Source organism: Notoacmeibacter sp. MSK16QG-6 (assembly GCF_024158145.1).
Classification (GTDB): domain Bacteria; phylum Pseudomonadota; class Alphaproteobacteria; order Rhizobiales; family Rhizobiaceae; genus Notoacmeibacter.
Map to the genome: position 1 here is coordinate 1 of NZ_JAMYXM010000005.1, position 57,671 is coordinate 57,671.

At 60.9% G+C, this 57,671-nt stretch carries 49 protein-coding genes and 2 pseudogenes (1 of these 51 running past the window's edge); 25 read left to right on the forward strand and 26 right to left on the reverse strand.

Translation table 11 applies throughout. The annotated features are described in order from the left end of the window. The 12 genes from NIM86_RS13735 to NIM86_RS13790 all read right to left on the reverse strand — a co-directional run. Positions 1-579 (reverse strand): 4'-phosphopantetheinyl transferase superfamily protein (locus NIM86_RS13735; RefSeq protein WP_253382977.1); only part of this gene is annotated, 579 nt, incomplete at its 3' end. A 2-nt stretch (positions 580-581) separates the two neighbouring features. Further along, positions 582-896, reverse strand: a complete 315-nt coding sequence (locus NIM86_RS13740) for a hypothetical protein (protein WP_253382978.1) — start codon at positions 894-896, stop codon at positions 582-584. Further along, on the reverse strand, positions 887-3,370 hold the full coding sequence (locus NIM86_RS13745; protein ID WP_253382979.1) for a polyketide synthase: 2,484 nt from the start codon (positions 3,368-3,370) through the stop codon (positions 887-889). Before NIM86_RS13745 ends, NIM86_RS13740 begins: the two co-directional genes overlap by 10 nt. Next, positions 3,367-4,977, reverse strand: a complete 1,611-nt coding sequence (locus tag NIM86_RS13750) for an amino acid adenylation domain-containing protein (RefSeq protein WP_253382981.1) — start codon at positions 4,975-4,977, stop codon at positions 3,367-3,369. Before NIM86_RS13750 ends, NIM86_RS13745 begins: the two co-directional genes overlap by 4 nt. Then, positions 4,970-6,625, reverse strand: coding sequence for an aminotransferase class I/II-fold pyridoxal phosphate-dependent enzyme (locus tag NIM86_RS13755; RefSeq protein WP_253382982.1), 1,656 nt, complete (start codon positions 6,623-6,625; stop codon positions 4,970-4,972). The genes NIM86_RS13750 and NIM86_RS13755 overlap by 8 nt, the downstream gene beginning before the upstream one ends. A 23-nt stretch (positions 6,626-6,648) precedes the next feature. Next, on the reverse strand, positions 6,649-6,900 hold the full coding sequence (locus NIM86_RS13760; protein ID WP_253382983.1) for a phosphopantetheine-binding protein: 252 nt from the start codon (positions 6,898-6,900) through the stop codon (positions 6,649-6,651). Positions 6,901-6,918: 18 nt separating this feature from the next. Continuing rightward, positions 6,919-7,938 carry a methyltransferase gene (locus tag NIM86_RS13765; RefSeq protein ID WP_253382984.1) on the reverse strand — a complete coding sequence of 340 codons (1,020 nt, stop codon included), beginning with the start codon at positions 7,936-7,938 and terminating at the stop codon, positions 6,919-6,921. An 8-nt stretch (positions 7,939-7,946) separates the two neighbouring features. Further along, positions 7,947-10,484, reverse strand: a complete 2,538-nt coding sequence (locus tag NIM86_RS13770; protein ID WP_253382985.1) for an aminotransferase class III-fold pyridoxal phosphate-dependent enzyme — start codon at positions 10,482-10,484, stop codon at positions 7,947-7,949. Position 10,485: 1 nt separating this feature from the next. Continuing rightward, positions 10,486-12,918, reverse strand: a complete 2,433-nt coding sequence (locus NIM86_RS13775) for a hypothetical protein (RefSeq protein WP_253382986.1) — start codon at positions 12,916-12,918, stop codon at positions 10,486-10,488. 31 nt (positions 12,919-12,949) lie between these two features. Next, positions 12,950-15,658 carry a PEP/pyruvate-binding domain-containing protein gene (locus NIM86_RS13780; protein WP_253382987.1) on the reverse strand — a complete coding sequence of 903 codons (2,709 nt, stop codon included), beginning with the start codon at positions 15,656-15,658 and terminating at the stop codon, positions 12,950-12,952. Between the two features lie 19 nt (positions 15,659-15,677). Further along, entirely contained in the window at positions 15,678-17,300 is a 1,623-nt protein-coding gene (locus NIM86_RS13785) for an NAD(P)/FAD-dependent oxidoreductase (RefSeq protein ID WP_253382989.1), read from the reverse strand. Then, entirely contained in the window at positions 17,294-17,725 is a 432-nt protein-coding gene (locus tag NIM86_RS13790; protein ID WP_253382990.1) for a DUF6041 domain-containing protein, read from the reverse strand. The genes NIM86_RS13785 and NIM86_RS13790 overlap by 7 nt, the downstream gene beginning before the upstream one ends. 338 nt (positions 17,726-18,063) lie before the next feature. Here NIM86_RS13790 and NIM86_RS13795 point away from each other — a divergent pair, with 338 nt between their 5' ends. After that, the gene (locus tag NIM86_RS13795) at positions 18,064-18,678 is read left to right on the forward strand and encodes an acyl-homoserine-lactone synthase (protein WP_253382992.1); all 615 of its coding nucleotides are present in this window, start codon (positions 18,064-18,066) and stop codon (positions 18,676-18,678) included. A 30-nt stretch (positions 18,679-18,708) separates the two neighbouring features. Here NIM86_RS13795 and NIM86_RS13800 read toward each other — a convergent pair whose 3' ends face one another. Beyond that, a complete protein-coding gene (locus tag NIM86_RS13800; protein ID WP_253382994.1) occupies positions 18,709-19,407 on the reverse strand; it encodes an autoinducer binding domain-containing protein in 699 nt (232 codons plus the stop codon). A gap of 302 nt (positions 19,408-19,709) precedes the next feature. Here NIM86_RS13800 and NIM86_RS13805 point away from each other — a divergent pair, with 302 nt between their 5' ends. Continuing rightward, a complete protein-coding gene (locus NIM86_RS13805; RefSeq protein ID WP_253382996.1) occupies positions 19,710-20,042 on the forward strand; it encodes a hypothetical protein in 333 nt (110 codons plus the stop codon). A gap of 128 nt (positions 20,043-20,170) precedes the next feature. Further along, positions 20,171-20,491 (forward strand): hypothetical protein, encoded by a 321-nt coding sequence (locus NIM86_RS13810; RefSeq protein WP_253382998.1) that lies wholly within the window; start codon positions 20,171-20,173, stop codon positions 20,489-20,491. A gap of 648 nt (positions 20,492-21,139) precedes the next feature. Here the strand turns inward: NIM86_RS13810 and NIM86_RS13815 are convergent. Continuing rightward, positions 21,140-21,814 carry an HAD family hydrolase gene (locus NIM86_RS13815; RefSeq protein WP_253383001.1) on the reverse strand — a complete coding sequence of 225 codons (675 nt, stop codon included), beginning with the start codon at positions 21,812-21,814 and terminating at the stop codon, positions 21,140-21,142. Between the two features lie 964 nt (positions 21,815-22,778). On the opposite strand from NIM86_RS13815, the gene NIM86_RS13820 reads away from it, so the two are divergent. The 11 genes and pseudogenes from NIM86_RS13820 to NIM86_RS13870 all read left to right on the forward strand — a co-directional run bounded on the left by NIM86_RS13820 (position 22,779) and on the right by NIM86_RS13870 (position 35,726). Beyond that, positions 22,779-23,198: a hypothetical protein gene (locus NIM86_RS13820; RefSeq protein ID WP_253383003.1), complete on the forward strand. Its 420-nt coding sequence runs from the start codon at positions 22,779-22,781 to the stop codon at positions 23,196-23,198. A 645-nt stretch (positions 23,199-23,843) separates the two neighbouring features. Further along, entirely contained in the window at positions 23,844-26,276 is a 2,433-nt protein-coding gene (locus NIM86_RS13825) for a methyl-accepting chemotaxis protein (RefSeq protein WP_253383005.1), read from the forward strand. A gap of 63 nt (positions 26,277-26,339) precedes the next feature. Continuing rightward, positions 26,340-26,720 (forward strand): annotated as a pseudogene (locus NIM86_RS13830) (integrase core domain-containing protein); the annotation flags it as partial. A 286-nt stretch (positions 26,721-27,006) separates the two neighbouring features. Next, positions 27,007-28,167, forward strand: a complete 1,161-nt coding sequence (locus tag NIM86_RS13835) for an MHYT domain-containing protein (RefSeq protein WP_253383007.1) — start codon at positions 27,007-27,009, stop codon at positions 28,165-28,167. A 189-nt stretch (positions 28,168-28,356) separates the two neighbouring features. Next, positions 28,357-29,211, forward strand: coding sequence for a xanthine dehydrogenase family protein subunit M (locus NIM86_RS13840; protein WP_253383008.1), 855 nt, complete (start codon positions 28,357-28,359; stop codon positions 29,209-29,211). Between the two features lie 27 nt (positions 29,212-29,238). Beyond that, complete coding sequence (locus NIM86_RS13845) at positions 29,239-29,730, forward strand: (2Fe-2S)-binding protein (protein WP_253383009.1); 492 nt, start codon at positions 29,239-29,241, stop codon at positions 29,728-29,730. Continuing rightward, positions 29,727-32,147: an aerobic carbon-monoxide dehydrogenase large subunit gene (locus NIM86_RS13850; RefSeq protein ID WP_253383010.1), complete on the forward strand. Its 2,421-nt coding sequence runs from the start codon at positions 29,727-29,729 to the stop codon at positions 32,145-32,147. The genes NIM86_RS13845 and NIM86_RS13850 overlap by 4 nt, the downstream gene beginning before the upstream one ends. Positions 32,148-32,204: 57 nt before the next feature. Then, complete coding sequence (locus tag NIM86_RS13855; RefSeq protein ID WP_253383011.1) at positions 32,205-33,080, forward strand: MoxR family ATPase; 876 nt, start codon at positions 32,205-32,207, stop codon at positions 33,078-33,080. Then, positions 33,080-34,264, forward strand: a complete 1,185-nt coding sequence (locus NIM86_RS13860; RefSeq protein ID WP_253383012.1) for a VWA domain-containing protein — start codon at positions 33,080-33,082, stop codon at positions 34,262-34,264. Before NIM86_RS13855 ends, NIM86_RS13860 begins: the two co-directional genes overlap by 1 nt. An 11-nt stretch (positions 34,265-34,275) precedes the next feature. Next, positions 34,276-35,109: an XdhC family protein gene (locus NIM86_RS13865; RefSeq protein ID WP_253383013.1), complete on the forward strand. Its 834-nt coding sequence runs from the start codon at positions 34,276-34,278 to the stop codon at positions 35,107-35,109. Positions 35,110-35,258: 149 nt separating this feature from the next. After that, positions 35,259-35,726 carry a CoxG family protein gene (locus tag NIM86_RS13870; protein WP_253383015.1) on the forward strand — a complete coding sequence of 156 codons (468 nt, stop codon included), beginning with the start codon at positions 35,259-35,261 and terminating at the stop codon, positions 35,724-35,726. Between the two features lie 202 nt (positions 35,727-35,928). Here the strand turns inward: NIM86_RS13870 and NIM86_RS13875 are convergent, their stop codons facing one another. From NIM86_RS13875 to NIM86_RS13900, 6 genes are all read right to left on the reverse strand, one after another. Further along, entirely contained in the window at positions 35,929-36,615 is a 687-nt protein-coding gene (locus tag NIM86_RS13875) for a NapC/NirT family cytochrome c (RefSeq protein WP_253383016.1), read from the reverse strand. Positions 36,616-36,621: 6 nt separating this feature from the next. Continuing rightward, positions 36,622-37,077 (reverse strand): nitrate reductase cytochrome c-type subunit, encoded by a 456-nt coding sequence (locus NIM86_RS13880; RefSeq protein ID WP_253383018.1) that lies wholly within the window; start codon positions 37,075-37,077, stop codon positions 36,622-36,624. Next, positions 37,077-39,569 (reverse strand): nitrate reductase catalytic subunit NapA, encoded by a 2,493-nt coding sequence (napA, locus tag NIM86_RS13885; protein WP_253383019.1) that lies wholly within the window; start codon positions 39,567-39,569, stop codon positions 37,077-37,079. Before napA ends, NIM86_RS13880 begins: the two co-directional genes overlap by 1 nt. Continuing rightward, positions 39,566-39,832 (reverse strand): chaperone NapD, encoded by a 267-nt coding sequence (locus tag NIM86_RS13890; protein WP_253383020.1) that lies wholly within the window; start codon positions 39,830-39,832, stop codon positions 39,566-39,568. The genes napA and NIM86_RS13890 overlap by 4 nt, the downstream gene beginning before the upstream one ends. Beyond that, positions 39,825-40,238 carry a ferredoxin-type protein NapF gene (locus NIM86_RS13895; protein WP_253383021.1) on the reverse strand — a complete coding sequence of 138 codons (414 nt, stop codon included), beginning with the start codon at positions 40,236-40,238 and terminating at the stop codon, positions 39,825-39,827. Before NIM86_RS13895 ends, NIM86_RS13890 begins: the two co-directional genes overlap by 8 nt. Before the next feature lie 70 nt (positions 40,239-40,308). Then, positions 40,309-40,482, reverse strand: a complete 174-nt coding sequence (locus NIM86_RS13900) for a periplasmic nitrate reductase, NapE protein (RefSeq protein WP_253383022.1) — start codon at positions 40,480-40,482, stop codon at positions 40,309-40,311. A 136-nt stretch (positions 40,483-40,618) separates the two neighbouring features. On the opposite strand from NIM86_RS13900, the gene NIM86_RS13905 reads away from it, so the two are divergent. Then, a complete protein-coding gene (locus tag NIM86_RS13905; protein ID WP_253383023.1) occupies positions 40,619-41,320 on the forward strand; it encodes a Crp/Fnr family transcriptional regulator in 702 nt (233 codons plus the stop codon). A 163-nt stretch (positions 41,321-41,483) separates the two neighbouring features. Here the strand turns inward: NIM86_RS13905 and NIM86_RS13910 are convergent, their stop codons facing one another. Then, entirely contained in the window at positions 41,484-42,440 is a 957-nt protein-coding gene (locus NIM86_RS13910; RefSeq protein WP_253383025.1) for an FAD:protein FMN transferase, read from the reverse strand. Positions 42,441-42,757: 317 nt separating this feature from the next. Here NIM86_RS13910 and NIM86_RS13915 point away from each other — a divergent pair, with 317 nt between their 5' ends. Further along, complete coding sequence (locus NIM86_RS13915; protein WP_253383028.1) at positions 42,758-43,963, forward strand: NnrS family protein; 1,206 nt, start codon at positions 42,758-42,760, stop codon at positions 43,961-43,963. Between the two features lie 37 nt (positions 43,964-44,000). Here the strand turns inward: NIM86_RS13915 and NIM86_RS13920 are convergent, their stop codons facing one another. Genes NIM86_RS13920 through NIM86_RS13930 form a run of 3 tightly spaced genes read right to left on the reverse strand, consistent with a single transcriptional unit; the run spans position 44,001 to position 46,458 of the window. Continuing rightward, entirely contained in the window at positions 44,001-44,750 is a 750-nt protein-coding gene (locus NIM86_RS13920) for an SUMF1/EgtB/PvdO family nonheme iron enzyme (protein ID WP_253383029.1), read from the reverse strand. Between the two features lie 17 nt (positions 44,751-44,767). Then, complete coding sequence (nirK, locus tag NIM86_RS13925; RefSeq protein WP_371872906.1) at positions 44,768-45,979, reverse strand: copper-containing nitrite reductase; 1,212 nt, start codon at positions 45,977-45,979, stop codon at positions 44,768-44,770. 47 nt (positions 45,980-46,026) lie between these two features. Further along, positions 46,027-46,458 (reverse strand): pseudoazurin, encoded by a 432-nt coding sequence (locus tag NIM86_RS13930; RefSeq protein ID WP_371872907.1) that lies wholly within the window; start codon positions 46,456-46,458, stop codon positions 46,027-46,029. Positions 46,459-46,606: 148 nt separating this feature from the next. On the opposite strand from NIM86_RS13930, the gene NIM86_RS13935 reads away from it, so the two are divergent. The 5 genes and pseudogenes from NIM86_RS13935 (at position 46,607) to NIM86_RS13955 (ending at position 50,650) form a co-directional block, all read left to right on the forward strand. Next, the gene (locus NIM86_RS13935; protein WP_253383031.1) at positions 46,607-47,305 is read left to right on the forward strand and encodes a helix-turn-helix domain-containing protein; all 699 of its coding nucleotides are present in this window, start codon (positions 46,607-46,609) and stop codon (positions 47,303-47,305) included. A 607-nt stretch (positions 47,306-47,912) separates the two neighbouring features. Next, entirely contained in the window at positions 47,913-49,127 is a 1,215-nt protein-coding gene (locus NIM86_RS13940) for a DUF3500 domain-containing protein (RefSeq protein WP_253383032.1), read from the forward strand. Next, positions 49,117-49,665, forward strand: a complete 549-nt coding sequence (locus NIM86_RS13945) for a hypothetical protein (RefSeq protein WP_253383033.1) — start codon at positions 49,117-49,119, stop codon at positions 49,663-49,665. The genes NIM86_RS13940 and NIM86_RS13945 overlap by 11 nt, the downstream gene beginning before the upstream one ends. 67 nt (positions 49,666-49,732) lie before the next feature. Beyond that, positions 49,733-50,294 (forward strand): annotated as a pseudogene (locus NIM86_RS13950) (IS5 family transposase); the annotation flags it as partial. A 5-nt stretch (positions 50,295-50,299) separates the two neighbouring features. Then, a complete protein-coding gene (locus NIM86_RS13955; RefSeq protein WP_253383035.1) occupies positions 50,300-50,650 on the forward strand; it encodes a MurR/RpiR family transcriptional regulator in 351 nt (116 codons plus the stop codon). A 696-nt stretch (positions 50,651-51,346) separates the two neighbouring features. Here NIM86_RS13955 and NIM86_RS13960 read toward each other — a convergent pair. After that, positions 51,347-52,687, reverse strand: coding sequence for a PLP-dependent aminotransferase family protein (locus NIM86_RS13960; protein ID WP_253383036.1), 1,341 nt, complete (start codon positions 52,685-52,687; stop codon positions 51,347-51,349). Positions 52,688-52,801: 114 nt separating this feature from the next. Here NIM86_RS13960 and NIM86_RS13965 point away from each other — a divergent pair, with 114 nt between their 5' ends. The 4 genes from NIM86_RS13965 to NIM86_RS13980 all read left to right on the forward strand — a co-directional run bounded on the left by NIM86_RS13965 (position 52,802) and on the right by NIM86_RS13980 (position 57,050). Further along, the gene (locus NIM86_RS13965) at positions 52,802-54,106 is read left to right on the forward strand and encodes a hydroxymethylglutaryl-CoA reductase, degradative (RefSeq protein ID WP_253383037.1); all 1,305 of its coding nucleotides are present in this window, start codon (positions 52,802-52,804) and stop codon (positions 54,104-54,106) included. A 25-nt stretch (positions 54,107-54,131) separates the two neighbouring features. After that, on the forward strand, positions 54,132-55,166 hold the full coding sequence (gene dctP / locus NIM86_RS13970; RefSeq protein ID WP_253383038.1) for a TRAP transporter substrate-binding protein DctP: 1,035 nt from the start codon (positions 54,132-54,134) through the stop codon (positions 55,164-55,166). Between the two features lie 70 nt (positions 55,167-55,236). Next, positions 55,237-55,728: a TRAP transporter small permease subunit gene (locus NIM86_RS13975; protein WP_253383039.1), complete on the forward strand. Its 492-nt coding sequence runs from the start codon at positions 55,237-55,239 to the stop codon at positions 55,726-55,728. Next, on the forward strand, positions 55,728-57,050 hold the full coding sequence (locus NIM86_RS13980) for a TRAP transporter large permease subunit (protein WP_253383040.1): 1,323 nt from the start codon (positions 55,728-55,730) through the stop codon (positions 57,048-57,050). Before NIM86_RS13975 ends, NIM86_RS13980 begins: the two co-directional genes overlap by 1 nt. Positions 57,051-57,162: 112 nt before the next feature. Here NIM86_RS13980 and hutU read toward each other — a convergent pair whose 3' ends face one another. Next, a protein-coding gene (gene hutU, locus NIM86_RS13985; protein WP_253383041.1) for a urocanate hydratase crosses the window boundary here: on the reverse strand, positions 57,163-57,671 show its 3' end. 1,165 nt of this gene lie beyond the right edge of the window; only the last 509 of its 1,674 coding nucleotides appear in the window; its start codon lies beyond the right edge, outside the window — the gene reads right to left on this strand; it ends in the stop codon at positions 57,163-57,165.

Sequence of the window (57,671 nt, forward strand, 5' to 3'; positions counted from 1 at the left end):
GCCGTTCCATCCCCGCCATTCGATCTGGCGGATTTCGGTCAGGTTTCGCGCCCGCCGCGCTTTCAGCACCGCCTCCTTGGCGCTCCAGAGCAGCGTCAGTCGGGGATCGTCGGCAGGGCAGGGACCAAGCCGACGCGACTCCGCGGGCGAAACAAATTGCTGGACTACGGCGGGAGTGAAGGTCCGCAGGCGCTCGATGTCGATGCCGATGGGCGTATCCGAAAGGGCCGCCCCCGCCATCGCGCCGGAGTGCGAGATGGTCAGACAGCCATCCAGCGGGGAACGGACCGGCCCGCTGCGCCCACCGTCCGGCAAGACCGGCAGTGACCGAAGCGGTAGCGGCTCCAATCCTCGCTCCAGCCGGTCGGCCTGAAGCGCGGCCTTGGCGGCCATCCGTCCCGCCAGCCATTCATGACGCTTTCGGGCGAGCGGATAGCTCCGCCACAGCGTCAGTTCGTCGTGAGAGAGGATGTCGCAGGCGTGTGTCTCCAGCGCCCTCGCCGTCCCGCCGGCGAAGTTCAGCAGGAAGACGGTTCGGCCGCCGAGCCGAATTTGCGAAAGGACGGGCGCGGTCGGCATTGTCAGGACGACCGTACGTAGCCTTCGCCGAGCCGAGTGCCGATGATCTCCTCCTGGACCTCGGCCATGTCGGAAAAGGCCGCGACGAGGCTGTCGAAAACATCGGTCCGCATGTCTTTCTCGAAGGCTTCGAGCGATGTCACGGTGATCACTTCGAAATAGTCGAAATCGGCACCCGGATCGGCGCGTTGAACGGAGAACGAGACGACGCTCGGCAGCTGTGGACATGCGGCGTAGTCGCTCGTCTGCACCCAGTTTTCGAAGCGCTCGGCATAGGATTGGGCGAGGAGCCGGATCTTGTGGACGATCAGTTGCATTGTGTCTCCGAAAACTGTTGCGCCGGGGGGGCTTCGACGATGGCGTGAAAATTGGTGCCGCCGGTGCCGAGCGTGTTGATTGCGGCGCGGCGCGGGGCGGGACCGTCCACCCAGGGCTGAGGCTTGTCCGAGAGCCGCCAGGGTCCACGTTCGAGGCCGAGATCGGGGTGGACCGGGCCGCGCAGGATTGTCGGCGGGATCTGGCCCGTTTCCACCATGCAGAGCGCACGGATCAGCCCCGCCATCCCGGCAGCGGCGAAACTGTGGCCGATCATCGATTTCACCGAGCCGAGGCCGGTGCCGGCGGCGGTCCCGTTCCGATGATCGCTTGCGCAATGTCTGACCGGCTCTCCATAGACGGCGTTGAGGGCCTCGATCTCGATCCGGTCGCCGCGGACCGTGCCGGTGCCGTGGGCCTCGACATAGCCGATGGAGGCCGGTTCGATGCCGGCATCCTCCAGCGCCCGGCGCATCGCCGAGATCTGGCCGCGCGGATCGGGCGCAGTGAAGGAAATGGCGTCCGACGAGCCGCCGATGCCACGGATGACACCGAGAATGTTGGCCTGTCCCGCCTGCGCATCCGAAAGCCGTTGCAACACCACCGCGCCCGCGCCGTCTCCGGGCGAAAAACCGTCGGCCTCTTCGGTGAAGGGCGAGATACGTTCGCTCGACAACATGCGCTGCGCCGAGCACAGCGTCAGATCGCGCGGATTGTTGGGAAGTTCAGCCGCCACGACGAGCGCCGCGTCGCAAAGGCCGAGTTGCAATTGCCGCATGGCGATGTCGAGCGCCGCCAGTGACGAGGCGCAGGCGCTTTCAACGGCAATGCCGGGCGCGTTCAGTCCAAATTCGGCGGAGAGCCGCCTGGCCGTTTCGGCGGGCAGGAGGCCGGCAAGCGGCATTGTCGGGGAGGGAGTGTCGCTTTCGGCAAGGTGAAGAACGGAGGCGAGTTCCGCCTGATGGCAGATATTGGAATATTGCCGCTCCGCGCCGGTGCATAACTGCGTCGCCACAACGACAAGCCAGCGTTGCGGGGATGGCGATTTTTGCCCTGCCGCCCTGCCACTTTGATCAAGAGCTTCGCTCGCGACCGCGAAGGCGAGGCTTTGGCAAGCGTCAGCTGCGGTCCCGGCGCCTTGCCCACCAGACACGCCGCTTTGTTCAGCCGGACGCAACTCGCCGCCGATCTCTGCATAGCTGGAGAGGGGGATAGCCTTGTTCCGGTCGAAACAGGTTTGGCGCGGCAGCGCATTCTCGCTCAGGGGACCGATGCCGTCGCGGCCGGCCTTGAAGGCATCCAGCACCGCTTCACGTCCTATGAACGGGCCGTAGCTGGCGCCCAGCCCGACAATGGCGACGCGCTCCCGAATAGCCGAAGCAGCCAGGTCGGCGCTGACAGGCGCACTCTCTTGCCAGGGTGCGGGGCCGCGTAAGCGAAATGCCCAACCTCGCCCGTAAAGGCTGCGGCCGACAATCGTGGCCGACTGGCCGTCAGCGAGGGATGACAAGGCGTTTTCCAAAGCCCCGGCGCCGGCATGCGCCAGTCCGAAACCTTCGGGCGATGGCAGGTTCAGCGCTTCGGCGCTGGCGGGGCAGGCGGCTTGCACCCGGTCGGCGGGAAGCGCTTCGATGAGCGTCTGCAAATCGGCCCCGTCGTTCCCCGCATCCCGGCCAGATGGGTCGGACTGGCGGCTTGCGAAACCATCGATCACCGCGAGGATGGGGTCGTTGTCGCGGCGCGCGTTATCGAGCCTCCTCAGGACGAAGACGCTCGCGCCTTCGATCAGAGGGATGCCCGCTCCAATCGCATCGGCCAGAGCCAACGCCATATGAGCGCCCTCGAAACGCTGGCCTACAGCAACGAAGACCGTGTCCGACGCACCCGAATGGAGGCCGAGCGCTGCCGTCTCGAACGAGGCGAATGTCGTTGCCTCGGCGCTTTCCAGCGCGAGGATGCGGCCATGCGCGCCGACCTCCAGCCCGATCCGCGCGGCAATGATGCTGGCCATCTCGCCGACCTTATCGTGGGTGGTCGATCCAAAATGCGTTTGAAGCAGCCGCTTCTTGCGAACGATGGTTTCGGCGTCGGACCCGCTAAGCGCGGAGACGCCGGCGACCTTCAGCGCATTTCGCAATGTCGCGTCGAAACCGCCGCATACCCCGACAATGACGTCCGTGCGGTCCGGATCGTACCGGAACGCCGCTTCCTTGGCGCTCCCGCTCATCGCCTCGCGCGTCAGCGACAGAAGGTTCAAGGTCAGCGCGGAGACCGCCCGTTCGAAGATCGGCGGAATGCGAAAGGCCGAAGCCGGGACCGGGGCCGGTCCGAGCAGCCGCGCCTGCACATTGGCCGCCCTTCGAGCCACCCCCGGCGCGCATCTGGCCAGCCGGTGCGGCGGAAACGGCGCCATCTCCGCCGGGCGATAATGAGCGGCCGCGACAATGGCGAGAGGCTCCCGAGGCATGGCGTTCATGCGTCTTCCGCCTCCTCCAACCTGCGCTGCTCTGGGGCGCGAAGGAACTGGTCCTCGGCGATGCGGGTCAGTTGCCGCATGTCGATCTTGCCATTGGGATTGAGCGGCAGTGTGGACATGATCTTGAAATGGCGCGGCAGCATATAGCGGGGCAGAAGCGAGCGGAGGTGGTTGAGGAGTTCGATCGCGCTTGGCGGCGACCTGCCGGCTTCGCAGGAAACGAAAGCGACGAGATCGCTGCCGCGCGGCCCGCTTATATGAATGGTGGCAGCCTGGCGGACGGCAGGGTGGCGCACGATTGCCGCCTCGATTTCGCCGAGTTCCACCCGGTTGCCCTGCATCTTGACGATGCGGTCGATGCGTCCGTGATAGTGCAGAACGCCATCGCGAGACGAGACGATATCGCCGGTGGCGTGCCGCCCGGTGCGGTGGCTGGTCCTGATGGTTTCGTCGGCTACGTTGAGATAACCGGGCGTGACCAGCGATCCCTCAATGACCAGTTCGCCTTTCGCCCCCTCTGCCACCGGCAGCCGGGTTTCGGGGTCCAAAATATGGGCGGTCTGGCCCGGTAGCGGCCTGCCGATCGGCACCGATTGATCCCGTGCAAGGTCGGCGTCGGTCACGCGATGGGCAGTGCAGACATTCGTTTCCGTCGGGCCGTAGAGATTGTAGAGCGCGCAGCTCTCTCGCAGTTGCGCCGCCATGGCCTGCAAATCGAAGATCGGGAACACCTCACCGGCGAACAACACCCGGCGGAGGGACGGCGCGACATCCGGCCCGAGCAGTTTCGCGCGGGTCAGCATCGTCAGGATGGACGGAACGGCGTAGATTGTCGTTACGCCATATCGGCCGATGCCTTCCGAAATCGCGGCGATGTTGGATTGCTGAGGCGTCGGGATCGGCCAGACGGCGGCGCCCACTCTCGCGGCGGCGAAAAGGTCGAAGGTCGACAGATCGAAATGGAAGCTGGCGTGATTGGCGATCACGTCATCGGCCTTCAGGTCGAACTCGCCGACGGCCCAGCCGACAAAGGCATGGAGATTGCGATAGGAGAGCTGAACGCCTTTCGGCACGCCGGTCGAGCCGGAGGTAAAGAGAACCGTCGCCACCGTGTCGGGAAGCGGCGAGAACGGCTCGTGCGGCGCATCGGGAAGTGAACCGAGGCGGTCGGAAGACACCGGCAGCCCAGGCGTCGTCTGGGTCGTCTCGCCATCGGCAAACAGCACGAGGCGAAGGCTGTCCGGCAATGCGCCGGGCAGGTGGGAGAGGAGGTCGGGATGCGCCACCATGACCTCCGGATCGGCCTCCCGGAGGATTTGAGCCGCCCGCGCGCTCGGTTGGCAAGGGTCGAGCGGGACATAGGCCAGCCCCGCTTCCAGCGCGCCCCAGATCGCCGCGATGAAGTCGTTCCCCTTCAACGTCCAGATCGCCATGCGGGCGCCGGGTTTGACGCCCGCTTGCTGGATGCGCGCCGCGATCCGGCAAGCCTGCCGATGGAGCGAGCCATAGCTTACCGTGTCCGGGCCGAGGAGGGCGGGGGCGTCTGGAAAGCGCGAGGCGCTCTCACGCAGGCCGTCGATCACGGCGAAATAAGAGAGGTCAGACATGGGTTTGCACTCCGACCTCTTCGGCGCTGTCGACGACGATCTGCGCGGCCAGATCCAGATCCTCCAGCGTATGCTCGGATGTCACGGAAATCCGCAGCCGCGCATCGCCTACCGCCACGCCCGGAAAGACGACCGTCTGGCAGAACATACCGCGCGCCCGCACCGCGCGGCCCATTTCCAGCGTCTTGCGGTCGTCGCCGATAACGATAGGCAGTATCGCGCTTTGCGTTTCTCCAAGATCGAAGCCGGCCTTGAGCAGTTTGCTCTTCAGGTGACCGATATTGCGCCACAGCGTCTCGATGCGTTGCGGCTCTGACTTCATGATGTCGATGGAAGCGATCAGCCCTGCGGCGACATGGGCGGGAATGGTGGCGGCGAAGACGTAGGAATTGGCGTAGAACCGCAGATATTCGACCACATCGGCGCGCGCAGCGACAAATCCGCCCACACCGGCGAGGGTTTTGGAGAAGGTGCCGAGTTCCAGATCGATCTGGCCCTTCAGGCCGAAATGCTCGCTGGTGCCGGAGCCGGTCTTGCCGAGGACGCCGGTCGAATGCGCATCGTCGACAAGCACCTTGGCGTCGTATTTGCGCGCCAGTTCCACCACGCGGGGCAGATCGACGATGTCGCCATGCATGGAGAAGACGCCATCGGTGACGATCAGCCGCCCCCCATCGGCGTCGGCGCTGCGCTCCAGCGCCCGTTCGAGCGCGCCGGTGGTGTGCTGATAGATACGCCGCGACGCGCCGGAAAGCTTGCAGCCATCCTGAATACTCATATGGTTGAGGGCGTCGGTGAAGACGATATCCCGGCTTCCCATCAGCGCTGAGATCGTTCCGACATTGGCTGAATAGCCGGACGGAAAGACGATCGAATCCTCGGTGCCCTTCAGTTCGGCGAGTTTACGTTCCAACTCCTTGTGCAGCACGTTCGAGCCGCCGATCAGGCGGCAGCCCGTATTGGTCGCGCCGTAGCGGCTGGCCGCATCGCGGATCGCTTCGATCACGCGCGGGTCGTTCGCCAGGCCCAGATAGTTGTTGGACGCAAACATCAGAAATTCGGTGCGTAGGCCGCTGACCTCGTCATGGATCACCGCACGGTTCTGGCACGGACCTTCGAGCGGCATGCCGTACCAGTAGAAACCGACGTCGCGCTGGGTTTTGTAGAATGCATCGAATGCCTCGACCTTATGAAACAGGTCGCGGTGCGGCATGTCGGCGAAGTCGCGCATGGTGCGCGTTTCGGCCGTCGGCGCAGGAAATGTCGGCGTCTCCTTCGGCGCTTTGTGCGGCGTCTTCAGAAGCATGTCGAGAAGTTCGCCGTCCGTAGCCGTCTTGCCCTGGCCCTTTGCCGTGGGCGGCGCGGGGACGGGGCGGCCATCGAGCGCGCGGGCGAGCTTGCGCGCCAACTCGTCGATCGAGGCGGCGCCGGAAAGCTTGCCGCTATCTGCGGGCAATCCGCACCGGGCCAGAAGATCGGCTGTGATTTCCAGTTGGACGATGCTGTCGATGCCAAGATCGGTCTCGAATTCGGCGTCGGCCGCAAGCTGGTCCAGCGGGTAGCCGGTCTGCTGCTGTACGACGTAAAGCGTCAGGGCCAGGGCGTCGTCGAACTGCGTGTTCTGGAGCGTCATCTGAGTGTCGGTCATCTCTTGTCTCCGTGTGCGGTGGTTCAGGCAGCGGCGCTGGGGGCCAGAAGATCGTTGGTCATCCGCACGATGGCGCGGGCACTGGCGAAATTGTCGGGTTTGATCTCGGTCAGCGGCACGGTGACGCCAAACTCGGCCTGAATGATTTCGATGAGGTCGAAAAATGTACTGGAATCCAGAATGTTGAGTTCCAGCAGGGGCGTGTCGAGCGAGAGCTGTTCCTCAAGGCCCAGCGCGTAATTCTCGTTGAGAAGCGAAAGAATTTTCTTTTCCATGGCTTGTCGGTCTCCTGGTCAGGGTTTCTCGCCAATGAGCAAGGTGCGTGGGCCTTCCAGCGGCATGGCGCGCACATTTGCGAAGCCAGCCTGGCGGAAGCGTTCCAGATATTCGGCGCAGGTGCTTTCGATGCCGCCGTCGGACGAGACGAGCATGTTCAGAGACAGAAGCGCGACGAAGGCCGGGCCAGCCTGATCGTCGAGAAGCGGCGTCTCGCTGGCGATGAAGGTGGCGCCGGAAGGCAGGGCGGCGAAGATATTGGAAAGGATGCGCTTTTGGGTCTCGACGCCGTAATCGTGCAGCATCCAGCCCATATGGACGAGGTCTTCATGAATGTCGGGCAGATCGCCGGCGATCACGTCGCCCTCATAGACGGCGATCCGGTCGAGTTGTCCGGCGGCGGACAGTTCCTGCCGCATATGACGCGCGGCTTCCGGCAGATCGCAAACGGCGGCGGTCATGTGCGGGTGCGCTGCGATGACCTTGGCCGGCAGCGCGGCGCGGCCCGATCCAATATCCAGAAAGCCTTTGTGACGGCTGAAATCGTAGCCCTTGACGAAGCTTTCGACGAAAGGATCGGCCAACACACTGAGGAAGGCGTGAAAGTCAGCTACGTCCTCTGGGTCAGAATAGAGGATGTCGAACCAGTCACGGCTGTCGTTGAACACCGCTGCGCGCTGGTTGCTGTCCTGCCGCACTGCATCGGCGCAGCGGCTCCAAAGCGGATAGAGGAACTTGTTGGCGTGGCGCGCCAGCGTGCCGAGATATTGCGATCCGTCCCGGCGCAGACAGGCTTCCATGCCCGGCGCCAGACGATAGTGCTCGCCGTCACGGATTACGAAGCCGAGTGCGCTGAGAGCGATCAGCATTTGCCGCCCGGAGCTCTCGGCCAGGCCGCAGCGCTCGCAGATCTCCGCTTCGCTCGCTCCGCCATCGCCAATAGCGTCGAAGATGCCGAGTTCGAAGGCAGCGATGAGCGCCTGGGCGTTGAAGAAGGACAGGATGGTCTCGCCAACCCGCGCAAGGTTGTTTTCCATGGGCACTCTCAATTCAGGAACGTTGACATATCGCGGCATGTTTCTTCGAAGGCCGTGGCGAAGCGGCCGGCCTGCTCGTGTGTGAGGATCAGCGGCGGCTGAAGGCGGATGACGGTGGAACTGTTGGCGGTCAGGAAAGTGAGGATCGCGTGATCCTGCGCCAGCTTCGTTACGAACCGCATGCAGAACATTTCGCCGAGCGTGCCTTCGAACTGGCGCATGGCGTCCAGCAGGTTCTGGCGGATCTGGTCCGGCAGAAATTTCCACGTCATGTGCCAGTCGCCCGGCAGGCGTGTTGCGAATTCATGCGCGCCGGCAGCCACCGCGCCGCTGAAATCGCTTTCGAACGCCACCGCCAGCATCATGCCCTTGCCGCGTATTTCGCCGATGAAGGGAAAATTGGCGGCGACTTCGCCAAGCCGCGTGCGAAGGGATTCGCCGACATCGAGCGCATTGGCGATGATCGCGCCGTCCTCGAACGCGTCGAGCGTGGCGAGCGCCGCCGTCGCTGCCATGTTTCCGCCGCCGAATGTGGAGCTGTGGGCCAGAAAGCGGTCGCTTGTTCCATAGGCGCGATCCCAGATGTCGGCTCGCGTTAGCGTCGCGCCGATCGGCATCAGGCCTCCGGAAAGCGATTTCGAAAGGCACAATATGTCGGCCTGCACCTCCTCCCATTCGCTGGCGAGGAAGCGGCCTGTCCTGCCCATGCCGGTCTGTATCTCATCGAGAATGAGAAATGCGCCGTAGCGGTCGCAAAGAGTGCGCGCGCTTTTCAGATAGCCCTCTGGCGGAACGTGAACGCCGCCTTCGCCGAGAATCGGCTCCAGGATCAGCGCGGCGACATCGCCACCCCGTAGTGCATCCTCGATGGCATCCAGATCGCCGAAAGGCACAGCCTCCACGCCTGGCACGAGCGGTCGGAAAAAGCGCTGGTGTTTGTCCCGCCCGGTCACGGAGAGCGCGCCGAGCGTCTTGCCGTGATAGCTGTTATGGACGTGCACGATGCGGTTATGCGGCGAAGCGGCGCGGGCGAGCTTCAGCGCCGCCTCGACGGCTTCGGTGCCGGAATTGGAGAAGAAGACGCGCTCCAGACCGCCGCCGACCCGCGCGCTTAATCTCTCGGCCAGAAGCGAGGTCTGCTTCGGGAAAGAGACATATTGCACGAAATTGGGATTGTCGCCTGACAGGAAGTTTTGGAGCGCGCCGGTGATGGCGGGCGGGTTGTGGCCGAGATTGAGGCAGCCATAGCCGGCCACGAAATCGAGATAGTCGCGCCCTTCCGTATCGGTCAGCACGGCGCCCTTTGCCTTTTCGAAAACCCGGTCGCAATGGAGCATCTGGAGGAAATCCGCCAGATAGGGATTGATATGGCGACGGAAACGGAGCGCCGTATCGTGATGTTCGCGCGAGCGCAGATCGCCAGCCGAAGGGGAGGGGACTGGTGAGCTGCCGTTCAACCGATGGCCGTTGCAGTGATAGCGGCGAAGGCTGGCGACGTGGGCCGGCTCGACGCGCCTGCCATAGGAAGCGAGCGGATCGGGCGCAAAGCCGTGGCGCTGTGCGATCTCGCCGATGGCCAACACCTTCTCGGTTTCGAGCGTGCGACCGATCGAATAGATTTCGGCGCGCTGTTCGAGCGCCAGGATCATCGTCTCGGCAAGGCAGGCATTGAGCTGCTGCTTGATGGAAAGGTTCAGCGACTCCCCGCCCATCCGCACCTTGTCCGAGGCGGTGACGCAGCCGCCATCGACAATTAGAATGTCGTCGCGCGTCGCCGCATCGTGTTCCGAAACGTCGCGGGGCAGGGCGACATCGATCACGATAGAACCCGGCAGAAGACGGCTGGGATCGATAATGCCGCCCGCCGATGTGGCGGCGATGAAGAGCCGGTCCTCGCCGTAGAAATCGCCGATATCGCCGCTGAGCCGTACCCTGTTATGCCAGCGCTCCGGCAGATGCTCGAGCATGTCCTCAGCGCTGGCTCCGGGGCGGTGGACGAGGTCCAGTTCGAGGCCTTCCTCAAGCAGTAGCCGCGCGATGACCAGAGCGATGGAGCCGGGATAGCCTACGATTGCGACGCGGTGGTCGCTCGGCCGAAGCTCCATCCAGTCGAGAACCTGGCAAAGCGCGCGATAGCCGGCATAGGCGGTCAGCGAGTTGCCGCTCGTCACCGGCACGGGGCTGGCCGCCGCGACATCGGCGCCGCGGCGTCCGACGATGGAGGTGAAGCCGCCGAGCCCGACAATATCGACCCCTTCGCTGGCATAGGCCTCCGCGCCCTCGATCACCCGACGCAGACTGCCGGACGGGTCTTTCAGCATCTCCTCGGCGGTGAGCGGCAGATAGCGGACTTCGCCCTTCGCCTCAGAGCCGTTTGCGCTGACGACCCTGTCGAAATTCATGAACGGAACGAGATTGCTGCGTGACCATAGATCGCGCGAATAGCCGGACTGAAAATCGTGCGAACTGCGCTGCACCAGGTCGAGCATTTTGACGTAGCGTTTAAGAGGCGGCGAGGTGGGATGGGCGATGAAACCGAAGCGCATGTCAGATGCCCTCCCGCGCGACGCGCATCGGCTTTGGCCGCGCCTGCTGGTGCTGCTGCCAGCCATTCACGTGGGCGAGCGACATCCCATCGCCTTCATTGTTATGAGCCAGATTGACGGTGAACAGATTGATGCGTCCGCGTGTTCGAAGGGCGCGCTGCATGGCTTCGCGGTCGAACAGGTCGATGGTGCGGGTGACGACGCGATAGCCGCACATATCCCGGTCCGATTCCGGGGTGGCGATGTTGAGGACGCGCATCTGCCGCGACGTTCGGTTGAAAAGGATGCGCTCCTGATAGGAATTGATCGCCGACAGGCCGCTATTGGACAGCACGAAAATCGAGATTGTCCGGTCGCGTCGCGGCCCGCTCGACAGGGCGTTCTCCAGAAGGCTCGGAAGGATGTCCGGGACCAGGGCGCGTGCGCCATCTCCCGCAAAGGTCAGCAGATCGGTCGGGCAGGTCCGTGCCAATGCCAGCGTCGCCATATAGGCATCGCCCATCAGCGCCCGCCCGTACCAGCCCGAAAAGCCGGTGCGGGTTTTCGGCAGGTTTCGGATTGCCGAGACGCCGCAGCGTCCGACATCGTAAAGCCCGGTGAAATCGTAACCCTCGCGCTCGATCATATCGGTCAGCAGACGCCCGAGTGCGCCGAAGAAGTAGTTTGGCGTCATCGGCAGTGAGGGCAGGCAGCTCGAAAGATCTTCATGTCCGTCGCGTGCGGCGGCGATGGCGGCCAGCCTTTTGGCGCGCAGATCGGGCGGCACGTCGAGACGGCTTTCCAGCGCCAGAAGCGCCTCATGCGGATCGGCGACCAGCGCGATATCCGCGAAGGGAGCGATCAGGCCCGGCTCGTCGATCACCTGCGCGATCTGAAACTGCCGGTGTAGTTTGGCCTCGGTGAAGGGTGTAACGACCTGGGAAATCTTGTCGCCCAGAAAGATCAGCGCCTGGCTGTCGCGGGGTGCGATGCGGCCGTCGCGATGCAGGAAGCGGTACACCGCGTCGCTGAAACCGTAGACGCTGAGTGTTCCAAGATGGTTGGGGCAGGGCGCGCCATCGAGATGTGTCGGCACCGTGCCGGGATGGATGATGCTATCGACCAGCGCGATACCCGCCCGGTCTGCGATCGAGACCAGCAGGCGCATCGTCTCCGGCCGCAACCTGCCAGGCTGGAGGAGTAGCCGGGACGGCCCCGAATTGATGAGTTCGACGAGCGGGACGAGCGTGCTCTCGTCAGGCTTCGACAGGGCAGGCACGGATAAGGAGGGCGCTTCGGCCGTTGTCTTCTCGGCCGCCTTGACGTTCAGCACCTGTTGCGTCGCCAGAATGAAGACCGGGCCGAGGCTTTCGTCATAGAGGCGCAGCGCGCGTTCGACCCCACGTTGCAGGTCGGCGGGATCGTCGAGATAGACATAAGGGATGCGCCGGGCGCGCAACATTTCTCGGCTGTCGTTCTCCGGCGTGATGGTCGACTGAAAGGCGTACCACTGCGCCGGCTTCTGCTCTGCGCAGATCACGAAGCCGCGTGCGCGCGCTTCGCACAGATTGGCCAATGTGCCGCGAAACTCATCGATCATGCCCGATGTGATGATGGTGACGGAGGGCATTTCGTAGAGCTGCCAGTTGGCCATCGCGCCACAGGCCAGAGAATGCTCGCTCGGCCCCCGCAGAACGGGGATGCCGCGCTCTTCCGCCAGTGTCTCGAATGCCGAGATCAGGCTGGAGACGAGCGAGCCCGTGTAATATTGCAGCGTCCAGCGCCGGTCCGTCCGTTCATCGAGGAAGTTGCCGATCAGATCGGCCAGCGCGCTTGTCGGTTTGGCCCGGTCGCCGGCGCGGATGCGACGGTTGACGAGGCTGAGTTCGTAGAAATCCATCCACAGACACAGAAGCTGCGCGCGCAGTATGTCTGGATCGCTTGGCAGCACGCACCGGATGAAATTCAACGGATGGACCTGATAGGGCAGGGGCTGCTGCGGCTGGAAGACGGCGGTTGAGGACGGGGTTTCGAATGCGGTCACGCGGCGTTCGCGCAGCGCGGCGTAAAAATCACGCAAGTCCCGGTCGATCTCCGCCATCGACCGTTCCGCATGATAGGGGCCGGAATAGTCAACATAGGCCATGCCGACATGGTGGACGTCACGGTTCCGCTGCACCGAAGCCAGCCTGTCGACTGCATTGGGAAGGCTCGGAGCCTGCACCACGTGCAGCGAAATCCGGTCCTCTCCGCCCTTGATGAAACGCATCGCCCGGTCGCGAACCTTCAGATAGTGCGGACCGGGCTCCGGCATTGCAGCCAGCGGCACATCCCAGTCGCTATCGATGGTGACTTCGTCAAACAGGGCATCCTGCAAATCGGAAATCACCGACGCGCCCGCCTGGAAGAAGTCGGCGTTGCGCGTGACGACGATAATGCTGACGCAGACATCCATTTTCCGGACTCCAGACAGGCAGGAAAGCGTTTCAGGCCGTGGCGGCCGCAGGTTCGACTTCTTCAGGCATGGCGGCGGGGGCTTCGTTTTCCTGGCAGGATTCGAAGCTGACGATTCCGCTGTCGCCATCGATGGTGACGATGTCGCCGGTGCGGATGCGGGCCGTTGCGATGCGTGTGTTCACCACCGCCGGAATGCCGAATTCGCGCGCCACAATCGAGCTGTGGGACAGGGCGGAGCCGATGTCAGTCACGACGCCCGCAGCCAGTGTGAAAAGCGGCGTCCAGGAGGCGTCGGTAAAGCGGGCGACAAGGATTTCGCCCTTGCGAAACTTGATCGCCTGCTTGGGCAGATCGGTGATGACGCGGGCGGGGCCGACCACGACCCCGGGGCTGGCGCCGAGGCCCTTGACCTGACCGTCATTGTCCATGGCGGGCACGGCCGAGGCTGGCTTCGGCACGTAACCTCCGATCAGGCTCATCGGCGGCTCTTCGCTACGCAGATTGATGAGGTTTTCGCGCCGGTTTTTGAAGATCAGCTCGCGGCTGAAGGCTTCCTGCTCATCCATGCGGCCCGCCATATAGTCGCGGAACCGGTTGAAATCGATGTAGGGAAAGTCGGAGACCTTCAGCACACCGCGCCGTTCCAGCCGTTCCAGCATTTCCACGATGATGCGGCGGTAGAACCACGTCTCGGCGATGAAGGCAGGGCGGACGCGTTCCCGTAGATCGGCCATCTTGGCGTAGGAACGAATGATGAATTTCAGCCCGAACCGTTCTTTGGATGGAAGTGTGGCGAGCAGACGCTCGGTTTCGCTGCCGCGCTCGGCCTCGCTGTCGGCCATCTTCTTTTCCAGCTCGACCTCGTTGACGAGATAGAGCCGGATCACGTCGAAGATGTAGCGTGGGTCATCGGCCCAGCGGGGGATGGTCAGTTCGAATTCCTGACGACCGCGTGCGCCGAACTCCTTCAGGAAAGCGGCGAAGTCGGTATCGAGAAAAGCGCGACCGTCCTCGCTCTGGCGCAGGGTCTCGACGATCTCGTCGGTCGGGGTCGCTTTTATGATCCGCGCCAGCGCGGGCTTCTGACGAACCGTCTCAGCCAGGTTCAATATGCCGCGCGTGACCTCGATCGTCCGCAGATTGTTGAGAGATGCCTTGATGCGGTTCTGCAGGCCATTGCCCTTGCCCTGGAACAGCGTCTCGCATTTTTCGGCCAGCGCATCGTAGAGCGCGAAGCTCTGCAGGAAGAATGGCATATAAGCGGCGCAGGCGTCGCGGAAGGCGGTGTCGATCCGCTCCAGTTCGCTGTTCAGCTCCTCGCGGGTCATGGCCGAAAGGTCCAGCCCAAGTGCGTGCTCGGTGCGGCGACGGCGCTGTTGCTCCATCTTTTTGGCGGTCCGCTCGGCCGTCGTCAGATTATAGACCTGACGACCGGTCCAATAGGTCGCGCTCAACCCGTAATCGAGACCCTTGGGCGGCGTTCCGTAAGGATTGCGATAGGTGTCGAGATCGACCTCGTCGGTCGCGTATCGCGTTGTGAATTTGAGCGGATCGCGCGTCGGCGGGCATTGCGTGAGCATATGCGCCGAGGCCGAGATGTTGAGATAGACGTGGCCGCGCACATAGCCCATGAAGGTATGCGGCGCCATCATCTTGCGCAGGCCCATCGTCTTGACCGCGGGACCGTGAATTTCGTTCTGGTAGAACCGGCAGAAGGAAAGACCCAGCGGCGACATCAGCCCCGTGACGATCTCGCCGGTATCCATCCGCGAGAAAAGCGCGTTGTCGCGACGCACCGGATCGGTCTCTTCGGTATCGGCATAGACCTTGTCCGTCTCCGCTCTGGCCGTGGTGATCGGGCGGGCTTGCAGGATCCATAATTTGCCGCGATGCATCGCCCACTCGATATCCAGTTCCTGACCCCGATAGGACTCGCTGGCCGACAAGCGCTTTGCCATTTCCGCCAGCGCGTGGACCTGTGCGGCGGTCAGTGTCGGCGCGTCGATCTTGTCTTCATCGGTCTCGACCAGTGCGATGCCGCCATCCGGCTGGCAAAGTGTGGACATCGCCTTGCCCCGGATCACCTTGGACGCAAGGCTTAGATCGTCGCGGCGGACGATGAAGCTGTCGGTGCTGACCTGGCTGGACACCAGCCCTTCGCCGACGCCCCATGCCGCTTCGATGCGCATGCAGTCATCGTTTTCGCCCATCGGATCGATGGTGAAAAGAACGCCCGCTACATCGGCATCGACCATGCGCTGCACCGCGACCGCGATGGCTGGCTTTGCGCAGCTTTCCTCGCGCTTCGTTGCATAGCTGAGCGCGTGATTGGCGAAGAGCGAGGCCCAGCATTCCTTGACCGCGGCGATGATCGCATCGGCCCCGCGCAGGTTCAGACGGGTCAGAAACTGGCCGGCATAGGAACTCTGGTCGGAATCCTCGGCAGCGGCGGAAGAGCGGACCGCAACCGGCGCGTCGCCCAGTTCGTCGCAGATCGCGCGCAATTGCTGTTCCAGATCCGCCGGCATGACGCCTCTGACAATCGCACTGGCAAGATTATCGAGGCCGGGCTTATCCAGCCCGTTCTTCTCAAGAAAGTGCGCAAAGGCTTCGGTCGTGATGCAGAACGCTTCCGGGACGGGCATGCCCTCGGCCACCATCCGGTCGAGCGACATCGCCTTGCCGCCCAGAACTTCGCGTCCCCCCTGTGCATTGCCATCGAGTTTCGTAACGAACATTCGTCTTCTCCTTGAGGCTTCAGCCTGTCTGGCGGGTGAGGTTCGACGCGGCCATCGGAATGGCCTGCGCGAGTTGGGAGGCGGCGCGCTGGCCGCTTTCGATCGCGGCTTCCAGGCAACCGACGCCGATACTGTCCTGATTGGCGAAGGCGATTGCCCCAAACGGCGCGCTTGCGCGAACGAAGAGATCGTCCGCGACCTGGCCGGGTCGTGGCGAGACGAGACCGTGCGGCCATAGGTGAAGCCGCACGTCCTCCAGCACGGACGGATCGGCGCCGATGGCCGCCAGGGTCCGGCGAATTTCGACTTCCGCCTCGGCGCGTAGGGTCGTTTCGTCCGTCCTTGTCAGCTTGCCCTGATCGGCGCGCTGGGGGACGGGCTTCAGGAAGGAGAGCCCGCCGGCTTCTTTGGTGCCGGGCAGGGCGCGCCAGCCCGCATTGACCACGCCGCCAGCGCGGCAAAAGCCTGTTTTGGCCAGCTTGCCGGGTTTGTCGCCGATGAAGTAGCCGCCGAAATTGTCGGTCCAGACGGGTCGTTTGAGCCGCGCATTCGCAATGGCGTAATCCGAATATTCGATTTCGGCCATCGCTTCGCGCTGGGCGGTTGGCAGATCGGGAAGGAAGGACAGCGCCGCTTCCTTGGGCGTCGCCACGATCACGCCGTCGCAATTGATGGTCCGGGTCCGGTTGCCGCTCTGGAACGCCACGCGGTAGCCACGGTCCGTTGCGCGGATGCCTGTGACACGCGCTTCGGTCGAGAGGGTGACGTTCGGCTGGCTCTGCAGATGGTCGGCAAGCGCTTTAGACACCGCGCCATTGCCGCCGGGCAGTGCGACCAGATCGCCGTGAAGATAGCCGACCAGAAAATGCAGACCCACATAGGCCGAGCAGTTGTCGAGCAGCAGTCCCTCGACCTCCAGTGTCGTAGTCACGGCGAGCCTGACGAGGCGGCCGAGACGGCGCGGTGGCTGGAGGTCTTCCGACAATTGCCGGGCGGTGGACGGCTCGAACAGGAACTGGCCGATGGTCATCCTGTCGAGCGCTTCCATCTCGGCGCGGGCAATGCCGCAATCGGGCGTCCATGGCACGGCCGGAAAGCGACCCTTGCCGGGACCTAGACGGTCGAGAAAGCGATAGAGTTCGGTGAAAATCGGCTCGCCGAGCGCCTTTGCGGCGGGGACGAGAGGGCGACCGGTCAGCGCCGCCGCCAGCAATCCGCCGGTCAGGCCCCAAACCTTCGGCTTCAGCAGCCATGACGGATGACGCAGAAGAGCCGCGCTCACTTCGTGCAGATTGCCGAGAAGGGCGCCGGTCCGGAACAGGACCTGCATGGCGGAGCCGGTCGAGCGCCAATCCGTTGCCAGATCGAACCGTTCGAGCAGTCGCTCGACATGGCCGCCGGGCAGCGGCGCGCGGAAACAGGAGCCGGCTGTCGGCTGCCTGATATCGCGCCACGTCTCGTACCAAGCGTTTCCACCGGGTTCTTCCGATGCTTCGAGAATATCGATTCTTGCGCCGCGATCGTGCAGGTCGAGCGCCGCGCTGAGCCCGGCAAGCCCCGCGCCGACCACGACGAGGCGAGGTCGGTCCCCAGCGTCTTGGCGCGGGGCTTCGGTGTGGATCGAATCCGGATCGGCTAGCATTTTTGCGCGCTCCCCAAACCGTGGCGGCGTTGAAAGGCGCGCTGCAGCACGAGCAGGTCGACCGCGATGAAGGGCAGGTCGATGGCGATGATGGCCGGCTGGAACCGGAACAGCAGCGTCATGAAGAGCGAAAACATAACCAGTTGGCCGAGCGCTGCCGGCACGACGAACCGGTTGAACAGGAAGGCGAGACCGGATGCGGCCAGAGCGATGGCGACAAGCCAGATCGTCGCCGTCAGATTGTCGGCGATAAGATTGCTGAGCGGCGCGAGAGCAGTGCCTTCATTCGCCTGCGCCATCTGGCGGAGCGTCTCGGCAACGTCCTCGATTTGCGGAAAGGCCTTGGCGATGCCGGCAGCCAGGCACAGCGCGCCGGATGCGAGCCGGGCATAGTCCACCCAATCATATCGACGACCGGTTGCCATCGCGTCATCCCCACCCCTGAACTCCCGCAATTCGCAGCGTGAAACCGATACGAATTGGCGGCGTCGAACTCGGCGCGGAGACTATGGAAAACGCGGCTCGCTCCTACTGCCGAAATCGGTAGGTTTCCTGCAAGTCGATGATTGAAAATAAGAAATTCTTTTCTCTAGGCGATTTTTGTCGGGGAGTGTCTCCCAAGGCGCGGTCAATAACCAATTTCGGCAGTTGCTGATGATGGGGGCGAATGTTGAGGGTCGGTCACATACGCGTCTTACCCAAGGGAACGCGCCGCGACAGCTCAATTCGATCTGCAAATGCCCATGCAGAAGAGGACCCCGAAATGCGAACGCTCATCATTGACGCCTACAATCTGGGGCGCAATCACGGATACTGGCTGGATCATCTGCGCCTGCGCCGCGAGATATTCGTCGACCGTCTCGGCTGGGAGCTGCCATGCACGGATGAGCTGGAATTCGACTGTTTCGACACGCCCGCCGCCCATTACGTGCTGACCATCGATGACGACGACCGGGTCTGTGCCGTGTCGCGGCTTCTGCCGACCACCGTCCGTTACATGATCGAGGAACTATGGCCGGACTGGCCTTACGACGGTTGCCCGCACAGCATGAAGGTGTGGGAGGCCAGCCGGTTCGGGTGTTCCGCTCACCTGACCCATGCCCAGCGGCAGGAAGCCATTCGGGTGCTTTTTCGCGAAATCTACACTTTCGGCCAGGACCACGGCATCGATCACTATATGATGGTGATGCCGAAATTCATCTTCGAGCGCCTGATCCGCCCGAACGGCTATTGCGTCGAATATATCGGCGACAGTCGCAAGATCGACGGGGTTCTGACCTGTCTCGGCAAGGTTTCCATCAAAGCTGACAGAGCTGCCGATCCCGGATTGCTGCTGCCGGAGATGCGGCAATTCGATACGCCGGCGCGATCGGCGTAATGGCCGCTCGGCCTTCGTATTGAGGGCGCTTTACAGCGGTATGATGCCGTTACGCATGGCCTTGACGATGGCGAAGGTCCGGCTGCTGGCAGAGAGCTTTCGCATGGCGCTTTTCAGATGAAAATCGACGGTGTTGCTGCTGATTTCGAGGATCGCCGAAATGTCGTTGGAGGTCTTTCCGAGAGCGCACCAGCTAAGGCACTCGACTTCGCGCTGCGTGAGGTCGAAGCAGCCGCTTTCGATGGCGGCGGGGGAGGGGCCGAGCGTGGAGAGCGCCTGCACGGAATTGGCCGCTTCCTTGATGACCATATTGTTCAGCGTCCGCTCGCCGGATGACGCCAGCGAGACGATCATCAAACTGCCATCGAGATTGTGGATGCTCATGCAGATGCCGGAACGCAATCCGAAATCTCTGGCGCAATTGAGAACCGAGCGATGGTCCTTGCTGAAACCGGAGGCCAGTTCGAGCTTTTCCCAGGACACCGGATAGGAGACCATTCGCCCGAAATACATGACGGGATCGAAATTATGCAGTTGATTTGATATATAGTGATTTAGCCATTCATTCGGATAGTTGGTCGTATGGGCAATTGGCAGGGAATTACACAACCCAAAATCGTTGGCATTGATGGAACACACCGCATAATAGTCGAAATCGAGTTTCGATAGAACGCTTTCGACAATTGTCTGCAGCGATTCGACATATTCCTCGGTCGTGACATTTGCCAACTTCAGTATCCCTCCAGCAGCGGCTTGTTTCCCGACTGTATTATATCACGCCGATGCTCCCAAATGGCATCTGCGCGTCACCCAACTCTATTCCGGTGACAGTGGAATGACGAAACAATGTATGATTTCTGCTGGCTTTACATCATGTCTAAAAGATTAACAAAGCGATAGCGAGATCGTTTCAATCCCGTCCAGTGCGACAAAAGTTGTGGGCGGTGCCCCTGCCGGCATGGGGGTCGGACGACGATATTCCCATCATGGCGTAGGCCGACTATATTCGGAGATGCAAACGGAGAGGTGAAATGGCTGTCGAGGCCGTGGACGAAGCTCTGCTAAAACGTCGCAAGCTGGTGTCATTCGACTGGCGCGAACTGTCTGCGCTCGGCACGTCTCTTGTCGGCGGGACAGCTATCGTCGTTAGCGCGCTGCTTCGCGGCGACTTCTTTTGGGGGAAGAGCGGCTTTGGCGCGATCCTTCTCGCGTTCATTTTGTTTGCAGCGCTTTACGCCATCGTCCTCGCTTGGGAGAGAGCTCGCACGCTTTCGGCGCTGAGATCCGAATATCGGCTTATTCGCGAGTCGCTTGAAGAAGCGCAGGCCACGATTGCCAAGATCGACGAACGTTCGGGAGGCTAGCGTTGCCGCCTCCCGATCCCATCGCTCAACGGGAGGCCTTTTTTCATTACATCACGCTAAATCCCGCCTGGCGCTTAAGTTTTGACGAGCTGAAGGAAGAGTGTAGTCACTGGGTCGGGTGGCTCGCAGTGAATGAATTGGTGGGCGACAGGCCCAGTCCCGGAAAAGCACTTTCCTTACTCGGCGGGGTGAGCAACATTGTCGGCGTCGTGCTGACATTCCTTGGCATTTTCGGCGATCTGTCTCCGGTTGTCGGCGAAGTTTCGACGACAGGCGGGGTCATCACGGTTGTCGTCTCCCTCGGTATTCTGGTTATAGCCAAATCCGTTGTTTCCGATAAATTTGAAGCTGCGCGACTTGTTGGAGACCGGATCAAGGAATTGAAGGCGCAGTTGACGCTCATCGATGATGGAAAGCGGGCGGAAGAGCCGCCTGCCAAGCCACTCTAGGCGTCTGGTCCGCATTTTATTGCTTTGACGGTTCGCCTTCCGGGATCAGCTTGACGATCTCTTTCTTCAGCTCGGCAGCGAATTGCTTGGCAAGACGCGATGGTGGGCGATTGGCGGGCGTCAGTAGCGACATTGTTGACGGTGAGCCCGCCGGTCGAGGTTTCTTTGTATTTGTCGCTCATATCCCTGCCGGTCTGACATGTCTTGATTGCTGCTTGCTGGGGCGAACGACAATCTGTTGTGACAAATTGGTACGAAAAACGGTGGCAGGATATATTCGGGTGTCGTCGCTCCTCCCCTCCTTAGCTCGCAAGCTCGCACGGAGGGGCCCCTCCGCGCCGCCACCCTCATATCCTGTTTTATTTTTTGAGAATTTATTGCGCTTGGCGCTTATTAAGCGCGTAGCGCGCGGCTACTTGCGCCAAGGGCGATTACGATCACGTCATCTCATGCACAAGAACGGGTTTGAGCAACTTCTATTCGATTGGTTGCTATCTGATGGAGAGCCTAAAGCTCTGAACTAAACTAAAAGAGTGTGGTGCCCACGCTACGTGCCGTGAGCCAAACAAAAACAGAATTCAAAACAAAGACAGACCATTCGTTCTTCGCACCCTGTCGCCATACATCCGGGTCAAGAGGCGGAGAGACCTACTCGTCGGCGATGCAGACATCGCGGAACCAGTCGAGAATATCGACCATGTCGTCAGGGGTCCGAACGACGCGGTACTGCTTGTAGGCGTTCTTGACCATGATGCCGAGATCAGCGGCATCGAGCATCGGACCATCGGTATTGGCGCTGTCGCCGGCAGCCACGGTGTACATGCCCTTATATTCCTCGGTGTTGAGAACCTGTCGAAGAGAGGTCGCCTTGCTGAGGCTCTTCAGAGTGATGTCGACAAAACCGGCCGTGTGCTCGACGATGAATTTGGCGTTGCGAGCCTGACGATCCATGAGATCAACCACCTGCTGCTTCTGAACAGCCGGAACATCGTTCTCGAAACCGACCGCATAGCCAGCGGTCTTTTTGTTGAACACGAAGCGGTAGCTCAGCGTGCCGAGGAGCTGCTGCATCTCCGCCTGGAAGCCAGCTGCCTCAGCGGGAGCCGGAAGGCGGGTTTCCTTGCCGTAGATGCGCATGGACATGCCCTTCTCCGTGACGAGGTTTTGATAGTTGCCGCCACCAATCCTGTTCACATAGTCGCCAGCCTGAGCGGTGATGAGGACAATGTGGTTGGGAATGTCGCGCATGATGGAAAGGATCTTGGGGCCGAGATTGCCACCGGGGGCGGTCAGAGTGCCATCGATGTCGAGAGCCCAGATCAACTGCTATCGTCAGAACACATCATCGATTTATTTTGGCTCGACTTACCTTGCGGCGCTGGGAGACGATAGTCTCGGCGATCTGGCTGCCGACGCGGCCGACCGCACGCGGGTCAACGCGAAGCTCAGCCAAGGTCTTAGGCATGATGTCGGTGTCGGGGTTGGTTGAGTTGGGAGAAGTTTGAAGTCCAATTTCGAATGAAGATTGTGAGAAGTGAGAAGAGTGATGATGGTGAGGAATGGAAGACGAAAAGGACGAGGGGAGGCGGGCCTTTTATCTTCGAACGAGGGCGGACAACGGAGCAATTATCTCTCCGAGGCTCGGACAGCGCCGGCCAATCAGCTTGCGCCGATCTGAGCAGATTTTTCGTGCAGGATGGCGTGGGGCAGAAAGCTCGTATTCGCTTCGCCAAGTCCGGAAGGATCGGCATCCGGTTTCAGCTGAGGCGTCATTTGCGCAGGTTTTCGGCGAGGCCGAAATGATGATCGCCGATCCTCAGACAATCACACCACTCTTTCAGGCCGCGCCTTCCTTGGCGGGCGGGGTCGTGACACATCGCCTCGCAAGCGAGATAAGGACTGTCTCACATTCGCAGAAATGGCCTGATTTCGTGTCCGAGATGACGTGGTCAGACACATCATGTGCCCAGACATCCGCGTAAGCCGGAGAGCTGTTCCTCCGCCTTGGTCCTCTCTCCCCGACGACGGCTCAGACTGAAATATTTACACCGTTCCAACCTAGTCCTCTCGGCTCTAGTCGACTTCGGCTACAAAAATTCTCATCGCCAATCATCCCAGACTTTGCAAAATCGTCCTGCAACACCGACAAGCAAATTCATCGTCATGGCCGAGTACGTTTCCAACACGCTCGACACCGACTTCGGTTTGGCCCCGGAGCAAGTGAGGGCCATCAGGGAGCATGTCGCCCGCAAGAAAGTAAGTGCCTTCACTTATCGAGAGAAGAAATGTGCTGACGGCAAAGCTCGTTGTTCACATCGCTCACTTCGACCGTTATTCCGGTAAGGCCGACCGGGTCAGCGACTTCAAGCCGGATCATGGCAAAGCCGCGACCCTTCGTCAGGCTTGCGCTCTTTACGCCTATCCATGGATCGCTACGGCCTGGTGCGGCCCTAAGATGCTCGAAGAGGACAAGCTCTTTCGCGCCATCGAGGGCTCCATCGGCATTGGCGATACGTCTCCCAGGTTTACGAAGCTTCACGCGGCTTTTCTTGTTCAGATCGTTCCGTCTGACGCTTCCAACGATGATAATATCGAGGGACCCAAGACGGCGGACATCAAGATCAACTGGTCGGTTGCGGAGGGTGACAAGAAGATCAAGGATTTTCTAGCGGCGCTCGCCACGGAGTATCAGACGCCTGTCCATTAGGAGGAAGGAGATGCCCAGATCGACGATTGTTCGGCTAGATGGATGGAGGCAGTCAGTCATTACCGCAGATAGTTTGAATACGATCCTTACCTGATTTTCGAATATGACTGTCCCACGATCCCGTGATTTTCCGTGCAGGCCAAGCGCCGATCATGTGACCTTTGCCAAGCTGCCCCGCTACATCATGTGACCTTCGATTTTTCGATCCTCGATGCCAAGAAAATGGGTCATGTGACCTCTCACGTGAGTACCCCCAGCTCAGGATATATAATGGCGTCACCTTCATTCCTGTATTCGTTCGTCAGACTGTAAGAGTCTTTTCGTCTATCGTTTGAATGTATGATCACACGTCTGATCGTTTGTTTGTGCGGTTGATGGTTTGGTTATGCGTTGGTGCAGCCATAAATCCCTTCCTGCGAAAGTTCGTTCGTACCTATCTTTGTCCGTGCGGCATCCGGTATCGTCCGGATTTCAGCGAAAAATATCGACAAAGCATGTAGCGGCTGAGGTGCGGCGCGAAAATAATATCGGAATTTCTGCATCTGATTAACGATCATTTAAGCCTGCTGGCGAATTCTTGCAGCTGAAAATTGGCATGACGGCCAGGGTTCGCGCCATGACGGCGTCGTTTTTAGCAGGTGAATTATGCTCTCGCGCTTTCGCTTCGGTCCGCGCATCGCTGTCGCGGCGACCCTTCTCATCATCGCTGCGGTCGGGGCGACAGGCATTGCGGCGATCACGATCTCCTCATCGGCGCTGAAGGCAAAATCCTTCGACCGGTTGAGCGCGATAGCGGATGGCCGGCGCAATCAGCTGCAGAGTTATCTGGATAGTATCCGCCTCGATCTGGAAGGGCTGGCGTCCAGCCGGGACACCATCAACGCCACAATGTATTTTTCCGGCAGCTATGCCGGGACGGGCGACGATCCGACCGCCACACTGCAGGACCGCTATATTCATTCCAACCCAAACGAGACCGGCAAGAAGGACGAACTCGTCACAGCCGATAGCGGCGATCAGTACGATTCACTGCACAAGAAATACCATCCGGGTTTCCGCGAGCACCTGATCGATCGCGGCTATTACGATATCTTCCTTTTCAACACCGAAGGCGATCTCGTCTACACCGTGTTCAAGGAAACGGACTACGCCACGAACCTGATCGACGGCAAATGGGCCGATAGCGGTCTCGGCCGGGTCTATCGCGCCGCGATGGAACTGGAGACCAACGACGAATTCGTCTTCGACGATTTTGCGCCCTACGCCCCCTCGAACGGCGCGCCAGCCTCGTTCATCGCGACGCCCGTGATCGATTACAAGGGCAACAAGATCGGCGTTCTGGCCTATCAGATGCCTGTCAGCGCGATCGCATCGATCATGTATAACACGACCGGCCTCGGCCAGTCCGGTGAAACCGTGCTGCTGAACCAGAACGGCGTCATGATCACGGATTCGCAGAAGACCGATGCGGTGGAGACGCTGGCCGTCAAGCTGAATATTCCTCAGGCCGCCGAACTGACGCCCGACAATCTCATCACGGCGGAATTCGATGGCTATCGCGACATGCACTCCGATATCGCGCTGGCCGAGGTTCCCTTTTCCGGCGCGCACTGGGCCGTCGGCGCCCTGATGGACGATGCTGAAATTCTGAAGGGCGTCGCCTCTCTTCGAAATTTCATCGCACTCATTGCTCTGGCCGTTCTAATCGCCGGCATCGCTGCCGCCGTGCTTTTCGCGCGCAGCCTGTCAAAGCCGATCCAGAAACTCGTCGATCAGATGGAGACGTTGGCCGATGGCGACACCGACATCGAACTGGAGAACGAGCGCGCGGACGAAATCGGCGACATGGCCCGCTCGGTCGCCGTCTTCCGCGATGCGGCAATCGACAAGGCGCGACTGGAAATGGAAGCCGAAGAGAACCGTAGTCTGAGCGAACGCGAGCGCGCCGAACGCGATGCGGCCAAGGCCGAAGAACGCGCCCGGATGCAGGAGGCGGTCGACGCCCTCGGCGGCGGGCTGACGGCGCTTGCCCATGGCGATCTGACGGTCCGCCTGGACGATCCGTTCATGGAGAGCCTCGATGCGCTGCGCATCAACTTCAACTCCTCAGTCGAGAAGCTGAACGAGACGCTCGGTGAAATTCAGCAGATTTCGTCAACGCTCGATTCCAATGCCCAGGAGGTCCGCTCGGCCACTGGCGATCTGTCTCGCCGCACAGAGCAGCAGGCCGCCTCACTGGAAGAGACATCGGCTGCGCTGGAAGAGATCACCGCAACTATCAAGGAAAGCTCGCAAGGCGCTTCAGAGATGGCATCGATTGCCAATCTGGCCAAGTCCGACGCCGACGAATCCGCCGATGTCGTCCAGCGCGCCGCCACGGCGATGGAGGATATCGAAAGCGCAAGCAAGGAGATCGCTTCCATCACCGATGTGATCGAGGACATCGCCTTCCAGACCAACCTGCTGGCGCTGAATGCCGGGGTCGAAGCTGCGCGCGCCGGAGAGGCGGGGCAGGGCTTTGCCGTCGTCGCGCAGGAAGTTCGCGAACTGGCGCAGCGCACAACGGTCGCGGCCAAGGAGATTCAGGATCTGATCAGCAAATCCGGCGAGCGCGTGGCCAATGGCGGCGAACTGGTGCGGGCGGCTCGCGATGCCCTCGGCAAGATTGCCGGCCACGTCACCGAGATCAACACACGCATCACGGCTATCGCCACGGCGAGCAGCGAACAGCTGACAGGTGCCCAGGAAATCAACAGCGCCATCAGTCAGATCGACGAGGTCACACAGCAGAATGCCGCCATGGTGGAAGAGACCACGGCCGTGTCGCATAGTCTCGCCGCCGATGCGGAGCGCCTGACGGGCGTCGTCGGCGAGTTCAGCCTGACGGGCGTCGCAGCGGCCCCGGTGGCCGCGCCGAGGCAGCAGGCCAAGCCATCGCCCCGCGCGATTACGCCCGCCAATGAGGAGGCGGCGCCCCCGTCACCGGCGCGCAAGCTGGTCAATACGCTGACCAGTGCGTTCTCCTCCAAGGGATCGGCCGCCATTGCAGTGGATCAGGAGGAATGGGCCGAGTTCTGATCGTTTCAAACTTTTGGGCGGCGACCGCCATCTTCCGGTGTCGTTAGGAGAGAAGAGCGGTCGCCGAGGTTCAGCCATCGGGGAGAAGATGTCGTCGCAACGCTGGAACGGACATGCCGGTTGGTCGGCTATCCCAAGACGATCCGGGTCGACCAGGGCTCGGAGTTCATCTCCCGTGACCTTCATCTGTAGGCCTACGCCGATGACGTCACACTCGACTTCTCGCGGCCGGGAAAGCCCACGGATAACGCGTTCATTGAGTCTTTCAACGGCAAGTTCAGGACGGAATGCCTCAATGCGCACTGGTTCCTGACGCTTGACGACGCCCGTTTGAAAATGGAGGAATGGCGTAGGGACTACAACAATGTCCGCCCGCACAGCGCCATCGGCAACAAGCCGCCGATATCGCTCATGAAAGGCTCATCGTCGGCTTCCGCTGCATGAGCCATCACCCCTGGAAGTTCCGGTTCGGGGCGGTCCAAAGAGGGGTAGCACCTCACAAAGTGAACAGGGCTAGCCTATGAATGGGTACAGTCAGGGGAGCAGGTTATATTGTTTCAATATGCCTATTGCGACCTGCGGCCGTCTTCGGCCACCCCGTTCGAAATATGCTTTGGATCGAGCGCGGTTCTTGGGCCGGATGTCGTTGAGGCGGCGCCAAGCGTGACAGAAGCTCTGATTTGAGCGATATTTGTAGTGCATCGAAAGGGAGGAATTCGATCACGCCGATATGATTACGCCGACCTATGACTACCTTCTGGTGGCAGCATCTATCCTCGTGTCGCTGATGGCGTCATTTACTGGCCTGACGCTGACCAAGGGTATTTCAGCACTGCCGAGAGGTCGACGCAAGATACAGATCGTCATGGCGTCGCTGGCGCTTGGCGGCGGCATCTGGTCGATGCATTTCGTCGCCATCCTGGCGATGCGCTTTCCGCTGCCGATAGACTATGATGCATTCTACACGCTGGGATCCGCGCTGATCGCCATCCTGATGGCGGGCATCGCGCTCCTGATCATGCATTTTGCGCCAAGGACATGGTTAGGCCTGATCACCGCCGGCGTCGTACTCGGCAACGGCATCGTCGTCATGCACTATGTCGGCATGTCGGCGATCCGCGGTTGCCTGCCGCTTTACGAACCGACGGGCATAGCGTTCGCCGTCGGTGGGGCGTCGATCATGGGCGTTACCGCTGTCGGCGTCGCCTATGCGAAACGCGATACGGCCCATATTCTGGCGGGCACGATGATCTTCGGCTCTTCGGTCGTCGTCGTGCATTTCCTGGCGATTTTCTGGACCAGCTTTCGGATCTCTGGCTCAGTCGTGACCGACATAAACCCGCTAATCGAGAACGGCACGCTGGCGCTTCTGGTGATGTTTTCCGCATTTGTGATCTGCGGCACCTTCCTTCTCGCGTCGACCAACTACGTGTTTGCCGATTTCGAAGAAGCGGCAATCGCTGACGGGACCATCGAGATGTCAGGGGATGCGCGACCGGAAATCGACCCATCGCTAGCCGAAAAGGCTCTGAGCGAGGCGTTCGTGCCGAGCGGCGGCGCACCGCGCATTCCGTATGAGCGCGACAAGCGCACGTCCTTCATCCCGGCGGATCAGGCGATCGCCCTACGTGCGGAAGGACACTACACGGTGGTCTACACGCATGATGAAGAGCTGTTCTGCCCGTGGTCGATCTCACAAGCGGAAAAACGATTGCCGGATGCGCTCTTCCTGCGCACGCACCGGAGCTATCTCGTCAACATCAGCCAGGTGACAGGTTTCGAGCGCCACAAGGACAGCGGTTCCTGCCATTTCGACGGCGTCCAGTCGCTAAAACTCGCGCCCGTCAGTCGTGGCAACGTCGCAGGCGTGCGCGAAGCCCTCGGGCTCTGATCTGCACCCGGTTTTGGAGCCAGTCAACAAGCTTTCGCGGTTCGTGCAGCCAGATCGCGTTTCGTGAAATCGGCCTCGCCCGCCATGGATTAGCGGTCGCCAGCTTCGGTCCGGCCCATATTCTTCCGATCGTGCGGACATGCAACTCAATCCGGCCAAACCGGTGTGTCCGACATGCGGGAGGAAGGCATGATACCTGGAAATTTCGAATATTATCGCCCGGAATCCGTCAGCGATGCGGTCAAACTGCTCGCCCAGCACGGCGACGAGGCGCGCGCGATCGCCGGCGGTCACAGCCTGATTCCGATGATGAAGCTGCGCATGGCGGAGGTCGGCCACCTCGTCGACCTGCAGGCCATCGGCGATCTCAAGGGCATTTCGGTCGATGGCGGCATGATCACCGTCGGCGCCATGACGACGCAGCACGAGCTGATCGCGTCCGAGGCGCTTGCCAAAGCGGCGCCGATCATCCGCGAGGCATCGCTGCAAATCGCCGACCCGCAGGTGCGTTATGTCGGCACCATCGGTGGCAATGTCGCCAATGGCGATCCCGGCAACGACATGCCCGGCCTGATGCAGTGTCTCGACGCAACCTTTGTACTGGCCGGTCCCAATGGCACCCGTGAGGTTGCGGCACGCGACTTTTACGAGGCGGCATATTTCACTGCGCGCGAAGACGACGAGTTGCTCGTATCGATCCGCTTCGCCACGCCGAAGGGCGGCTACGCCTACGAAAAGCAGAAGCGCAAGATCGGCGACTATGCGACCGCCGCGGCTGCCGTTCTGATCGAGAAGAATGCTGGCAAGGTCAGCGCGGCTTCGATCGCCATGACCAATCTGTCCGATACGCCGGTATATTGCCAGGAGGCCGCGGAGGCACTTCTTGGAACCGCGACGGGCAACCCCGACATCGAAGCAGCCGTAACCGCCATGAAGGCAGCCATCGATCCGCAGGAGGACAATCGCGGGCCGGTGGAATTCAAGCAACATGTGGCTGGCGTAATCCTGCGCCGGGCGATCGAGCGCGCGGTGTCGCGCGCCTGAACCGGCCAGGACCGGGAGGAGATATTCATGAGCAAGACGCACATCAAGCTGACGGTCAACGGCAAACAGCACGAACTGCTCGCCGAGCCGCGCCAGTTGCTGATCCACGTATTGCGCGAGGAACTCGGGCTCACCGGCCCGCATATCGGTTGCGAGACAACGCATTGCGGCGCCTGCACGGTCGATCTGGACGGCAAGTCGGTCAAATCCTGCACTGTGTTCGCAGCGCAGGCGAACGGTGCCGAGGTCACGACGATCGAGGGCCTCGGCGGTCCCGACGGTCTGCATGTCCTGCAGCAAATGTTCAAGGAGCATCACGGCCTGCAATGCGGCTTCTGCACGCCGGGCATGATCACCCGGGCGCATCGTCTCCTCCAGGAAAACCCTGACCCGAGCGAAGAGGAGGTCCGCTTCGGCATGGCCGGCAATCTGTGCCGTTGCACCGGCTACCAGAACATCGTCAAGGCAATCCTCGCCGCCGCGGCCGAGATGAACGCCGCAAAGGAGGCAGCACAATGAACGAGATGTCACCCCCGAAGGCAGAACGCGCCGCCGCCCTCAAAGGTCTTGGCTCTGCCCGCAAGCGCGTCGAGGACGCCCGCTTCACCCAGGGCAAGGGCAACTATGTGGATGACCTGAAACTGCCGGGCATGCTGTTCGGCGATTTCGTCCGCTCGCCCTATGCGCACGCACGCGTCAAGTCGATCAATGCCGACAAGGCGAAAGAACTCCCCGGCGTTGTCGCGGTGCTGACGGCAGAGGATTTGGCCCCGCTCAACCTGCACTGGATGCCGACGCTCGCCGGCGACAAGCAGATGGTGCTTGCCGATGGCAAGGTGCTGTTCCAGGGCCAGGAGGTCGCCTTCGTCGTCGCCGAGGATCGCTACATCGCCGCCGACGCGGTGGAACTGGTCGAAGTCGACTACGAGGAGCTTCCCGTTGTCACCGATCCTTTTAAGGCCGAGGCCGAAGACGCGCCGGTGCTGCGCGAGGACCTCGAGGGCAAGATGGAGGGTGCACACGGGCCGCGCCGCCATCACAACCACATTTTTACCTGGGAACAGGGTGACAAGGCGTCCACGGAATCCGTGCTCGGTTCGGCCGAGGTCGTCGCCGAAGAGATGGTCTACTACCATCGCACGCATCCGTGTCCTCTGGAGACCTGCGGCTGCGTTGCCTCCATGGACAAGGTGAACGGCAAGCTGACCCTGCACGGCACCTTCCAGGCGCCGCACGCGGTCCGCACGGTCGCCTCACTCATTTCCGGCATCGCCGAGCACAATATCCGCGTCATCTCGCCCGATATCGGCGGCGGCTTCGGCAATAAGGTCGGTGTCTATTCCGGTTATATCTGCGCCATCGTCGCCTCGATCGTCACCGGCGTGCCGGTCAAGTGGATCGAGGACAGGATGGAAAACCTGATGTCGACCGCCTTTGCCCGCGACTACTGGATGAAGGGCAAAATCGCCGCGACCAAGGATGGAAAGATCACCGGCCTGTGGTGTCATGTCACTGCCGATCACGGCGCCTTCGACGCCTGCGCCGACCCGACCAAGTTTCCGGCCGGCTTCTTCAACATCTGCACCGGTTCCTATGATATCCCGGTCGCCTATCTCGCCGTCGATGGCGTCTACACCAACAAGGCGCCCGGCGGCGTTGCCTATCGCTGTTCATTCCGGGTGACCGAGGCGGCCTACTTCATCGAGCGGATGATCGAGGTCCTCGCCATCAAGCTCGACATGGATGCGGCCGAACTACGAGCCAAGAATTTCATCAAGAAGGATCAGTTCCCGTACAACTCTGCGCTCGGCTGGGAATACGATTCCGGCGATTACCACACCGCATGGGACAAGGCGCTGAAGGCCGTCGATTACGAAGGCCTGCGCAAGGAACAGGCACAGCGGATCGAGGACTTCAAGGCCGGCAAGACCCGGAAGCTGATCGGGATTGGTCTCACGCACTTCACAGAGATCGTCGGCGCGGGTCCGGTGAAGAATTGTGACATCCTCGGGCTCGGCATGTTCGACTCATGCGAAATCCGCATTCACCCCACCGGATCTGCGATCGCGCGGCTCGGTACGATCAGCCAGGGCCAGGGTCATGCAACGACCTTCGCCCAGATCCTCGCCTCCGAAATCGGCATTCCGGCCGACGACATCACCGTCGAGGAAGGCGATACCGACACCGCTCCCTACGGCCTTGGGACCTATGGCTCGCGCTCCACGCCTGTCGCCGGCGCGGCCACCGCCATGGCCGGCCGCAAGATCCGCGCCAAGGCGCAGATGATCGCCGCCTACCTTCTCGAAGTCCACGATGACGATGTCGAATGGGATGTCGACCGGTTCGTGGTCAAGGGCGCGCCCGAGCGCTTCAAGACGATGAAAGAAGTGGCCTTTGCCTCCTACAACCAGCCGATCCCGGGTGTGGAACCCGGTCTGGAGGCGGTCAGCTATTACGATCCGCCGAACATGACCTACCCCTTTGGTGCTTACATCTGCGTGATGGAGATCGACGTCGATACGGGCGAGCACAAGATCCGCCAGTTCTATGCACTCGACGATTGCGGCACGCGCATCAACCCGATGATCATCGAAGGCCAGGTCCATGGGGGCCTGACGGAGGCTCTTGCGATTACCATGGGCCAGGAGATCGCCTATGACGACATGGGCAACGTCAAGACCGGCACATTGATGGATTTCTTCGTGCCGACGTCCTGGGAGACGCCCCACTACACCACCGACTTTACCGTGACGCCCAGCCCGCATCATCCGATCGGCGCCAAGGGCGTGGGCGAGAGCCCGAATGTCGGTGGCGTGCCGGCATTTTCCAACGCCGTGCATGACGCGTTCCGGCCATTCGGTCTGGTCCAGTCGCACATGCCGCACGATCACTGGCGTATCTGGAAGATTGCCCACGATTTCGGCCTGCACGGCTGAGCGCGGGCCTGAACCAGCGGCATCCGGAATAAACCGGATGTCTTCGGAGCTTTGAAAATGGCCTGGCAAAAACTGCAGGGCGACTTGGCCGATACCGGCTACGTCGCTTCCGACGATTTGGCAATGGCGCTTTACCTGGCGGTGACGCTGGGCAAGCCGCTTTTGCTCGAAGGGCCGGCGGGTGTCGGCAAAACGCAGATCGCCAAGACGCTGGCGGAGTTTCACGATACGCGCCTGATCCGTCTGCAATGCTACGAGGGGCTCGACGCCTCTCACGCCATCTATGAGTGGAACTACCAGCGCCAATTGCTGTCGATCCGGGCGGCCGCCGAAGAGCACCGGCGGTCCGACGAGATCGAGGATCACATCTTTTCCGAAAAGTTCCTTCTGAAGCGGCCGCTGCTGGAGGCAATCCGCCAGGAAAGGCCGGCCGTGCTGCTGATCGATGAGATCGACCGGGCGGACGAGGAGTTCGAGGCCTACCTCCTGGAGATCCTGTCGGACTTCCAGATCACCATTCCCGAAATCGGCACCATCGAGGCGAAGACGCGCCCGCATGTTATCCTGACGGCCAATGGGGCGCGCGACCTGTCCGACGCGCTGCGCCGCCGCTGCCTTTACAGCTATGTCGACTATCCCGACCGCAAGACGGAGTTGGCAATCCTCGCCAGGCGCCGCCCCGATCTCGAAGACCGGCTTGCCGAACAGATCGTCGGTTTCGTGCAGGCGCTGCGCAAGGAGGAATTGGAGAAAAATCCGGGCATCGCCGAAGTGCTGGACTGGGCGGCCGCGCTCGCCGGTCTCGGCGTCAACGATCTCGCCGACAATCCCGAACAGACCCAGGCAACGCTTGTGTGCCTTCTGAAAACCGAGCGCGACCGCGCTGCGGTGCCAAAGGAGGTGCAGCAGCGCCTGGCCGGGAAGGCGGCGTGATGGCAGTGACGCGCTTTCCCGAACGCGCCGCCGGTCCCGCTGAGCGGCTGGCCGGCTTCATGGCGCATCTGAGAATGAACAGTATTCCGGCCGGTCTCGGAGAGGCCGAGACCGCCATTGCCGCGCTCGGCGTTGTCGATGCGGGGCGGATCAGCGAGGTTCGTTCCGCACTGAGAACGATCTGCGTCGGCGATGCCGAGCAGGAACAGCGATTCGATGATTTGTTCGACGCCTATTGGCTGAACCGGGGCCGCAAGCGCGATGGCGCCTCTGTCGCGCATCCGGCGCACAATATGCGCGCACAGAGCGGCAGCAATTACCGCATGGCGCCTGGAACCAGCAACGCGGAAGGCGAGGCCGATACGCCGGACGAGGACCCATCGAATAATGCGAGCCGTTCCGGTACCGGACGCCTCGTCGCCTCCAGGATCGCCACGATTGAAAAAACCGACCTGCGCAAGCTGATGACGCCCGAGGATCTGGAAACGGCCGAGCGGGTCGCGCGGCGCATTGCTGCAAGCATCCGCGACCGCCGGTCGCGTCGGCGCAGGATGGCGGTGCGTGGAGACCTCCTCGATATGCGCCGCATCCTGCGCCGGAGCATCAGCCGGGGCGGCGAGCCGATCGACCTGTTCTTCAAGGTCCGGCCGCTCCGCCGGGTTCGTATCGTGGCGCTCCTCGACGTGTCGGGGTCAATGGCTGTCTATGCCCGTGTTTTCCTGGCCTTCCTGAAGGGACTGGTTTCCGCCGACCAGACGACCGACGCCTATCTGTTTAATACCCAACTGGTGCGAATCTCGGATGCGATGCGCGACGGCGATACGATGCGGGCGGTCAACCGCCTGTCGATCATGGCGCAGGGCTTCGGTGGCGGCACGAAGATCGCGGCCAATCTTAAGCTGTTCAATGCACAATATGCAGCCCAGTCGGTCAACGGACGTTCGGTCGTGATCATCCTGTCGGATGGATACGACACCGATCGCCCGGAGATGCTGGCGGCGGAACTGGCGCGTCTGAAGCGGCGCGGGGCGCGCATCGTCTGGCTCAACCCGCTCAAGGGCTGGAAAGACTATCAACCTGTGGCGTCCGGCATGGCCGCGGCGCTGCCATATCTCGACCTTTTCGCCGCAGCGAACACGCTCGCCGATCTGGCCGCACTCGAGCCTTGGCTCGAAACGATCTGATGGAGGTCGTCATGAGACAGCAGTCCGACATAATCAAACACGCGGCCGACCTGCGCGGCACCGGCGAAGCCTTCGTTCTGGCGACGGTTGTGCGAACGGTGGCCGCGACAGCCGCGAAAGCCGGCGCAAAGGCGATCATCAGGGCTGACGGAACGATCGTCGAGGGTTGGATCGGCGGCGGCTGCGCGCGCGGGGCCGTTCTGAAGGCTGCGAAGGAAGCCATCGCCGACGGCCAGTCGCGTTTTATCTCCGTACAGCCCGAGGAGGCTCTCGCCGAACACGGCGTCGCCGCCGGTACAGAAAAGGAAGGCGTGCGCTTCGCCCGCAACATGTGCCCCTCCAAGGGCACGATGGACGTTTTCGTCGAGCCAGTTCTGCCGGCGCCGGATGTGGTCATCCTCGGATCGAGCCCCGTTGCTGTGGCGCTTGCGAACATCGCGCCGCGCTTCGGGTTCCATGTCACCGTTTGCGCCCCAGTCGACGAGCAGGATGCCTTCGCAGCGGCCGATGCGCGTGTCGACGGCTTCATGATCGACACTGCGGAGCCACGCGAGCGTTATGTCGTCGTCTCAACCCAGGGACGCGGCGACGAGGCAGCGCTCAGCGCAGCTCTTTCCGTGCCGGCCGCCCACTTGGCTTTCGTCGGCAGCAAGGCCAAGGCAGCCTCGATCGGCGCCAAACTGCGCGACAAGGATGTCGATAAGGAGCGCTTGGCTGCACTCAAGGCGCCTGCCGGTCTCGATATCGGCGCCATTACCCCGGATGAAATCGCGTTGTCGATCCTAACAGAAATCGTGCAGGTGCGCCGACGCCGCCAGCGCAAAACCGCGGAGGCAGCATCATGAGGAAGAGGCTTCGTCGTTTGCGGGCATTTTTCGCAAACATTTTTGCGTCGCCTCCTGGCGTCGATGAACAATCCGAAGATGAAAAGAGGAAGCTGATAGTTGAGGCCATGCTGCATGGCCGATCCTGTTGCGGATAGAAAGGAAGTCCCATGGAGATGAATGACGAAATACGGATCGAAGCGCCTCGTTCGCGTGTTTACGAGGCGTTGAACGATCCGGCGATACTGAAGGAGTGCATTCCCGGCTGCGAAGAGCTGACTCAACATTCCGACACTGAGCTCGAAGCCAAGGTTGTCCTGAAAATCGGGCCGGTGAAGGCGAGATTTGGCGGGAACGTCACCCTCGACAAAACCAATGCCCCGGAACGCTATTCACTGGCCGGCGAGGGCAGCGGCGGGGTCGCAGGGTTCGCCAAGGGCGGAGCGGATGTCGATCTCGAGGAGGACGGCGACGCGACGGTCCTCCGCTATACGGCCACGGCGGATATCGGCGGCAAGATCGCCCAGCTCGGCAGCAGACTGATCAATTCCACCGCGAACCGCCTGGCAGGTCAGTTCTTCAAGAGGTTCAAGGACGAGGTCGAGAGGGAGAGCGTTTCCGTCGATAGTTCGGCGTGAATGCCATCGGCTTGTGCTGCCAGGACAGTCTCTCGGTTGCCACAAGGCTTCGCACACGCATCCAATTTCAAACGGGCAGGGAGGGCTCCGATGTGGGGCAAGGCCAAGATCGCACCGCTTTTGAAGCAGGGCGGCTTCGATGTCTCTGTTTCGACCGTTGGCCGGGTCTGGCCAGCCGACAAGGGTGCTGCTTAAGAAGACTCTAGAAATGAGATTTGATGCTGAAGACTCTCTGCTCGGCCAGATAAGCACGCAGCAACGTGATTTCACTCTCCTTCACATCATCAGCAGGCAGGTCCAGCGCCTTACTCTGTTTAGATGTCATGCGCGGCAGGGTGTGAGCGATGCCTTTGTGGCATTCAATGCATGTCGCTTCGCCGGCGCCGAGGATGCGTTCATGAGCATCCGCCGCGCGCGGACTTTGCTGTGAAAAATCCATCGCTGTGAAGGAATGGCAATTGCGGCATTCCAGGCTGTCATTGGCCTCGAACCGCGCCCATTCGCGCTGCGCCATTTCCAGCCGGTGTTCCTCGAATTTTTCTCGAGTGTCGATGGTGCCGAAGATCTTGCCCCAGACTTCCTTGGAGGCTGCAATTTTTCGGGCGATCTTGTCGGTCCACTCATGGGGAACATGGCAGTCGGAGCATTTGGCGCGGACGCCCGAGGCATTGGTGAAGTGCACGGTTTGCTGCAGGTCGGCATAAACGTTGGTGCGCATCTCGTGGCAGCCGGTGCAGAACGCCTCGGTATTGGTGAGTTCCAAGGCGGTGTTGAACCCGCCCCAGAAGAGGATGCCGCAAATGAACCCGCCAAGCGTCAGGAAGCCCAGTGAATAGTGTACGCTGGGCTTCAGCATCGCGGCCCATAGTCGCTTGATCAGTCCCCACATCCCAGATCACTCCTTCGGCATTGACAGCAGCGTGTCGATGTCGATGAACGTATTCGTGACCAGCGGCTCGTCCGGTCGTTGCGGGATGTGGCACTGATTGCAGAAATAGCGGCGCGGCGAGACCGACGCGAGCACCTGTCCGTGCCGGTCGATATAATGCGTGACCGAAACCATCGGCGCCTGGCTGCGGCCGGTGGCAGCGCGGGCATGACAGCTCAGGCATTTGTTGAAGTTGGCGCTGAGTTCATAGCCTTCGATATCGTGGGGAATCAGCGGCGGTTGCTCCGGATAGTTTCGTGGCTCGCGGACGTTGGTATCCTCGACGGGTCGCATCGGCGGCGGCAGATCGTCGACTGTGGGATCGGTCTGTCGCAGGGTCGAGATGTTGGCGGTCTGCGCAGCGGCGAGACCCGTGGCGGCGAGGAAGACGACGATCAGCAGTTTGAAACTCAAATTTCTCATCAGGCAGCCTCCACCTTGCAGGCGCACTTCTTGAAGTCGGTCTGCTTCGAAATCGGGTCGGTAGCGTCGAGCGTCAGCTTGTTGACGAGCTGGTTGGCATCGAACCAGGGGATGAAGATGAGTCCGCGAGGCACCCTGTTGCGTCCACGCGTTTCGACCCGGCTCAGCATGTCGCCACGGCGCGAACTGATCTTGATCGCGCTGCCGCGATGCAGGCCCAGCTCTGCCGCGTCCTCGGGATGCATGTAGACCACCGCATTGGGGTAGGCCTTATGCAGTTCCGGCACGCGGTCCGTCATCGAGCCGGAGTGCCAATGTTCCAAGACGCGGCCGGTCACCAGCCAGAACGGGAACTCGTCGTTCGGGCTTTCGGCGGGCGGCTCGTATGGCAGGGCGAAGATGAAGGCCTTGCCGTCCGGCTTGCCGTAGAATTCGATGCCCGCGCCGGGGGTCACATAGGGGTCATGACCCTCGCGATAACGCCATTTGGTCTCTTTGCCGTCAACCACCGGCCATCGTAGGCCACGTGCCTCGTGATAAGCATCGAAGGGCGCCAGATCGTGGCCATGGCCGCGGCCGAAGCGTGCATATTCCTCAAACAGGCCCTTTTGGGCATAAAAGCCGAAATGGCCGGACTCATGGTTCGGGTGATCCTTCGTTTCCGAAATGGGAAAAGCGTCCACCTGGCCGTTGGCGAATAGCACATCGAAAAGCGTCTTGCCGCGGTAATCGGGTGCGGCGGCGAGGATCTCCTCCGGCCAGACCTCGTCAGTGGTGAAGCGCTTGGAGAACTCCATCAGTTGCCAGAGGTCCGATTTTGCCTCACCCGGCGCCGGCACCAATTCGTGCCAGAACTGGGTTCTTCGCTCGGCATTGCCGTAAGCGCCTTCCTTCTCTACCCACATCGCGGTGGGCAGGACAAGATCGGCGGCCTGTGCCGTCACCGTCGGATAGGCGTCTGAGACGACGATGAAGTTCTCGGGATTGCGATAGCCGGGATAGGTCTCCTGCAGCATGTTCGGCGCCGCCTGCAGGTTGTTGTTGACCTGAATCCAGTAGGCATTGATCTCGCCGTCCTTCAGCTTGCGGTTCTGCAGGACGGCATGCGCGCCGACCCAGTCCGGCACCGTGCCTTCGGGCAGCTTCCATATGCCCTCGGCGGTCTTGCGGTGCTCTGGATTGGCGACGACAAGATCCGCCGGCAGACGGTGTGCGAAAGTGCCGACCTCGCGCGCCGTGCCGCAGGCAGAAGGCTGGCCGGTCAGCGAGAAGGGTGAATTGCCGGGCTCGGAAATTTTTCCGGTCAAGAGGTGAGCATTATAGATCATGTTGTTCACCCAGACCCCGCGGGTGTGCTGGTTCACGCCCATGGTCCAGAGCGACATCACCTTGATCTTGGGATCGGCGTAGATTTCCGCCAGTTCCTCCAGCCGCGAGACCGGCACGCCGGAAAGCTCACTGGCATATTCGAAAGTGTAGTCCTCCAGAAAAACTTCGTATTCCTCGAAGGTCATGTCCTCGGCACCGCCGGCCTTCGCGGCGTTGGCGGCGGACTGCTCCAATGGGTGCTCGGGGCGAAGGCCGTAGCCGATATTCGGATTGCCACGCTTGAAGGTCGTGTGCTTGTCGACGAAGTCTGTGTTGACCTTGCCGGACTTGATGATGTGCCGCTGGATGGCATTAAGGATCGCCAAATCCGTCTGCGGGGTGAAGGTCAGTTCCAGATCGGCCAGATCGTAGCAGCGATTGCGGTAGGTGGAGAGGACCGCCACCTTCACGTGAGGAGCCGACAGACGCCGGTCGGTCAGCCGGGTCCAGAGGATCGGGTGCATCTCGGCCATGTTCGAACCCCACAGGACGAAAGCGTCCGCGTGCTCGAAATCGTCATAACAGCCCATCGGTTCGTCGATGCCGAAGGTGCGGATGAAGCCGGCGACGGCGCTCGCCATGCAGTGACGCGCGTTGGGATCAATATTGTTGGAGCGGAAGCCGGCCTTGTAGAGCTTGGACGCCGCATAGCCTTCCCAGACCGTCCACTGGCCGGAGCCGAACATGCCAACGGCTTTCGGACCCTTCTCGCGCAGCGTTGTCTTGAACTTCTCGGCCATCACATCGAAGGCCTCGTCCCAGCTTACCTCCTCGAACTCGCCCTCCTTGTGGAAGACGCCGTCGCGTTTTCTCAGAAGCGGCTTGGTCAGGCGGTCGGCGCCGTACATGATCTTGGAGAGGAAGTAGCCCTTCACGCAGTTCAGGCCCTTGTTCACCTCCGCCTCGGCATCGCCGTGGGTCGCCACGACCCGATCGTCCTTCGTCGCGACCATGACCGAGCAGCCGGTTCCACAGAAGCGGCAGGGGGCTTTCGACCACGTCAGTTCGGTTTTCTCGCGCTCGGTGATGATGCTTTGCGCCGCAGCCGGCGCGGTAATGCCCGCGGCTGCGCTTGCGGCGACGATCGCCTGCGCTTTCAGAACCTCTCTACGGCTCAGTGTCATGCGGACATCTCCTCCTCAAGAGCGTTTTCCTCGACGTGATGGAAAACCAGTGTGGCGGCGATCACGCCGGGTAAAAGTTGAATACGGGTGAGGGCATCGTTGAGGGTGCGCTGGCCGTCTGCCTCAAGGGTTACGACCAGCTTGCCGAGCTCGATTCGGGCGTGAACCTCGCAGCCTTCCTGCTCCAGCCGCCGCACAACCTGGTCAAGGGTTTCAGGGCGAGCATGGATCACGAGGCTCGACAGATGATGTTCTTCACGCATGGGCGATGACCTCCACCGCCTGGGCAGGGCAGGCCGAAACGCAGGCGCCGCAACCGGTGCAGGCTTCGGCATTCACCTCGATGCGGGTGGTGCCGCCGCGTTGCGGCCGCGCACGAAGCGCCAGTTCGGGGCAGGCGTCCTCGCAGGCGCGGCAGTTGATGCCCCTCGGCTCGAAACAGCTGTCGTCGATGTGCGCGCGAGCGTTCACCGGAGAGTTGCGCTGCAGGTCGAAGACATCTTCGTCACACGATCGCGCGCAGGCGCCGCAGAATGTGCAGGCCGAGGTGAAGACAATGAAGGGGTGGCCGCCGCGCCCGGTCGCCACAATGCCTTCGGGGCACGCTTTGGAACAGGCGCCACATCCGGTGCAGCGTTCGAAGATTCGCTCCGGATCGGTCCACGGCATGATTTCGTTTGGGCGGCCAGGCCCAAACAGCGCGTGCCGGGGCAGGTTTGAGGCGGGCAGGGCTCCCATCTCAGACACCGGGCGGACCGAAGACAAGCTGTTGCATCCAGACGATAAACCCGAAACCGCCGACAAAAACGATGGCCAGAACCGGAAACAGCACGAGTGTGAGAAATATGAAGGCAACTGTCTCGAAACGCTTGGACTGGGGCTGGGAGGTTACAGCTTCATAGTCGGATGCCATCTTGCTCTCCGCGTTTCTTTCTGCCGTCCCCACGATTGCACAGAGCCTGCTGGCCGTTTTGACCTATGTCAGTTTCAGCGAAGAGATTTGCGGCTACTGACAGAACGGAGCCTGCACTCTTGCGCCATTGAATACGATGACACTGATAGACCGTCCGCTCTGCAAAGGTTGCCCGCTGCGCCGGCTGGGACTGGCCTTTCATGGCGAGATAGGCGCTCCTAACGGCTATGCCTGCTCCTATCGATACGAGCGGGGCCGGTCTGTGCCGCCGCACGATGCTTCAGCCGTCTTTCTTATGGTAAGGGATGGCGCGTTGAAGATTGAGATTCCCGACAGGTCGGGCGAACCGGGCTTGGCCGGCTTTCTATATCCAGGCGAGCCGCTCGTCGGGAACGTTCTTGATTCTCCCGCCGTCGTCACCGCGCTTGGACCGACGACATTGTGCGCTCTCGATCTGAAGCAGATTGGTCAGATGCGTGAACGTGACGGAGACATGCTTCGCGCGATCACAGCGGGGCTTTGCAAGCAGGCGACCGAGGATCAACGGAGGCTTGTCCAGGCGCGTGGCGGCACGGTTAAACAACGTGTGATGCGGTTTCTCGCAGATGTCGCTGAGCGAACGGAATCGCAAACTGTTTCGTTGAACATGTCGCGCACCGATATTGCGCATTATCTCAACATAAGTGCGGAATCGGTAAGCCGAGCGATCTCGCAATTGGCCAATGAAGGCGCGATCAAGCGCCATGGTCCGCGAAGGTTGTCTGTCGTTGCATCGGGTGTCCAGGGGTTATGCCGTACCCGGCTCGCTGGAAACAAGATTGAATCACGATCGGCGTGAGGCTGTAGTCAAGCCTGCTGTCACACGCCTGATGCTGATGAGATAATCATCCCATATGTTGCGGAGTGCGCCGGTCCAGCTTCATTCGTGCTTGAGCGCGATGTCTGGTGATCTGGCAGAAGCGTGCCGAAACCGTGCGCTCCGGCACATGTTCCGAGGCCTGCTAGGCGCCCAAAGCGATGCGCGCGCCGTCCCTGCTCACAGCGATCATGCGTCCACCGGTTTTCGTGAGAGTTTCGGCGACGGCATCGGCTGGCATGAGCGCTAGTCCGGTCGAAAGACCGTCGGCAATGGCGGCGGATGCGTGTATCACGCTGATCCGCTGCCAGCGCGCCGCGACTGGACCGCGTTTCGGATCGAGAATGTGACCGACCATCCCTCTCTCGTCCAGCACCGTGCCTTGCGGGGCCGAGGTCGCGACCGACATATCGCTGAGCGATAGGGTTTCGTCTGTTTCTCCTTCATCCGAGCCTTCAATACCGACACGCCATGGTTCTCCCGGCGACCGTTCCCCTATCGCCGCGATCTCGCCAATCGAAACGAGAACGTTTGCAAGCCCGGCATCCTTGAGCAGGGCGGCAACGCGATCGGTCGCGTAACCCTGGGCGATACCGTTCAGTGTCAGGGCCATTCCGGCGCGCGTCAGACGGATCTCGTCATGGTCGACCCGCACCGACCGCCAGCCGACCTTTGCAAGCGCTACATCGAGCGCCGCGCGGTCAGGCCGCCCGCCGGTCTTGGCCAGAAGCGACCAGACCGGCTGAACCGTCGGGTCGAACAGGCCGTTCGTGGCGTCGTGGATATGATCTACCGTAGAGAGGAGCCTGAGCATATCTGCCGCTGGGCTTCGCAGGCGCCCATCGCGGTTGAGCGTGGCAAGCGCGCTGTCAGGTCTGTAGAGGCTGAAAAGCTGCTCCATTCGTTCGATCTCGGCGCGAGCGGCGGCGATCAACGCTTCCGCCTCTTTCCGGGAGCGGCCCGCAACGGTGAGGGAAGCGGATGCTCCCATGGCGTATCCCGACCAGCGGACATGCTCATCGCCAGAGGCGAAACCCGGAACGAGCAACCCCGCCGATGAGCCTGCGGCAATCTGAATGAAACGGCGGCGGTTCAGCCTCATGGTTTCTCCTCCCAACCGGAATTTATGGCGCCGTTTGTCTCTTGCCTATCGGTCACTAGTACAGGGCGTATCGACCAGAACGAGCATGCGGGCGTTGTTTGTCCGGTCGGAAACAAAGCCGGCTATGCTTTGGCGGTAGAGGCTATCTCGGCTGCGTTTCCTCAAAAAACGGGGTCGGATGATGGCAGTTTGACGAAAGGCAAACTCGACCGCCCTGAACCGTGTCAAACTGCCGTCGATCATCGGCCTGTCGCCCCTGGACATGCGGTTACGCCGAGCCAGTGCGAGCGCGCTTCTGAACATTCAACGAGCGACACATGACTCTTTCATCTGCGGAACAGATACGACGTTGGCGAGGCCCGGCACTCCTGTCCTACGGTTTCAGACCGTTTTTCCTGTTCGGAGCGCTATGGGCCGGCTTCGCCATGATTGTCTGGATCGCGATACTGGCCAGCGCGATGTCGCTGCCTTCGCGGTTCGATCCCGTTTCCTGGCACGCCCATGCCTTCCTGTTCGGCTATCTCAGCGTCATTATCGCCGGGTTTCTGCTGACAGCCGTACCGAACTGGACCGGGCGGCTGCCAGTGGTCGGATGGCCTCTTGGCCTTCTGACGATCCTATGGCTTGCCGGACGTGTCGCGATTTTATTCTCCGCCCATCTTCTGCCGTGGCTGGTCGCCGTTGCGGATCTGTCGTTCACCATCCTGCTCGGCGCGATGATCCTGCGTGAGATCGTCGCGGGGAAGAACTGGCGCAACCTGACCGTCCTGGCGCTGCTGGCGGTCTTCACGCTCGCCAATCTGCTCTATCATCTCGAGGCCGCGTGGGGAGGCTACGCCGCCAGCGGCATGGGCATCCGGCTCGGCCTCGGCGCGGCTCTGACGATGGTCGCGCTGGTCGGCGGCAGAATCATACCGTCCTTCACACGCAACTGGCTCGTTCAACAGAAGAGCGTCAGGCTTCCCGTGCCGCCGATGCAACGTTTCGACAAGGTGCTGGTCATGTTCAGCGCCGCCACCCTTTCGCTATGGGTGCTGCTGCCGCATCACCCGCTGACCGGTCTCGCGCTCATTCTCATCGGTGTCGGCCATCTGCTCCGGCTTGTCCGCTGGCAAGGCATCCTCACCCATGCCGAAGCGCTGGTTGCAATCCTCCACATCGCCTATCTGTTCGTGCCACTCGGGGCGGTGGCTGTCGGCGCCGCAATCCTCTGGCCGGACCTTGTTTCGCCTCAGGCGGCCCAGCATCTGTGGATGGCCGGCGCTATCGGCACGATGACCCTGGCCGTCATGACCCGTGCAACGCTTGGACACACGGGCCATCCGCTTCACGCCGATCGATGGACGATCGCTATCTATCTCGCCATTGTCGGCGCGACGGCGTTGCGGTTTCTGGCTTCCTTCGTCACGTGGCCTCTTCTGGTCGAGGCGTCCGGTGTCCTCTGGTGCATCGCCTTCTTCGGATTTGTCGCGCTATACGGTCCACTTCTCCTGCGGCAACGCAGGCGAAGCACAGCGGGCTGACTTCGCCCAACTACGTTTCTATGAGTGTAGACGGAGTTCAAGACGCGGGCGGTTGCTCGTCGGAAACGAGCCGCAGACCGAGATGGGCGGGCGGCGAACCGACGGCGCAACCTCCACGGGCCGGATCTCTCTCCAGAAAGGGAATGGTCGTGACATGCTCGCCAGCGACCAGAAAGGCCGGGCATCGTTCAGGATCGATGTCGCCGGAGTAGCAATCCTGCGTCCACTCCCAAACCGGGCCGTCCAGATCCCCGACGCCATCCGGTGATGTCGAATGGGCGCCGATCAGTTTGAGTGTGCGGCTCTTTTGCTCGTCCACAATATAGGCCGACGCCCAGCTCAGTTCGGGCGCGTTGAAGATCGGATCGGCCTTTTCCGGCATGACGGCTTTCGCCATCTCGGTCCATTCGGCGGCGGTCGGAAGGCGAAAGGTATGGCCGGTCCTTTTGCTGACCCATCGCACATATTGGATGGCGTCATCGTGATTGAGGCCGGTCGCCGGCAGACGCGCCGGATCGGCCCCGTTTCTGGACCGCAATTGCAGGTCGCAGCCGCCATCCTCGTGGCAGACATTCCATTCTGCAACGGACAGTTCGTAAGGCTGGACCCAGAGCGTTTTTGGTTGGCCTTTGACGGTAAGCCTGACCGGAACGGTCTCCGGCAGGACCGACAGATCGCCGGACCGGCCAGAGAAGCCATAATTGGTGAAAGCCCCCGCCGCCATGGCAATCCCAGCCAGACCGATAGCGGTCAGAACCAGGGATTGTCGGATGATGGGGACTTTCATTTCACCGCACCTTCAATTCAGGTCGCCGAAGTGCGGGGTGCGACGACCTGTTCCATCAGAGCGTTGTTCCATTCGCCATCGACGACGAAATGCGCCGTTGCGCCAAGAAGCGCAGCCTCGATCAGATTGTGATTGACGTAGGCGTAGACGCCCGGCTGCTTGAAGGTGTACATCGCCGCGCCGGCGCTGCCGCCACGGATGAACCATGTTTCCAGACCGGTTTGAGGCGCATCGGTGAACGATCCGCTCTCCCAGACATAATCGCCATGGCCACCGATCAGGTGGGGCCGCGTGTCACGATTGGCCTGGTTGTGGATCATCAGCACGGTCTTGCCGACCTCCGACTTCAATGCCTTTGCGCCGGTCAACGCTCCGACCGCTCCGTTGAAAACGGAATGCGTAGGCGTCAGTGTTCGCATGGCTTCCAGTGATTCCGCATAGTCGTCGCCGGCGTTGGCGTAGGTCTTGTAGGTGCCGTCGGCATTCTTCGGCAGATAGTAATCCTGCTCGCCAATATAGGCGATGTCGTCATAGCGTAGCGGGTTACCGGCGGCGTCCTTCAGACCGTCACGGGGCAACACCATGACCGCTCCGTTCATGCCGTGGCATACATGGTAGGGGATCATCGCACCGCCCGGCGCGCAGTGATAGGTGAAGAGCCCGGCCTTGGTCGCCTTCCAGCGCAGAACGGTTTCCTCGCCCGGATAGATGTGGGTAAGCCCGCCGCCGCCAAGCGCGCCGGTCGAAGCATGAAAGTCGATATTGTGCTCCAACTGGTTTCGGGGAGAACTGCGCAGCGTCAGCTCCACGTAGTCGTCCTGGTGAACGATGATCAGCGGACCCGGAACGGTGCCATGATAGGTCATCGCCCAGATCGATGCGCCGGAGTCATCGTCGATGACCATCAGTTTCTCTTCGACGTTCATCGTGATTTCCACGATTTTTGGATCGCCGCTCGCGACCTGCTCGTGCTTGGGCGCGAAGGGCGGCTTCACCAGGTCCAGCTTGACGCGTTCATGGCCACTGAGGTCTGCCGGAGCGGCCTTCTGCTGCTGGGCGCGAAGGATAGCCGGGTTTGGCATTTTCGGCGTGGCTGGGAGGGCTGGGCGCGTCACTGGAGCTGCAGTCGCGGTTGCCCCTGTCAGGGTTGCTGCACCAGCGAGCGCGGTTCCCAGTAGAACGGTACGGCGGGTGGCGGAAATCGATCCGCTGTCAGTCGGTTTGGTCATGTCATTTGCCTTTTTCTGCGGGTCGGAGCCCGATGCCGGAAATCGGATCAAAGGTTTGAGAGAGCTTCCTCCAGCCTGTCCCTGGCTTTGGGGGGCAGGCGGCGCTCCAGATAGTCGGCAGGCACATCGACATCCTCACCGACGGCAATGGTCATCACCATTCCCATGGCGAAGTGAGGCTTGCACTTGACGCCGTATATGCCGGGCACTTCCGGGGTGATTTCGATCTCTTCGTTGATCTTGCCGGCAAACGGTTCCGCCCCTTCCGGGATCAAGCCCTCAATGGCTTCGGCGTTATGCCCCTTATCGGCTGCGATGAATTTGACCGTATCGCCGGGCTGGATGTGAACGAAGGAGGGTTTGAACACCATCGTGCCCTCCTTGCCCTTGTTCAGCATCTCCACTTCGACGGTGGCTGCCGATGCTGCGCCCGAGAGAGCGGTCGCGATCACAAGGGCGGCGCTGATCTTGGCAAACATTGCCATTTCCTTTCTGTCTTGGAATGTCGGACAACTCCTTTTAGGAAGGATGGCGGGCAGTCATATTGCGCAAAATCAAACTTCGGACCATTCTCGGCGTGACCTGCCGAGATCCTTGCAGGCCCGATTGAATCGCTAGGACGAAACAGTGGCCAAGCTGGACGAAAGCCTTCTCAATCGCCTGCCGCCTTTCTCTCTGCTCGATCGAAAGCAAATCCGCGAAATCCTCGATCTGGCCACGTCACAACGGTTTGCTGAAGGCGCGACCGTCTATCATGAAGAAGAGGAGGCGACGCGGTTTTACCTTCTGCTGGACGGGACGGTCCGCGCCCTGCACATCACATCGGAAGGAGAGCACGTCACTGCGCTTCATGTTCCGGCTGGCCAGCTCTTCGGAATAGCGCGGGCGTTCGGCCGGTCGACCTATCCGGCGACCGTCGAGGCCGCGGCTGAAGTGATTGCTCTCTGGTGGCCGATGGACCTCTGGCCGCAATTTGTCACCCGATATGAAGGCTTTGCGACCGAAACCTACCGCACGGTCGGTCAGCGACTTGGAGAGATGCAGACGCGCATTGTGGAATTGTCTGTGCTGCATGTCGAACAGCGTGTGGCCAATACGCTTTTGCGGCTGATCGACCAGACCGGACGCCAGGCCGAAGGTGGCACGGTCATAGACTTTCCCATCACCCGTCAGGATCTGTCCGACATGACCGGCACAACGCTACACACGGTGAGCCGACTTCTCAGCGCCTGGGAGCGGCAGGGAATAGTGGAAAGCCGCCGCAAACAGATCATGGTTCGCCAGCCGAACCGGCTGACGGCTCTAAGCGGCCCACGTCCGGCCTGAATCCGCATCGGGCAAAAGCGATCTTGTTGCAGAGCGTTTGATCCAACATACTGTTTGCAAAAGACTAAAAATAAGTGTCCGGAGCTTGCCGAGGCCGACGAGGCGCCCTCGCTGACCTAATGGCTGGTCGATAGCGATGTGTGCCTCAAGAAAAGGGGTCGTGAGCCGGGCGTCAGTGTCGGTGAGCTCGCCATTCGTGATCCCGACGGCACGAAGATGGATGGGATCGGGCTCGCGTAGGGACATGTAAGGAGTTTCGCCGACACGGATTCCCATGTCTAATAAGTTCTATGAATCGATTGCCGCCGACTGATTCATGGATTTGATCTTCAAACACACTCCGCATCGACGGCTGCTATGAGTTCGAATTGACAGTTGCCGCTGCGGGAACCAAAGTCGCGAACATGCATGTGGAACGGAGTGAACGATCTTATTCTCTCTCCACCCTTTTTGGTCCGTTCCATCAGCCAAAGGTTCGCCTCCTGCGGACCAGTCTTTTGGTTTTCGTGCCGACTGAACGATCCGGGTGGCCCCGCTCCGTCAAGAAGGCCAATGGCCGCGGCCCTTCGACGCCGCAAAATACAAGCCTAAGGACAAAGAAAAAAACATGATCAGCATTCCTCCCGTCTTCGCCGCTGCGACGCTTATTTTTGCCGGCCTGAGTTCCATCGCCTTCGCACAGAGTTCGGGAGCGGCCATCTCTATGAGCGACGACGGCGCGATCGAGGTCACCGGACTTGTTCAGCCCGGAGCCGGACTGGCCCTGCCCGAAACTTGCACTGATCTGGACACACCAGCGCATACTGTCGTGTGCATGGCCGACCGCTTCTTGGATACTTTAAGCGACGACCAAAGGGGGAAGGTACAGCTTCCAATGACCGCCGAGAACGCGACCGCCTGGTCCAACCTTCCGTGTGGCGCGAACTGCCGGGTCGGTCTGGCCTTGGCCGATCTGAACGAGACTCAGCAAAAGGCAGCGTTGGGCCTCATCCGAGCGGCTTCCAGTGCCGGCGGATTTGACGAGCTGACGCAGATCATGATGGCGGATGATATCCTTACGCTGGCACAGGAAGCGGGGATCGCCACCGAAATGGCGCCGCCCCCTGACGCTGGCGACCAGCCGGAGGGGATGCAGCCTCCCGAGGGTATGGGTGGGCCAGGCGGCGGACTGGCCTATTCGAGCGAGGCCTACTTCATCGCCATTCTGGGCGCCCCCAGCACAAGTGAAGCCTGGCACCTGCAATTCGGCGGCCATCACCTCGGCACGCTGCATACCTATTCGGGCGGGCAAGAGACAAGTGCCACGCCCAACTTCATCGGCGTCGAGCCAAAGGTCTGGACCAATGATGGCGTGACCTATTCGCCCTTGACCGACGACCGCGACGCCTTGGTCGCCATGCTGGCAAGTCTCACCGCCGATCATCAGGCGGAGGCCAAGCTGGATGCCGCCTTCTCCGATGTCCTGCTCGGCCCGGGCAAGGATGGCCAGTTTCCGGCCGAAAAGCAGGGACTGCGCGTGGGCGATTTGAGCGCGGACCAGAAAGCCCTGGTGATGGAAGCGATTCGGGCCTGGGTCGGCGATACCGCCGATACTTCTGCCGAGCGCATCATGGCCGACTATGAGGTAGAGCTTGACGAGACCTATATCGCCTTTTCCGGAGGCACCTCTCTGGACCAGCACGCCGACTATGTGCGCATCGACGGCCCACGTGTCTGGATCGAATTCGTCTGCCAGGATGGCGTGATCTTTGGCGACCAGATTCACTACCACACCATCTGGCGCGATCACGAAACCGATTATGGTGCGATCTATGATTTCTGATCGCCTGGGCGTGTTGATTCGGGGCGCTGCTCTAGCCTTGGCGTTCAGTTCTGTTGTCGCGCAAGCGCATCCGGTGCCCGAAACGGCGGTCATACTTCACCGGGCGGCCGACCTCGTCGCAGCTGAGGTATCGATCCCGGTCTCGGAGTTGGCGCTGGTGGTTCCGCTGGGGCGGCCTGTGAACGCACAAACCATAAAGGAGCGTTACGACGAAATCCGCGCCTATCTGCAAGCCCACACCCGCGCTTCATCTGCTGATGGTATCGTCTGGCGTGCAGAAGTCACTCGACTTGAACTCGGCAAGAGCGACGGTCCCCATGGCCGCTATGCCGTCCTGAACGCACAAATTGCCCTGTCGCCACCAAATGGAATGGTGACACCCTTCACCCTGAATTATGACGCCGTAATGGAGCGCGTCGTCACCCACCGGACTGAGGTCTTTCTTGTCGATTCACATAATCAACCGCAACGGATCGGCATTATCGCGCCCGATCCGCAGACATTGCGGACCGCGCCACTAAACGTACCGACGGAATGAGGTCACGACGAGGTTAGGGTCAAAACTCATTGATGATATTGATTTGATGCGGCAAATCAGATTTAAGATGGGGTGCCTGTTTTGGCTGTCAGATGACCAATGGCGGTGATCGAGCCGCTTTTGCCGAGGAACAATGGCGGCGCACGCCGTATCGACGACCGCCGAGTGATTTCCGGCATCATTCATGTTCTCAAGGTTGGGTGCCGCCGGTGCGATTGCCTGTCAGACTATGGCCCTTCGACAACGATCTACAACCGCTTCAACCGCTGGTCTCGCAAACGGTTCTGGACCGGTCTGGTCGAGGCGCTTGCGACTTCCAGCGCAGTGACCAAGAGCACGTCCATCGACAGCACCTACATCAATGCGCATCGCTCGGCACATGGCGGCAAAGGGGGGCGAAAAATCAGGCTATTGGCCCGGCGCGGGGCGGGCAAACCACAAAAATCCATGCCCTTACCGACGTGATCGGACGCTCGTTTGCCTTCGTGCTCACCGGCGGCAACGCGGCAGACAGCCCGGTTGCGCCCAATCTTATGGCTGGACTGAGGGGCGCGAGATACCTGCTCGGGGACAAAGGATACGACGCCAACAGCCTGCGAAAGCGAGTGCGTCAGTCTGCCATCGTCCCATGGACATGCATCTGGCGACGATGCTGGCGACCAGTTTCGGGCCGAAGGATCTGTTGATCGTCTTTTCCGCTTCAGGCGCCACGCGCGACATTGTCGATATCTGCCAGCTGGCGGTGAAATCGAAGACCCCGATAGTAGGAATCACCAGTCGGCGAAAGAACCCTGTCGAAGAGCATTCAACATTTCACCTCGTCGCCGTCGCATCCGATTCTCCAGTCACAAGCGGCTCCGGCGCGAGCGTGACTAGCCAGATCGCGTTGGCGGACAGCATTTATATCGACATCTACGGCCGCGACGAAGCCATCCGTAAGCACGTGGAATTGACCACGGACACCATCATTTCGAAACACCTATAGTGCTTTCGGCTCGCTGGCGGTGTCTCAGCTTTCGGACAACCGCTACTTTGTAACGCAAGCTGAAGATGAATGCCCGTGGCAAGGAACTGAAACGGCAGGGGTTATACAGAAGCGGATCAACACCGCGGGCCAAGTGACGAGCGTCGGTCAACGGTATTTTGGGAAGGCGCCGCCGGCGCTTCAGGCGATTGAGAGCACGAAATCAGTCGAGCCTAGGCAGCAGGAATCGTCACGTGTCCGTCACTTGCAGTTTCTCGTTCAGCATACATTCGACTTAGTTAAGCACTAATCGGATGAGAAGTTCGGTTCGCCGGGTGTCGGAAGGACGGAAGACTTTCGTAGGTGACTGAAATACGGCTCTAAGCGGCCCACGTCCGGCCTGAATCTGCCTCGGGTGACGCGATCCCACCACAGAGCGTTTGGTCCAACATATTGTTTATAAATAGTAAAATCAAGATAAGTTCCATAAGATAAATTATGTCAACTATATTGTAGAGGCTATTTAGTAATCCGGCAGTTGGGCCCGTAAAGATTCCTCCATGCAGTACGCTGCCGGCGACTTCAACTCGGCGAAAGCGGCGGTCGGTTTCTCGCACCAAACGGAAAAATCACCAAGATAACGGCAAGATAACGGCAAGATAACGGCAAGATAGAGGGTGATGTAACTGTCGCAAGAGGTCTCGACTGTACCCGCGATCAAGAGAGGCCGCGTAAGAATGAGAAGAAGCGGCTGTCGTTCACACGGCTCCAATTGAGACGGAGCGCCGGAGTCTGCGGCGCTTCGCTCGTTCTGAAGAGTGTGCCCGGCGCAAGGAATATGCCACGCTTCGCCGCCTGCCTTGCAACATCGAGATCGTTGAAACCGTCAGGCAGAGCAAGCCAGCCATAAAGCCCGCCAGCCGGCAGCGGTTCCGGCATCATGCCAACGGTCGCGAGACGTTCGAGGCCGGCATCGCGTTCTCTTGCCAGACGTTTTGCGAGTTGATTTCGTTGTTTTTCGAAACGGCGCGAGCGTATCACCTCGGCAATGAGACGCTCGGTGAAACTCGAACTGCTGACCGTCAAAACCATCTTCAACTCTGCCAGGGAGGTCGCGATCTGTGGCGCGGTAATGAGATATCCCGAGCGCAGCGATGGCGAGAGAATTTTGGAGAACGTGCCGATCTGAATGACACGCTCGAATTGATCGAGGGAAGCGAGCCGAACACCATCTACACCGGGTAAGTCGATAAATGGGTCGTCATCGACCACAAACATTCCCAGTCGTTCGGCAATTTTTAGCACCGCGTGAGCCGTTGGCAGATCGTACGACCAGCCCGTCGGATTTTGCGCCAGCGACTGCGTAAAGAACAGCCGGGGCCGATGCGCTGTCGCCGCTTGCGATAACGCGTCGGGGTCAGGTCCGGCGGGACCGCGCGGAATACCGATAAAATTCACGCCAGCAAGCTTGAGCTTTGCAAAAAGTGGGTAATATCCGGGGTCGTCGACCAAGACCGTGTCGCCGCGCGATGCGAAGCGCCGTATGACGAGATCCAGCGCATGGTTCGCGCCGAACGTTGTCACGACTTGCGCGGGCGCCACTCTGATCCCGGCCGAAACATGCGACGCGGCGATATATTCGCGCAGCGCCAGAAGACCATGAAGTCCGCCATACCCTCTCTCGCCGGTGCCCAATGTGATCGCCGGGGCCGCGTTGAGAAGCCAGCTTTCCGGTGGCCGACCATCACCCACAAGCACCTCAAACGATCTCTCCAGCTGAGCATGGAGAAGCGACACGCTGTCACGCGCTTCCCGGAAGTTGACCGATTCCACGGTCGCAGCAGCAGGACGACTGACGAAAAATCCCGCGCCCTGGCGTGATCTGGCCCACCCTTGAGCCACCAACCTGTCATAGGCCGCCACGATGATGTTCTTCGACACGCCGAAACTCTCTGCGGCATGTCGCAGTGACATCAGTTTGGCGCCTTCCTGGAGTTCACCGCTTTCGATCCTCTGGCGCAGTGACTGGAAGATCCGCTCCGTTTTCGTAACCGACATGCGAACACCGTACCTTAAATAATGCAGGTACAGATAATGGTATTTTATCAGACTGTACCAATACAAGCGCGTCAAATCCGGTGATCCTCCGCTCAGTTCGAGGAGGAGCCGAACATGACTGACAGCGCACCCAGAAGCGCTCGGACCGAAAGTTCGCGGATCGAAGGCATGCGGGACATGGAGCCTGCCGCGCGTCGCGATGCAGTGGCTGTCGCAGCCGGGATCGACGAGACGGCCAAGGCAGCATTGTCCGAAGCCTCGAGCCTGCCCATCGATGTCGCCAACGGCATGATCGAAAATGTCATCGGCACGTTTGAACTGCCACTCGGCATTGCGACGAATTTTGTCGTCAACGGCCGCGATTATCTGGTGCCGATGGTGGTCGAAGAACCATCGGTCGTCGCTGCTGCATCCTATATGGCAAAGCTCGCACGCGCCGGCGGCGGCTTCACGGCGAGTTCTACCGCGCCGATCATGCGTGCACAGATCCAGATTGTCGGCCTCGCCGATCCGTTCGGCGCACGGGCGGCGCTTCTGAGGCATAGGGACGAACTGGTCGAGAAGGCCAATACGAAGGATACCGTGCTCGTCGATCTTGGCGGCGGCTGCAAGGACATTGAAATCGAAGTTTTCGAGGCAAGTCCTATCGGTCCCATGGTCGTTATGCATCTGCTTGTCGATGTACGCGATGCGATGGGAGCCAACACCGTCAACTCCATGGCAGAACTGCTGGCGCCGGACGTCGAGCAGATTACGGGCGGCAAGGTGCGGCTTCGTATTCTGTCGAACCTCGCCGACAAGCGTGTGGTGACCGCGAGCGTTCGCGTGCCGGTCAGCGCCCTTGCCAACAAATCGTTTGACGGCGCAGAGGTCGCGCAGGGCATAATAGAAGCGTGTGCTCTTGCTCTCATCGATCCTTATCGTGCTGCAACCCATAACAAAGGGATCATGAACGGCGTCGATCCGGTGGTGGTCGCGACGGGAAACGACTGGCGCGCAATCGAAGCCGGCGCTCACGCTTTCGCTGCGCGCAACGGTCGATATACATCGCTCACGACATGGGAGATCGGGGCCGACGGGGCGTTGGTCGGCACGTTGGAGATGCCAATGGCTCTTGGCCTGGTGGGAGGAGCGACACGCACCCATCCGGCCGCTCAGGCGGCCCTCAAGCTGATGGGCGTCACATCTGCGAAAGAACTGGCGGAAGTCACGGCAGCCGTCGGCTTGGCCCAGAACATGGCAGCGCTGCGGGCATTGGCCACCGAAGGTATTCAGCGCGGCCATATGACCTTGCACGCCCGAAATATCGCCATCACGGCGGGTGCGACCGGTAGCGACATCGACCGCGTAGCGAAAGCCATTGTTGCAGAAGGCGACGTCAGTGTCGCGTGTGCAAAACGGGTGCTTGAAGGCGCCTGAACGTTTCAAAATGGGAGGACGATCAATGACAAATACAACCCGACGCCAAATGCTGCGCTTCGGCACGGTAGCCCTCGCTGCTCCGGCAATTCTCACCAGTGGCGTTGCCCGCGCGCAAGGCGCAACCAAATGGCGGATGCAAGCGCTCTGGGGCGGCGGCACCACACCGATGCTCTTCGAGGAAAAATTTTGTGCGCGCGTCGCAGAACTGACCGACGGCTCGCTTGAGATTACACCTTTCGCAGGCGGCCAGATTGTACCCGCCGCGCAAGCTTTCGATGCGGTGCGCGGCGGCGCTTTTGAGATGATGAAGACGTTTGACGGTTATACGGCTGGGAAAATACCGGCTCACGGTTTCTCGTCGACCGTTCCGTTCGGATTTCCGGAGCCCGACCAGTACGAAGCGTGGTTCTACGAGCGTGGCGGCCTCGATCTGGTCTGGGAAAGCTATGCCTCCGCCGGTCTCTCCTATATCGCGCCGACGGTCTACGGCGAAGAGCCGATCCATTCCAAGGTCGAGATTCGCAAAATTTCGGATATGCAAGGGCTCAAGGGCCGCTTCGTCGGCCTTGCGGCGGCCGTCATGAGCGATTTCGGTGTTTCGGTCTCACCGCTGCCGACGTCGGAAGTCTATTCCGCACTCGATAAGGGGCTGATCGATTTCGCCGACCGTGGAGACATCAAAGCCAACTACGAAGAGGGCTTGCATGAGGTGGCGCCTTACCTGATCCTGCCCGGTGTCCATCAGCCGACGACGGCGACGTCCTATGTCGCGAATACCCGTGCCTACGATGCGCTGGACGACCGACAAAAAGCGGCGCTGGCCGTCGCAGCCCGGGAAATTTCCGGTACACTCCGGCAGAATATCCTCGTCGCCAATGGCGAATATCTGAAGAAGTTCGAGGATGCAGGCGTGGAGGTCATCGATTTCGACCCGGCCGATGTCGCGGAGGCGCGCAACAAGGCTATCGATTCCTGGAAGAAGGCTGCGACGGATGATCTTTCCAAGCGCATGATGGAAAGTCAGATCACCCTGATGCAGGAATTGCGCCTCATCTGATCGTCGGCACCGCATCGGTCTTGCCGTCGCCTCGACGCGCATGGCCGGTGCCGCACTTGCGGAGCATTCAATGTCGAAATTGGCACGGTTCATCACCGCGCTTAACCGGGCCCTGTTTCATATGATGAAATGGCTCGTCTACATCATCGTTCTGCTGATGCTGTGGGAGGTTATCTCGCGTTACTTTCTCGCTCATCCGACGTCATGGGCGCCGGAACTCGCGACGTTGATCTTCGGGCCATTCTTCCTGTTGGGCGGGCCTTACCTCCTTCATCTCGGCGGACATGTTGCCGTCGACATCGTTTCTGCAAAAGCGACCGGCCTGTTTGCAAGGCTGCTTCAGATCGTCGGTCTCGTTCTGGCTGCGGCGTTCGGCCTCATCCTCCTCTGGTTCAGCCTGCCCCTGTTCCTGCAATCCTTCTCCTACGGCGAGACCAGCTACTCGGCATGGAACCCCGTCCTCTGGCCGGCGAAGGCATTCCTGCCGCTCGCGGCCCTCCTGCTCGCTCTTCAGGCGCTTGCGGATGCTGTCCAAATCTTTGCCAGACCCAAGCCCGCATAATGGAAAGTTCGCTCATTCTCCTCTTCATGTTCACCGCACTCATCGTCTTCATGCTGAGTGGTGCGGGACTGGCGTTCGTGCTGGGAGCGATCGCCTTCATATCCACGATCCTGCTCTGGGGGCCGTCTGCACTCATCGTCGCCGTGCTCAACACATTCGAGACGATGACATCGGAATCGCTCATGGCGATACCGCTTTACGTTCTGATGGCTTCGATCCTTCAGAAGTCTGCGATCATCGACGCGCTCTACGAAGCGATGGAGACTTGGTTCGCGCGGCTGAACGGTGGGCTGGCGGTCGGCACGATCGTGATCTGCACCATCATGGCGGCGATGACCGGCGTCGTTGGCGCGGCGGTGGCGGCGATGGGAATTCTCGCCCTGCCCTCGATGCTTTCGCGTGGCTATCACCCGCCGCTTGCTCTGGGCGCGATCTGTGCCGGCGGCACGCTTGGCATCCTCATTCCGCCCTCGGTCGTCACCATCGTCTATGCCATCACAGCGCAGATTTCGATCGGGCAGATGTTCGCCGCCGGTATCGTACCGGGCCTCATTCTCGCGGGATCTTATATCGCCTACATCGTGATCCGCACCTGGCTCAATCCCGGCCTCGCGCCGCGGCCCGAGCATGTCGACGATATTCCCCTGAGTGCCAAGCTGGGTAAGCTGAAGAGCCTGATCCTGCCGGCGGTCGTTGTGTTGGGTGTACTGGGATCGATCTATACGGGGATTGCGACGCCGACAGAGGCCGCCGCGGTCGGCGTGCTCGGCGCCGCGCTTTCTGCCATCGTCACGCGACGCCTGACCATTCCGATGCTCTCTGAAGCGGCGACCGATACGTTGCGCGTCACGGCGATGATTCTTTGGATCACGATAGGAGCGCGGGCCTTCATCTCCGTTTTCGTCGCAACCGGCGGGGCCGATTCCGTTCTGAGCTTTGTCGAGAACCTCGAGGCCTCCAGATGGATCGTCCTCGGCGCCATGATGCTTGTCTTGATCTTCCTTGGATTGTTCCTCGACGAGATCGGCATCATCCTTCTTTGCGTGCCGGTCTTCCTACCCATTATCGCCGCGCTCGATTTCGATCCGCTCTGGTTCGGCGTGCTTTTCATGATCACGGCCCAGATGGCCTATATCACCCCGCCTTTCGGATACACGCTGTTCTATCTCAAAGGTGTCCTGCCGGATGGGATCGGGATCGGTCAGGTCTATCGCGGGGTGGTGCCCTTCTTTCTTATTCAGGTCGGTGTTCTGATCCTGTTCGCGCTCTTTCCCTCCATCGTCACATCGCTGCCGGAGATGCTGACTCAAAACACCAGGTGAGACATGACCGAACCTGGGTAGGCTTTTGAAGCCGGCCCGAGTTGGCGCCGCAGATGACAGATGCGCCCGAAATCATGGCGCGGATCACCCGGACATTCCGCGTCATGCGATACTAAACGTCAGAAAGACCCGGCAGCTTGAGACCCTGCGCCTTTGCCCAGTTTTTCGCAGTATCATAACCTGCATCGGCATGGCGCATGACACCGGTAGCCGGATCGTTCCACAGCACCCGCTTTAACCGCCGGGCGGCTTCTTCAGTGCCATCGGCACAGATCACCATGCCGGCATGTTGCGAGAAGCCCATGCCGACACCGCCGCCATGATGTAGCGATACCCAGGTGGCCCCCGATGCCGTGTTCAGCAGCGCGTTTAGCAGTGGCCAGTCGGAGACCGCGTCCGAGCCATCCTTCATCGCCTCTGTCTCGCGATTCGGCGAGGCGACGGAGCCGGAATCGAGATGGTCACGGCCGATCACGACCGGCGCCTTCAGCTCGCCCTTTCGCACCATTTCGTTGAAGGCCAGACCAGCGCGGTGCCGGTCGCCCAGCCCGATCCAGCAAATCCTCGCAGGTAGGCCCTGAAAGGCGATTCGCTCGCGGGCCATGTCCAGCCAGTTGTGAA

Bases quoted from the DNA above. Each gene is read 5' to 3' on its own strand.
- NIM86_RS13740 (WP_253382978.1), bottom strand. From the start codon at position 896: ATGCAACTGATCGTCCACAAGATCCGGCTCCTCGCCCAATCCTATGCC.
- NIM86_RS13745 (WP_253382979.1), bottom strand. From the start codon at position 3,370: ATGAACGCCATGCCTCGGGAGCCTCTCGCCATTGTCGCGGCCGCTCAT.
- NIM86_RS13750 (WP_253382981.1), bottom strand. From the start codon at position 4,977: ATGTCTGACCTCTCTTATTTCGCCGTGATCGACGGCCTGCGTGAGAGC.
- NIM86_RS13755 (WP_253382982.1), bottom strand. From the start codon at position 6,625: ATGACCGACACTCAGATGACGCTCCAGAACACGCAGTTCGACGACGCC.
- NIM86_RS13760 (WP_253382983.1), bottom strand. From the start codon at position 6,900: ATGGAAAAGAAAATTCTTTCGCTTCTCAACGAGAATTACGCGCTGGGC.
- NIM86_RS13765 (WP_253382984.1), bottom strand. From the start codon at position 7,938: ATGGAAAACAACCTTGCGCGGGTTGGCGAGACCATCCTGTCCTTCTTC.
- NIM86_RS13770 (WP_253382985.1), bottom strand. From the start codon at position 10,484: ATGCGCTTCGGTTTCATCGCCCATCCCACCTCGCCGCCTCTTAAACGC.
- NIM86_RS13775 (WP_253382986.1), bottom strand. From the start codon at position 12,918: ATGGATGTCTGCGTCAGCATTATCGTCGTCACGCGCAACGCCGACTTC.
- NIM86_RS13780 (WP_253382987.1), bottom strand. From the start codon at position 15,658: ATGTTCGTTACGAAACTCGATGGCAATGCACAGGGGGGACGCGAAGTT.
- NIM86_RS13785 (WP_253382989.1), bottom strand. From the start codon at position 17,300: ATGCTAGCCGATCCGGATTCGATCCACACCGAAGCCCCGCGCCAAGAC.
- NIM86_RS13790 (WP_253382990.1), bottom strand. From the start codon at position 17,725: ATGGCAACCGGTCGTCGATATGATTGGGTGGACTATGCCCGGCTCGCA.
- NIM86_RS13795 (WP_253382992.1), top strand. From the start codon at position 18,064: ATGCGAACGCTCATCATTGACGCCTACAATCTGGGGCGCAATCACGGA.
- NIM86_RS13805 (WP_253382996.1), top strand. From the start codon at position 19,710: ATGGCTGTCGAGGCCGTGGACGAAGCTCTGCTAAAACGTCGCAAGCTG.
- NIM86_RS13825 (WP_253383005.1), top strand. From the start codon at position 23,844: ATGCTCTCGCGCTTTCGCTTCGGTCCGCGCATCGCTGTCGCGGCGACC.
- NIM86_RS13835 (WP_253383007.1), top strand. From the start codon at position 27,007: ATGATTACGCCGACCTATGACTACCTTCTGGTGGCAGCATCTATCCTC.
- NIM86_RS13840 (WP_253383008.1), top strand. From the start codon at position 28,357: ATGATACCTGGAAATTTCGAATATTATCGCCCGGAATCCGTCAGCGAT.
- NIM86_RS13845 (WP_253383009.1), top strand. From the start codon at position 29,239: ATGAGCAAGACGCACATCAAGCTGACGGTCAACGGCAAACAGCACGAA.
- NIM86_RS13850 (WP_253383010.1), top strand. From the start codon at position 29,727: ATGAACGAGATGTCACCCCCGAAGGCAGAACGCGCCGCCGCCCTCAAA.
- NIM86_RS13855 (WP_253383011.1), top strand. From the start codon at position 32,205: ATGGCCTGGCAAAAACTGCAGGGCGACTTGGCCGATACCGGCTACGTC.
- NIM86_RS13860 (WP_253383012.1), top strand. From the start codon at position 33,080: ATGGCAGTGACGCGCTTTCCCGAACGCGCCGCCGGTCCCGCTGAGCGG.
- NIM86_RS13865 (WP_253383013.1), top strand. From the start codon at position 34,276: ATGAGACAGCAGTCCGACATAATCAAACACGCGGCCGACCTGCGCGGC.
- NIM86_RS13870 (WP_253383015.1), top strand. From the start codon at position 35,259: ATGGAGATGAATGACGAAATACGGATCGAAGCGCCTCGTTCGCGTGTT.
- NIM86_RS13875 (WP_253383016.1), bottom strand. From the start codon at position 36,615: ATGTGGGGACTGATCAAGCGACTATGGGCCGCGATGCTGAAGCCCAGC.
- NIM86_RS13880 (WP_253383018.1), bottom strand. From the start codon at position 37,077: ATGAGAAATTTGAGTTTCAAACTGCTGATCGTCGTCTTCCTCGCCGCC.
- napA (WP_253383019.1), bottom strand. From the start codon at position 39,569: ATGACACTGAGCCGTAGAGAGGTTCTGAAAGCGCAGGCGATCGTCGCC.
- NIM86_RS13890 (WP_253383020.1), bottom strand. From the start codon at position 39,832: ATGCGTGAAGAACATCATCTGTCGAGCCTCGTGATCCATGCTCGCCCT.
- NIM86_RS13895 (WP_253383021.1), bottom strand. From the start codon at position 40,238: ATGCCGTGGACCGATCCGGAGCGAATCTTCGAACGCTGCACCGGATGT.
- NIM86_RS13900 (WP_253383022.1), bottom strand. From the start codon at position 40,482: ATGGCATCCGACTATGAAGCTGTAACCTCCCAGCCCCAGTCCAAGCGT.
- NIM86_RS13905 (WP_253383023.1), top strand. From the start codon at position 40,619: ATGACACTGATAGACCGTCCGCTCTGCAAAGGTTGCCCGCTGCGCCGG.
- NIM86_RS13910 (WP_253383025.1), bottom strand. From the start codon at position 42,440: ATGAGGCTGAACCGCCGCCGTTTCATTCAGATTGCCGCAGGCTCATCG.
- NIM86_RS13915 (WP_253383028.1), top strand. From the start codon at position 42,758: ATGACTCTTTCATCTGCGGAACAGATACGACGTTGGCGAGGCCCGGCA.
- NIM86_RS13920 (WP_253383029.1), bottom strand. From the start codon at position 44,750: ATGAAAGTCCCCATCATCCGACAATCCCTGGTTCTGACCGCTATCGGT.
- nirK (WP_371872906.1), bottom strand. From the start codon at position 45,979: ATGACCAAACCGACTGACAGCGGATCGATTTCCGCCACCCGCCGTACC.
- NIM86_RS13930 (WP_371872907.1), bottom strand. From the start codon at position 46,458: ATGTTTGCCAAGATCAGCGCCGCCCTTGTGATCGCGACCGCTCTCTCG.
- NIM86_RS13940 (WP_253383032.1), top strand. From the start codon at position 47,913: ATGATCAGCATTCCTCCCGTCTTCGCCGCTGCGACGCTTATTTTTGCC.
- NIM86_RS13945 (WP_253383033.1), top strand. From the start codon at position 49,117: ATGATTTCTGATCGCCTGGGCGTGTTGATTCGGGGCGCTGCTCTAGCC.
- NIM86_RS13955 (WP_253383035.1), top strand. From the start codon at position 50,300: ATGCATCTGGCGACGATGCTGGCGACCAGTTTCGGGCCGAAGGATCTG.
- NIM86_RS13960 (WP_253383036.1), bottom strand. From the start codon at position 52,687: ATGTCGGTTACGAAAACGGAGCGGATCTTCCAGTCACTGCGCCAGAGG.
- NIM86_RS13965 (WP_253383037.1), top strand. From the start codon at position 52,802: ATGACTGACAGCGCACCCAGAAGCGCTCGGACCGAAAGTTCGCGGATC.
- dctP (WP_253383038.1), top strand. From the start codon at position 54,132: ATGACAAATACAACCCGACGCCAAATGCTGCGCTTCGGCACGGTAGCC.
- NIM86_RS13975 (WP_253383039.1), top strand. From the start codon at position 55,237: ATGTCGAAATTGGCACGGTTCATCACCGCGCTTAACCGGGCCCTGTTT.
- NIM86_RS13980 (WP_253383040.1), top strand. From the start codon at position 55,728: ATGGAAAGTTCGCTCATTCTCCTCTTCATGTTCACCGCACTCATCGTC.